Source organism: Erysipelothrix anatis (genome assembly GCF_009828745.1).
In the GTDB taxonomy this organism is placed as follows: Bacteria; Bacillota_I; Bacilli_A; order Erysipelotrichales; family Erysipelotrichaceae; genus Erysipelothrix; species Erysipelothrix anatis.
The window spans coordinates 57,672-115,342 of the sequence record NZ_WTSX01000007.1 but is presented as its reverse complement, the minus strand read 5'-3'; the positions used below and the strand labels follow the sequence as shown (position 1 = coordinate 115,342).

The following is a 57,671-nucleotide window of genomic DNA, read 5'->3' as shown; positions in this document are numbered from 1 at the left end:
TCGTTTATGGTCTTCAACTGTGAACGGTGCATCATAATGTTTTTCAGTTTCGAAATAAGGTGGATCACAGTAGAAGAAGGAGGTTTCGGTATCTTTAGAAAGAATCAATTTCTCAAAGTCCTGATTCTCAATCACGACACGTCGCAGTCTTCGGCTGGCTCGTTTAATAGTCGCATCCAATTTATGAAGCGTGAGTACTCGACTTCCATAGGATTTCCCTCGTGACCCATAACTATAAACAATCGCTTTATAATAAACGACTGCACGATTAACATCAAATTGATTCGCTTTCTTAGTAAGAAGTTCCATGATTTCGGTAAGGAGTGGCGGTTCAAAGTGTTCTGCTGCAGTTTCAAGTTCATCTTCTAAGTATGCATACTGTGTTTGTTTACCTTCGATGATATCTAGTACGTATTTGTATTCCTCTCTCGCATTAAGTGGTAAGAACTTGAGTGCTTCTAGAAAGGCTAGGGGGCGTTCTCTTATAACTTGAAATAGATTAACGAGATCTCTTTGATAATCGTTGTAGACTTCATTTTTACCAATACTTTTTCCAAGAAGGACTGATCCGCCACCTCCAAAGACTTCAATGTAGGTGTCAATGTCTTTTGGTATACGTGGGATGATTTCATGAAGAAGTGCACCTTTACCACCAATCCATGGAATAAAGGATTTCATCGTTTTTGATCCGTTAAGTCAAAATCATCAAAAAAGTGACTGAATGTTTCAGGGACTTTTAGGAAGCCAGCGTCAGTTGAAAGTATTGTTTCGTTTTCCAACATCTTCTTACCAATGCCCTCGTAATCTAAGAAGTCACGAATCCAATCCTGATAAACATCACGATCATTGAAAAGTAAGTCTTCCAGTTTAAGTGCTGCATATTCTGCAGCAGTGTTGGATTCTGTCTTAACGAGTTCGAAATCATCCAATGCATCGATAATCATTTGTACTTGACCAATGTCATAAACTGTAATTTGATCCAAGATAGCAAGAAGACAATTTACGTCGTTTTGATTAAGGTTATTGATATCCGAGACAAGTGCATTAATCATGAGACAATCTGTTTGAACGAGTAACGGTTCGAGTCTTTTGAAGAGTACTTCATTAAGTTGGATGTTTTCAAGTGAGATCACTAAGTTATCAGGTGTATCAATATCTAAGCGAAGTAAGGATTCTTCGATTTCATCGTCATCAATCCAAAGCGGTAATGTAATGAAGTCTTTTGTTTGACGGTTGGAGACTGTGAGCAAAATGGATGGAATATCTGACCACTGAGACGTGAAGAACTGTTGATGTTTGGGAATCGGCGGTAGATCTTTGTATAGCGTAAAGAGCCAACCATAATCAGTTAATGTATGTTCCAGTGTTTCTTTTGCGATTGTTCCATCCTCAATCCATTCAGGTTCTAAATCTGATCCCAAGAGTTCATCAGGGTAGCCATCAGGATAGTGTTGCATATACAATTCACGCGCAAGATTTTCTGGGATATTGTAATCATCAAATGTATCAATCAAAGCAAAGCAGTGTTGATGGATTACATGATACATAAGCTCATTCAATGTTAGTTCAGGCTTGAGTGAGGACAATGCATTGATCTTCTTTTGTTCAAGTGAATTTAAACCTGAGTATAACCGTGAGAATGCATTGAGTTCATAAACATTCAATACGTGATGGTTTCGTGCTTTCAACCATGGAAAGAGGTTGTTTTCTAAAAGTTCGATTTTCTTATTTGGAAAGAACTCCTTTAGCAATTCAAGCGGTAGTGGGAAATCGTAAGATCCTAAATCGCCGTTATTCATTTTAAATTTGATGGGTATCATAGATGTATCCTTTCGTGTTTTCTAGATTTAAAAAGGTATGAATGACGTCTTCGGATAATTCTGCATACTCTTTTTGTGTGAGAATCATCCGATTGAGTTCGATAAAGTCTTTATCATCATCGAGCATGAGCCAACCGGATTCATCCAAAGGAAGGGGAACTCTTGAAACAAGGGTTCCCCAATGATGAACGAGAATAGAAGGTTTGATAGCCGAAGGCTCAAAGCCATCATCAGAAGATTGAATATCATATTTGTGTAAGCCGTCTAATATTTCATCACTGGATATTCGACCATACGTAAAGGCAACTAAGTGTCCTTTACAGATTGCAAGATTAAACATTTCTGGTTTCATCAGACCTTTCCTTTCTCTTTATGAAATAACTGATTAGACTAAGAGCAGCACCTGATCCAAGCAAAAGAAGTGGTACTATCATTCCAGTATCAGAAACACCCGTATTAGGAAGTTCAGGAATCTTTTCATTTGGAATTTCTAAATGAACTTCATGATTTATTTCTTGTCCTGTTAGTTCCAGGGGATATAATGTTTTATTTAATTGGTACCCTTTAGGAGCTTTTGATTCCTTTAGTATGTATGAACCTGTTGGTACTAAAAAACGAGCCATTCCATGCTCGTCTGTTGTTTGGTTATAGAGGGGACTATACTCTGAATCATAAAGGGTAAATTCTGCACCTTGGAGTGAATTGCCAGATGCTTTGTCGGTTTTGAATACAATAATCTCAATAAGTGAGAAAGTTTGGTTGTCATCGTTTAGATCTTTGTGTTCTGCAATTAACTCATTGCCTAGATAGACTTCTTCAAAGACAACATAGTCACCTTTATCTAAACCTAAAGTCTCAAATGAAAAGGTCATTTTAAAGCTTCCAGATTTTGATTCAGGAGTAAATGTTTTCTCTGCAGTCACAGGTTTATTATTAATCAGTAATTTCTCACCTGTTTGCTTATCCATTAACCAACCTTTTACAGTATATTCCTTTCCAATCGTTAATTGCTTGTAGGATACAGTATCAGTTAGTGATATTTTGGTAGGATTACTTGGATCCAGTTTTGATACGCTCACTTGAGTTTCGATAGAGGGGATATTGACGGTTTGATCTTGATCTGTGATTTCAGAGTGTGTTGCGACTTTTCGTGTTCCACGATACAAATCTTCAAACACAACCACTTCTTTACCCAGTAGTTTTCTACCATCAAAGGTGAAGGTCAAGTCAATGGAACCATCTGGCGTTGATGGCGTAAAGGTTATTTCAGCAGTTGTAATGACTTCCTTTGTTTCCACATCAAGTAACTGTCCTTTGAGTGTATACTCTTTACCAATAATTAAATCTTTGTAAGTTACAGAATCAATGACTGTCATGGATTCACTTACAGTTGTTTCCTTTTGACCGTTTTCGTAAAATGCTTGTGTTTGGATTTCAGGAATGCATTCATTGAGTAATGTGATGGTTTTGAGTTCCGCTGTTTCTTTAACCATGAACTCTACAGGATAAATTGTGAAGTATCCATCGGGTGTTTTGATTTCCTCAACAATATAAGTTTCACCAATTTCTAAACCTTTAAATAATGTTGGTTCTGTATCAGTGACCCATTCAAGAATGACTTCTTTAGATTGTTTATGACTTAAACGAAGGGTGACATTTTCAAGTGGAAGACCTGTATTTTCTGATACCTTGATGATTTCAGTTTGTGTCGGGTGATTGGACACCGTTTGAATCTTTGTTTTACCAATGGCTGGAAGTTCAACATACTCAGTGGCTTGATTAATCTCGAATTCAATAGGGGCGGATTTTAAGTAACCTTTTGGCGCTTGAACTTCTACTAAAGTATATAACCCTGCTTTTAAGAATCCTCGTGTTGTGGCAATTCCTTTGTCGTTGGTAGTTAGCTGAGTTTGGCTCACGATATCACCAGTATCATTGACAGTGTCAAATGATACCGTAGAACCATCTTTGTCATGAATTTCAAAGATTGCACCGGATAATGGTGTTTTTGTATCAAAGTCAATTTTCTCAACTTGAAGTTTGATCTCAATCGTTTTGTTTGGAATATACTTAACGATGGTCACACCATTTTCTAGAATGGAAATGGGATAGATTGTTTTATCAATCCAAAACTCTAATGGTGTTGATTTCTCTTGAATAAAATATTGTCCATAGCGTAAGTCATCGGTAAAGGCGAACCCGTCTTTATCTGTAGTGATTTCTTGGACGATATTTCCATTACCGTCTTTAACTGTAAACACGGCACCTTGAATCGGAGTTTGTTGATCCTGCTCAACTTTAACGATCTGAATTTTACCCTTAATAACTTGATCTTGAACACCTAGGTTTACAATTACAACTTTTGTGTTTTGGTCTTTGTAGTTCAGATTGACGGTATAGACGGATTCATTCACAAGATAACCGATGGGTGCCTTTGATTCTTTAATGTAGTACGTTCCTAGGGGTAGGGTAGTGGATGTTGCTGTTCCTTGATCGTTTGTAGTAAGAACTTCCACAACATCTTGAAGACCTTTATCGCGATAGATTGTGTATTCTGCATCTTTCAATAAATCACCCGTTTCGCTGTCTCGCTTTTCAAGTTGAATCTGACCTTTAACAACTTCATTGGTGGCGATGACTTCGAGTGAATGTCCTGCTTTAATTTCAACTTTTTTAATTGAAGTATCAATGATCAACGGACTTGGCACAAAGTGTTCTCTGTAATAGTAAGTTCCTTCATCCAGTTCTATTGATTCAGTGTATCCATTGGAACTCGTAGTATAGCGAGTTGCCTGTGACATGTCTGAATGTTTAGACAATTCAAAGACGGTGCCAGTTACCATTGCACCTGTTTCTTGGTTCTCTTTGCCAATTTTTAAGTGACCTTTGTGTTCCACTTCAACATTTAATACGAATGGAATCGGATCAGGGTTACCACCGCTGATGACATCTTGCATGGAAGGGTGAGAATACAGAATAGGGGAAGTTTCGGTATTGTGATTGATGTTGCCATATTTCTTAAAAGATACTTGTGTTAATTCTGGAGAATCATTTCTTGCAGTAAGTGTTACTTGGTTTCCAGATAGTGAAACATAAAGACCGCCGTTATCAATGATAGTTGATTGACTTATGGTATTGTTTGTATCAGTTAAGGTGATTGACTCGCCAGTTTTTAGTTTAATGGATGTGTGGTGGAAACTTGCACGAGTATTATGATTATTCACTTTACTCCAAATTAAATCTTTTTCAGCATGATAATCTATACTCTCAAATCCCCAGGATCCATTAATATCTAAATCGTTACGGATGGATGCAATATATTCCCACAGAACATTCTGAGTGATGACATAATCTTTACCAGTTTTTGCGGTATTATCATATCCATGGTAAATGATACGAGAGAAAGTTTCGCGTTGTGAATGAGTGAAGTCGGACATAGTATAACCGTCGCCATCACCTCGTTGTATTTCAGGCTCGATGCAAAAGGCAACGACATCATTGACATAAATAATATTTGAGTTATGACCCGTCTTTCTTTGAACTGCCCAACCACGACTATTAACAGCTTCAAAATAACCAGTTGATATAACACCGGATGATTGTGTTGTGATATGAATGCTATCAGCAAATACTGGTGCAGTATTCATAAATGTCGATAATATAAGGATTATTGGTGTTAGAATTAGTAGTATTTTTCTTTTTAAGTTTTTCATAGAATTCCTTTCTTGGGATAGTTAAATGTAAAAAGAAGTCCGAATTTGGACTTCCACGGATTGGCTGATTCACTAATTATCAACTCCTTTCATTCAAGGTATAAAAAAACTCAGATTTGAGTGCTAGATAAATTTCTTCAGTTGGATATGATTTCGTGTGTGCGTACTAGAATGGTGTTACGTCGATGTAGAGACCTTTAATTTTATTAAACCACGTCTCTATATTAATGAGATTTTTTAAATAGTGGGATACTTCCACCTAGTTCATATATAAGATAAAAATTTGAGGAATTGAATTGTTACTTTGTTCTTGAGGAATAGTTTTGACTATATTTGTTGATTTTCCGTTGAGAAACATAGCTTTCTTACATAACTTGTATAAAATTTTTGGAGAATAGTCTATAATTTATTTTATAAGTAATGCTAGGACATATTATTTTGCGGATAGTGTCAAGTATCTTGTGTAAACATCAATTAGATGTTTACACAAGATACTTGACACTATCGCTGAACAGGAATTATTCCCTTATTTACAAGAAAATAATATTTCATTAATTCCGTTTTTCCCGCTCGCATCGGGTCTTTTAACCGGAAAATACCAAGAGAGTTTTGTTTTTCCGGAAGATGATTTACGTTCGAAACAAGCACAATTTCAAGGTGAATCGTTTAAAGAAACAGTGGCCAAGGTTAATCAATTAAAACCCTTAGCTGTTAAATACAATACGAATATCACAAATATTGTGCTCAGTTGGTATTTGATGAATGATGCCATTTCGGCCATAATTCCTGGAGCCAAACAGGTTGGTCAAGTCGCTGATAACATGAATGTTGTCGTGCTAGAGCAGACTGATTTCGATATGATTGATGCTCTTTTTTCCTGAAATCTAAACGGTAATTTAATGAATGGATAAGGGCCACTTAAGTAGTAGGGTTAATCATCACCTTGACGAAAAAGTGGTTTTTTTGAGAAATGACTTAGGTGATTTTAGTTAAAATATTACCGTATTAATGTGCGTAAATAGGTTGGAAACACTTGATTAAATTCTGTTAGACTTAGTAAAACGGGTATGAGATAATGATCGGATTTATCATTGCATTGCTTGAGTCTTTAATACTCATGCTTATATTCAAAGGGAGACATCAGTATAGGTCCTATAATGATTCAATAATGAAATATTTCTTTCCGTCTTTTTCTGAATATAGCTTTCGTTATTTGATAAAACATGATTTATCGATGAGTTCTTATTTGCGTAGTTTAATCGGTAATTATGAGCTTATTTACGTACCATGTTTCAAATGATTGGGAGGGATGAGGTATGATTTTAATTCCATTAACTGTAATGGTTTGTGGTATTGCCTTAGTTGGCTATGCTCAAATTGAAAATGCGAAACTTAAGGATGATAGTGATGAAAAACGAATTAGAACATTGGTTTTTTGTAAACGAGGTGGCCTTATTTTAGGGTTAATCGCTATTTTACTTGCTAGTTATTTACAGGTTTAAATACAAAAAATGAGATGCTTATGAAATGTTTCTTGGGATGGTTGATTTATGGGTATGCAGTATGAGATGATAAATTCATATGAGGTGAACAATGAAACCATATGATTATTTAGTTGTGGGAGCAGGCCCATTTGGTTCTGTTTTTGCCTACGAAGCCCAAAAACAAGGCAAGCGTGTGCTTGTGATTGATAAGCGGGATCATGTAGGTGGTAATATGTATTGCAAAGAAATTGAAGGGATTCAAGTGCATTGGTATGGTGCACATATATTCCACACCAATAATCAAGCGGTGTGGGACTATCTTAATCAATTTGTTTCGTTTAATCATTATATTAATAGTCCAATAGCCAACTATAAGGGAGAATTATTTAACCTGCCTTTCAACATGAATACCTTTAGTAAATTGTGGGGCATTCGTTATCCCAAAGAGGCACATGCCATTATTGCCCAACAGCAAGCCGAACATTTTGTTGATGAACCAAAAAATTTAGAGGAACAAGCGCTCAAGTTAGTTGGTAGTGATATCTATGAAAAACTGATTAAGGGCTATACTGAAAAGCAATGGGGACGCGCTTGCACGGATTTACCGGCTTTTATTATTCGTCGACTTCCGGTGCGCTTTACCTTCAATAATAATTATTTTAATGATCGTTATCAAGGGATTCCTGTGAAGGGATACAATCATCTTTTTGATATATGGCTTAAAGATGTTGATGTGAAATTAAATGCTGATTTTTTTGCGGATCGTGATCACTATGAAAAAATTGCCGATAAAATTATTTTTACCGGTATGATTGATCAGTTTTTTGATTATCAATTTGGTGCTTTGGACTATCGTAGTTTGCGGTTTGAACATGAAATTTTGGATGAAGAAAATTATCAAGGTAACGCTGTAGTGAATTTTACAGACAGTGAAACACCGTATACGCGCATTATTGAGCATAAGCATTTTGCCTTTGGGACCCAAGATAAAACTGTCATCACGAAGGAATATTCAAAAGACTGGGAACTCGGTGATGAACCTTATTACCCTTTGAATGATCTTCCTAACAATCAAAAATTAATGAAATATCAAGCCTTGGCAGCAAACATGCCTAATGTTGTTTTTGGTGGTCGCTTGGGTGAATATAAATATTATGATATGCACCAGGTGATTGAAAATGCACTTAAGCTTGTCGAGCTTGAATTAAGTATTTGACTTTCAACGATTGTGTTTTTATAATAGTGAGCAAGTGAAGCGGAGAATAATATGAAACTGTTGAGTGTCGTTGTACCCTGCTATAATTCAGAACAATACATGCGTAAGAGTATTGATTCATTGTTGATTGGTGATGATCGCATTGAGATTATCATTGTTAATGATGGATCAAGTGATAACACCGCGCAGATTGCGGATGCGTATCAAGTTGATTACCCTAATCAAATTCGTGTCATACACAAAGAAAATGGTGGGCATGGATCGGCCGTGAATGTCGGTATTGAAGCGGCTACCGGATGGTATTTCAAAGTGCTTGATAGTGATGATTGGTTTGATGAAGATGCTTTGAGAGAGGTCTTGTCAATTTTAGCGAAAAACAGTCATAAACCAGAGCCACTTGATTTACTTATTTGCAATTATGTTTATGAAAAAGTTGGCGTCAAGCATAAAAAAACGATGAATTATCGTAAACAATTACCCATCGATTTGACTTTTTCGTGGCGTGAGGTTGAATTACAGCTGGGAACTTATTTGATGATGCATTCTCTGATTCATCGAACTGAAATCTTACAAAAGCATCATCCCAGATTACCTGAACATACGTTCTACGTTGACAGTTTGTTTGTTTTCAAGTCGCTTCCTTATACGGAACAAATCATGTATCATGATGTTAATTTATATCGCTATTATATTGGTCGTGATGATCAATCGGTGAATGAAAAAGTTATGATTCAACGAATTGACCAACAATTACGTGTAAACCAAGCGATGATTGCTTATTATGCTTCATTTGAAGATAAAAGATCGGCAATGGGTAATCCGATGTATCATCACCTCGAAATTGTGAGTGCGATTTCATTAATTATGATTCGCATATCGGACACGGAAGAGAGCAATGCTAAAGGGCAACAGTTACTTCGCGACTTTGAAGCGCAAGATGAGTTCACTTATCAAAGATTTAAACGAAGTTTTATGGGCTTTTGGTTGGTCAAAGAGAATGTTATCAGTCGTCGGTTTGTAATTCTTTTCTATCGTATCGCCCAAAAGATATTTGGTTTTAATTAACTGCAAACTTTAGAATAACCATATAAGACACGCTTTTGTGATATAGGCGGTCTTTTTTTGTCCTTAAGAGACTGCCAGGGTCTAATTTGATTTCAAAGATGAACAACTTGATTAACCATGTATGTGATAAATTTGACAGAATATGAGATTTTGTTCAAATAAAAAGCCGTATCACGTATGCTAAGTTTACATTTTATAATTTTAAGGGGTGTCATCATGAAACAAAAAATAAATCGGTTTTTACAACAGCTGGGTAAAAGTTTATTGGTACCTATTGGCCTATTACCAATCGCGGGTATCTTGATTTCAGTTGGTAGTTATTTTACGGGGAACATATTTAGTAGTTATACAATATTGCAGTCGGGTTCGTTTTTAAATCAGTTTATGGTTATTATGGTTCGGGTTGGCAAACTAATTTTTGAATTGTTACCCTTATTATTTGCAATCGCGATTGCTTTTGGTTTATCTCATAAGGAGAAAGAAACGGCTGCTTTTTCTGCAACAATTGCATATTTAGTTATGAATGTTACGGTAGCTACATTGATTGAAATGAATCCGAGCGCGAGTGATTCTGAATTGTTGCGTACAGGTATTAAGACTATCTTAGGCGTGAGATGTCTGGATACGGGCTTTTTTGGAGGAGTTTTGATTGGTATAGTCACTTCACAACTTCATAATCGATTCTATAAGATTGAATTTATTGAGGCACTGAACTTCTTTGGGGGCACGCGGTTTATACCCATCATTTCAAGTCTAGTAGCAATCGTATTAGGATGGCTTATATTTCTTGTGTGGCCTTATTTATTTTCACTTTTATTTCAATTGGGACTGCTTATTTCTAACTTAGGATATGTTGGTACACTTTTATTTGGATTAATCAAACGCAGTTTAATACCGCTGGGTTTGCATCATGTGTTCTACATGCCCTTTTGGCAAGGTGTGCTAGGCGGAACTATGGAAGTAGGAGGTGAACTTATCCATGGTGGTCAGAATATTATTTTTGCTCAACTGGCAACAGAGTCAGCGGGTCATCTCAGTGTTGAAGCCAGCCGTTTTTTCTCAGGAGAATATATTTTTATGATTTTTGGTCTCCCAGGTGCAGCATTAGCGCTTTATCATAGTGCTGATAAGTCGCAAAAAGATAAAGTGCGCTCACGGTATATGAGTGCGGCTCTTGTTTGTATTTCATTGGGTGTCACAGAACCAATTGAGTTTATGTTCATGCTTGTCGCCCCCGTCCTTTATACGCTTCATATCATTTATTCAGCCCTTGCCTATATGATTGCGCATATTTTAAATATTGCAGTTGGTATTACGTTTTCTGGTGGATTATTGGATTTATTTTTCTATGGAATACTACCTGGTAATGATCGTACCTCTTGGATATTGATTCCACTCGTAGGCATAATTTATTTTATTCTTTACTATCTTACTTTTAGATTTATCGTTAACAAACAAGACATCAAAACCTTGGGACGGATACAGAATGAGTCTAATGACGAAGATAAGGATAGTATGATAAGCACCATTCTTAAGGGATTAGGTGGTAAGGATAATATTGTGGATATTGGTAACTGTGCCACAAGATTGAGAATTTATGTAAAGGATGAATCCCTAATAGATGAAGGAATTTTAAATAAGTCTAATGCTCTAGGTGTCATGATTCAAGAACAGAATATTCAATTGATATTTGGTCCTAAAGTTGCAACTATCAAAACTGAAATTGATGAGTACCTACAGAATAACTAAATGAATTAAAAAATGAGCTGCTTACTTAGTGCAAGGGCTCATTTTTGTTTGTGTTTATAGCGTTAAGAGGAAATAATATTTTTAGTGAGAACCACTTATCCTTATAAGTTAAATTCATATTGCCATTATACTTATCCGTAATAAACTGGATGCTTTTAATGCCAAATCCGTGGTTATCTTTATTCGACTTGGTAGTTTCGGGAAGCCCAGTACTTAAGTCAATCACTTCATTACAGTAGTTTTCAATGTGAAACATAATAAATTGTTCCTTACGGAAGACACGGAGATTTATCAAGCGTTCTTCTTTTTTCTTGTTTTTTTCGACGGCTTCAATGGCATTGTCTAGCGCATTTCCGAATAATGCGACTGTATCCATGATGTCAAGATGATCCAGTAATTTACCATCTACAATGCAAGTAAAGGTGATTTCGTGATCAACACAATAGGCATTTTTTCTTGTTAATATGGTATCAATGATGCCGTTTCCCGTATTAATGCTGACACTGTATGCATTCAGAACTTGACTCATTTCAGAAAGGTATGCTTCTTTTTTGGGAAGTTCTTTCTCAGCTCTGATAATATCAATTTGATATTTTAAATCATGAAATTTCTGATTTATTTGTTCACTACTTTCGCGATAGGCAATATATTGTTCATACTGTGTTTGAAACATATTATTAATCGCGTTAATTTCAGTGAGTAGTCTTAGTTCATGTTTCTGTTTGTCTTGCAGATAGAGAATGCAAATACCACATAAATTGACGAGTGTTCTGGTAACGAAAATAGTTGTCGGTGAGCTGAAATGATTGGTCGAGGTTGATAATACAAACCCTACATTACTCATTGAGAAGATGATGATCACTGTAAATACGGCGATAAAGATATCTTTGGTACTCATTTCGGTTTGCGCACTGATATTGCCGCTTCGTTTTTCGAGAACGGAAGAACAAAGAATGAGTAAAAGATAAACTAGTGACATGAATGCAAAAGATATGGCAGAAATTGTTCGTTGTGGTGTCCAAAGCATATGACAGAATAGTTGCCATGCTAAGGAGGCAATGAATTCCGCAAATATGAAGGCCTTACTACAAATATAGATTGCGTTTCGGGGATTAATGTTTGTTGTGATGATGATTGTAATATACATCCAAACGACATTAAGAATCATTCCTGGTATCCAGAAGAATAAGGGCCATGTTCCGGCGAATGATTGGAGCAGGATTTGTCCAACTAAAGCCAAGCCAAGTAAGGGAATCCAGTTTTTTCTCTTACTTGCGGGAAGAATAAACAGAAGACAGGTGAGCCACTCTGCAATCGCGGTATAAAGTCGTGGTATATTCGGTAGATTTTCCATCAGTTTCGATTCTCACTTATGTAGTTGGTCAGTGCTTCAAGAAATTCTTTTCGACGCGGACGACTAATTTGTAGCTCGGATGAACCGACACTGACGATATTTTTTTCGACGCCTTGAACATATTTTAAATTAACGATGTAACTATTATTGCATCTAAAGAAGTTATAGGGGACAAGGGTTTCTTCCATTTCGCGCATTGTTTCTAAAATTGAGAATGTTTCTTCAAGTAAGTGGAAGCTTAAATAATGGCCTTCGCTCTCAATGTAGAGAATTTCATTTACATTGAGTTTTCGTATTCCCGAAGGTGTTTTAATTGATATAAAATTACTGCCTCTTTGAGCAATTTTATTGTTGATTTTTTTGAAGTGTTCTTGAAAGTTAAAATAGGTTAGTGGTTTTAATAAAAAATCACTGGCATTGACGGCATAACCGTAAATTGCCCATTGAACATAGTTAGTGACGAAGACAATATCAACGAGTGTATCGCGACTGCGAATTTCATGGGCGGTTTCCATGCCATCCATATGTGGCATTTGAACATCTAAATAGATTATGTCGTAATTACTATGGAAGTGATCAAAAAAAGAAAATCCACTTTCATATGAATCAACCGTTATGGCGATACCAAATTCTTTGGCAAAAGAGTTTAAATGGTTCACAAGTGTAGTGCGATGTTCTTCATTATCTTCGACGACAGCGATGCGCATAATATACCTCCTTATTTATGAGTGTTTATCATTTACAATCTAAGCGAAAATTGATAAAAAAGCAAGTTATGTTTCTTTGCAAAGCAAATTTCACACAGAATATGTGGTAAAAACAACAATCTACGAAGACGTAATTTTAACTTTACAAGGGAATGCTATAATCTCGAATATAGTATGAAAGCACTTTCGGAGGTTAAGATATGAAGCATAAAGAAATTATAAAGAATCTAACATTGTCAAATAAAGCAGCATTAATGTCGGGAAAAAATATGTGGGAAACAGTTTCGTATGTAGATAAAGAAGTTCCTTCAATTTTCTTATCTGATGGTCCTCATGGACTTAGAAAACAAACAGGTGCTGCTGATCATTTGGGTTTAAATGAAAGTCTACCCGCAACCTGTTTTCCTACAGCCGCAACCCTGGCTAATTCATGGGATGAGTCACTAATTGAAGCAGTTGGGTACCAAATTGGGGCGGAATCATCATATAAGGATGTTGATGTCATTTTAGGACCTGGTTTAAATATTAAGCGAAATCCGAAGTGTGGACGAAACTTTGAGTATTTTAGTGAAGACCCATTTTTAACGGGTAAGATGGCTGCGGCTCACATTCGGGGTATTCAGAGTAGTGGCACATATGCTTGTCCAAAACACTACGCTGTCAATTCACAAGAAACCATTCGAATGTCGTCAAACTCAATCATTGATGAACGCACTTTTAGAGAAATTTATATGACTGGCTTTGAAATTGCTGTAAAAGAAGGTAAACCTAAGAGTATTATGTCTGCCTATAATAAAATTAACGGTGTTTATGCTCATGAAAATAAAAAAATGCTGAGAGATATTCTTCTTGATGATTGGGGATTCGAAGGAATGGTTGTTTCTGATTGGGGTGGTAGTAATGATCATGTGCTCTCTGTTAAAAATGGTGCACATCTTGCCATGCCAACCGTTGGCCCAGATGGACAAAAACAAATTATTGATGCAGTTCTATCGGGTAAACTAAGTGAAGCGATACTGGATGAGCGGGTTGATGAATTGTTGGATGTGATTCTTGCCAAACAAGAAATTCCTAAAATAGCAAAAATCGACTATGATGCTCATAATGAATTAGCTCAGAAAGCGGCTCGAGAAAGTATTGTTCTTCTAAAGAATGAAGATCATATTTTGCCCTTAAAAAATAATGAATCGATTGCTTTAATTGGTGATTTTGTTAAAACACCACGTTATCAGGGTTCTGGATCATCAATTGTTAATCCAATGAAGCTGGTCAATACGCTAGATGAGATAAATAATTATCCATTGAATGTTGTTGCCTATGCGCAAGGATTTCAAAGAAATGGCCAAGCTGATCAAAAGCTCCTTAATGAAGCACTTGACGTAGCTTCAAGAGCAGATAAGGTCTTACTCTATCTTGGTTTGAGTGAACAAAGTGAAAGTGAAGGCATGGATCGTGAGCATATTAAATTGGCTGAAAACCAAAGAAAACTTGTTCAGGAGCTTGCTAAAGTGAATAAAAATATCGTTGCTGTGCTTTCGGCGGGATCGGTGGTTGAGATGACTTGGGATGTCGATGCCAAAGCTGTACTTCATACCTATTTATCCGGACAGATGGGAGCGTTAGGAATTTTGGATGTGCTTTGTGGTCATGTATCGCCTAGCGGCAAACTAAATGAAACATACCCACATTCATATCGTGATATTCCCTTTGCTACAGAGTTTCCAAGTACTGAAGAGGATGTTCTATACAAAGAAGGTATTTTTGTTGGGTATCGTTACTTTGATACCATTAACAAATCAGTGAAGTATCCTTTCGGCTATGGTCTAAGTTACTCAGAATTTAAATACAAGTCTATGAAAGCTGATAAAAAAGGAGTCACTGTTGTTATTGAAAATGTGGGTGAGTATGATGCTGCAGAGATTATTCAAGTTTACATTGCAAAGAAGAATTCTGCGATTCCTCGGGCTGGTAAGGAACTAAAAGCGTTCACCAAAGTATTCTTAAATAAAGGCGAAAGTAAGGAAGTTTTCTTACCACTTAATGAAATGAGTTTTCGAGTGTATGATGCATCTCTTAATCAATGGGTTGTTGAAGCGGGCGAATATAAAATTATGGTTGCACGAAATGTTAATGATGTCGAACTAAGCGAAGTAATTGAACTGGATGGCGTCGTTTTGAATCATATTGACGGAATTCAACCTTATTATTCAGTAGAACTGGAATCAGTGAGTGATTCTGTCTATTCAACATTATTAGAACGCGATATTGAGAGTATGCCTTATCAAAAACGTGTAACAATCGAATCTAATGACCCGATTAAGTGTATCCAATACGCTAAAAGTGGGCTCGCTCGTACTGTCTTTAAAGTAATGGACATGATTCTAAATAGAAGTAAGAAAAAAGGGAAACCGAATCTAAATATCTTATTCATTTACAATATGCCTTTTAGAGCTATTGCTAAAATGACAAATGGAATCGTGAGTGCGGATATGGTTGATGCTATGCTTGTCGTCGTAAATGGACGTTTTATTCGAGGTTTGCGTTTATTGATCAGTACTTTCTTCAGTAATCAAAAACTGGTAAAAGATAGTAAGAAAGCGGTGGTGTAGTATGGATGCGATAAGAAATTTTAAAGTGAAGTATCCTGATATGTATGAATTTATTATGTTTAACTTATTGAGTAATGTAGCAACGATTACCAACTTTGTTGTTTTGGCAATATGCATGTCGGTTTTATTTAAGTCGTTTAGTAGTATTCCCTTTCATTGGTTTATCTTTGACTACGCACCTGAAAATGGTGGTCTTGGTGGATTCTTAAGTTTCTTGCTTGCTTATGTAATCGCACAAATCGTTAATTTCATCGTTCAAAGGAAGTATGTCTTTGATTCGAATGTGAGTGTTAAAAAAGTAATTCACTGGTACATACTGACCGTTACTGTTGCAGGAATCATCTCGATATGGCTTCCTCCATATATTATCCAATTCTTAACACCATATGTGGGTGGTTTCGCAACGGTTATCGCTAATATTGTTAATATTGTTGTTCAGGTAGTGATTAATTATCCAATGATGAAGTTTAAGATAATGAAACGAGATGATTAAAAATGAAAAACTTAAGCATTATTGTTCCTAGCTACAATTCCGAAGCTTTTTTGGAACGGTGTATTGATTCATTATTAATTGATGATAATTCGATTGAAATAATTATTGTTAATGATGGATCAACTGACAATACACAAGCTATCGCGGAACAGTATCGAGCCAGATATCCAACTATTGTTAAGGTTCACCAACAAGCAAACGCTGGTCATGGTGGTGCTATTAATGCGGGTCTTGAATTGGTAAGTGGACGTTATGTTAAGATCGTCGATAGTGATGATTGGCTTGATCAGATTGCGTTGAAAGCTTTGCTAAAGCAAATTGAACATTTTTCTAAAACAGAAGCTGTTGATATGATTATTGCTAATTATGTTTATGAAAAAGAAGGCCGAAAAAGCAAAAAAGTTATGCGGTATACGAAATCCTTACCACTCAATCAGTACTTTGGCTGGGGTGAATTTAAACTCCCAATGGGTAAGTATCTATTGATGCATTCGATTGTTTACCGAACGCAAATGTTAAAGGAATTAAATTTAGAACTTCCGAAGCATTCATTCTATGTTGATAATATTTATGCATTTGTACCTTTACAGGCGGTAAAGACCATGTATTATATGGATGTTGACTTATATCGATATCACATTGGTCGCCAAGAACAGTCTGTAAATGAAAAAAATATGATTCGCCAAATTGATCAACAACTCTTTGTCAATAAAGTTTTAATCGATGAGTATAAACGCATTGAAACAGAGGAGATAAACCTTCGAAAATATCTGTTTCACTATTTAGAAATCATAACTGGTGTATCATCGGTTATGATGATTCGTAGCAACACGGAAGAAAACCTAGAAAAGAAAACTTGGTTGTGGAACTACATTAAAGAGAGTAACACTCCCTTATATAAAGACCTAAAACGGGGTCTTATAGGGGCGGTGTTAAGTCCTGATCTATGGTTAAATCGTAAGTTAACGATTGGTGTTTATAAAGCAATTCAAATAGTTTACGGTTTAAACTAGAAATCTAATTGAACCCACCATATGTTCTAGAAGTATTGCATAAAAATAAAATCTAGAATGTATAAGTTTTCACTTGAGAATTAAGTGGCGTAGTTAATATTACTAATAACTTCTCCCGGAAAAACAATCAAGTATAATTTGTTTCTGAGGCAGTGGTGGTACTTCTAACAATTTTCAAGATACTTTTCCCTAGTCTTTTAATGGTGACCTTAGTATGCTAGCCTTTCGTGGTATCAGTTTTAAAAGTACTTATTAGGAACTAATTAATGAAATTTTTGTGACCGTCTCACGGCGGTAAAGGAGAAAAAATGAAAAAAATTCAAAGTAAAAGAAAAAATGTTCAGAGTAAAAGAAAAAAAATTATTAAAACAGTTATTTCTACAATCATCATTATTGCTATGGTGATAGTAATTGTAGTTACAAATACTACTGTTTCTAACTTACTAAATAATAAGATGGTCACTAATGTGACTAAAGATTATTCAATTACAATTGATAATGAAAAAGCTAAGACCGATGGTGTCGATTTACAATACAATAAATCTGATTTCACTGCACAGGAATTAACTGATTTTGAAAACACTTTAAAGTACAACATGGTGGCAGAAGGTACAGTTCTGCTTCAAAATAATGATGATTATTTACCAGTTTCAAAAAACGAGACTTTTAGTTTCTTTAGTGCAAATGCAAAAACTAGATTCAATCCGAGCGCTATTTCAGCAATGTCAGGGGGGAAGTCAAACAACTTAAAAGATTTTATGGAAGAAGCTGGATTAATAGTCAATGAGGAGTTATGGAATTTTTATGCACAAGGAGATGGAAAAGGATATGGTTTGGGATCTGGCTCAGTTAATTATGGTCGAGACGAGGATTTCAAGATTAACGAAGCACCACTATCGATTTTAGAAAATTCAGGAGTTCTAGCCTCAGTAGAGAATACGATTCCAGTGTATGTTCTAAGTCGTGTAGCTGGTGAGGGTAGAGATATGCCTCGCTCAATGTATAATCATACGGATATTCAGGAAGATAAGGTAAAGCACTATCTCGAATTGGATAGCATTGAAAAAGAAATTATTTCTTATCTTAATGATAATTACGAAAATTTCATTCTTGTTTTGAATGTGAACTCTGCTATTGAACTAGGATGGACTGATGAGTTTGAAAATTTGAAATCGATTGTGCTTGCTCCAAATTTGGATACGTTAGGTGAAGTATTAACTGGTGAAGTAAATCCGTCAGGAAAGTTGGTAGATACATTTGCGAATGATGCACTAGCTTCACCAGCAGCGCAGAACTTTGGTAGTTACTACTATTATGATGAAACGGGTCAAATGTCAGACTACAATTATATTAGCTATTTGGAAGGAATTTATGTCGGCTATCGTTACTATGAAACCCGATATGAGGATGTTGTTTTATCGCAAGGAAATCCTGGCGAATTTCAATATGATGAGGAAGTCAGATATCCGTTCGGATATGGACTTTCCTACACTGAGTTTGAGTGGTCGAACTTCGCTATAGATTGGAACAAGGATATAGCAACGATTAACATTGAAGTCACAAATATCGGGGATGTTGAAGGTAAAGAAGTAGTTCAAATCTATGCTCAGTCTCCATATACTGATTATGATAAATTAAATAAGGTAGAAAAGGCATCAGTTGAACTTATAGGGTTTGCTAAGACAGGTTTGCTAAAATCCGGAGAAACAGAAACTGTTACAATTGAGATTAGTGAAGAACAGTTAAAGTCATATGATTACACTGGAGCTAAAACATATATACTAAGTCCTGGCACGCACTATATTACAGCTGCTCACGATTCTCATGATGCAATAAATAACATATTGAGTAACAAGGGATATACCAGTGTGGATGGCATGACATACAACGGCCGCGAAGATTTAGTTTCAGAATATATGCCTAAAAATGCTACAGAAGATTTGTTGAAATACAGTAAGGATACAGCGACCAATATGTCAATTTCAAACTTGTTCGATGAAGCAAATGGCGATTTGTTGTATTTAAGCAGAAGCGACTGGGAAGGTACATTTCCTAAACCTGATGGTGAAATTTCTGATGTAATTAGTACATGGGGTAATGAGATAAATGGTGAAATCGATGGGTTGCCTGCTTCGTTTGCGCGTAAAAAAACCGCTTCTAACGCCCTGCTTGATTCGATTAAGAGCAAAGATTCAAAAAACCCAGTTGAGGCAAGCTCAATTTCTGATAAACCAGTTTATGGTGAAAAAAACGGTCTTGATTTAATTGACATGCGTGGTCTGAATTTTGATGATCCCAAATGGGAACAATTACTTAATCAACTAAAAGCAGACGATTACAAAAAATTGATCGGAAATTCTGGGTACGGAAGTGACCCGCTAAAGTCAGTAGGTAAGTCTTACAATGTAGATGGAGATACTGCTTCTGGTCTTGTGTATGGCGGAACAGGAACTATGTTCTCGAAGATGATAACATTGGCTCAGACATGGAATAAAGATCTTGCATACGACTACGGTAAAGCAATAGGAAACGGTGCATTACAAGGTGGCGCAAATGGTTGGTATTCACCATCAATGAATATTCACAGAACTCCATTCTCGGGTAGAAACGGCGAGTATTATTCAGAAGATGGTTATTTATCTGGTGTGTTTGCAGCTCAAACAGTGTACGGGGCTTCTGAAAAGGGACTCTACACGTTTGTCAAACATTTTGCACTCAATGACCAGGAGAATCATCGAGGTGATTCGGAAGGACAAAATGGTTTAGTGACTTGGAGTAATGAGCAAGCTATCCGAGAAATTTATCTAAAGCCTTTTGAGGCAACCATGAAGGTTGGCGATGTTACCTTAGAATATGTTTCAACCACTGATGGAGAAACATTTATTAATAAATCAAAGCAAGTTCCAGCTAATATGGCGTTAATGACTGCCTTTAACCGAATAGGTACGACATGGACTGGTGGCTCGTATCCACTGATTACTGGCCTATTGAGGACTGAATGGGGATTTAATGGGTTTGTTATAACCGATAATGCGAATACTGGTGTATTTATGGACACATATCAAATGATTGAAGCAGGAGCGGATGCAAAACTCCTAAACGCAGAAGATCCAACCGATTATATATTCGATGAAAATGATCCAGCAACATATCATTATGGTAGAAAAGCTATGCATAGAATTTTGTATACAATAGCTAATTCGAACGCTATGAATGGAGCAATGAGCGGTAGCGTGTTCAAACAAGAGTTTAATCTTGGGGTAAGAACAACTGATTTAGTTCGTTATAGCATAACTGGAGCTGCCTCTTTGACAATTGTAGTCCTTGGTTGGTTTACATACAGACGTCATAGAAAATCAAAAAAAATCTCCTCATAGTATTAAAGTAGTGAAGGAAGTATGGTACGAAGATAGAAATTAATTTTATAGAATTACAAATAAAAAGAAATAATCCACCACCTGATTTTCGATATAAAACGAAAGGTTACGGATGTTTCTTTTTTTGTATGTTGAGTAGATTATTATATGGCAGATTCAACAGATGATAAGAAATCTTGGTGTGAAACTAAATATTTCTTATATCAATAACTTGTTGATGTATGTGGAGTCATGACAATTTAGTAAGTGTTCGAATAATTCGGGTAGTCATATTTGAGGATGGTAGTAAACTTTTATTAAATTATGAGCAAATTATGCATGTATTTCGGCAGAGTATGCATCTCTGTAAGGGTTTACTTTTTGGGTAGTATAATAATGTCAAAGGAGAAATAATATGAAAAACAAAAATAGATTTACAGGATTTATTGTAATTGCTTTAGCCACAGTGTTGATTTTATCTGGATGTGGTGCAAAAGGATCAGAAATTGCTGGGACATATACGTATCAAATTAGCCCAGAACAATTAGCAGGACAAACATCACATAACGGATTTATTTCAGCATTGGGGGCTTCGCAAATCAATACACTTGTACTTAATGATGATGGTACATATGAATATACTAAGCAAATTGTAGTATTAAATGATTCAGGAAAAGTGGATTCGAATGGAATTAATTTAACTCATAAATTCACTGGCAAGTATACATCTGAGGATTTTGTTGTTACCTTAGAGTCGCCTGAAGATAATGAATTTGATGAAAATTGGGCATCGCTTAGTGAAACAGGATATTTATTAAACAGTAGTGGAAAAGCTTCGGCTGGAGACTTAGTACAAGTAAAGGAAGATGAGTTTCATAAACCCTTAGACTTATTCCTAACAGAGTATTATTTGGATAGTGAAAAACATGATTCAAGTGTTGTTGTAACGGTTGATAAAGAAACATCGACTTTTACATACAATGAAACAAAAAGTTCCGATGATGAATAAATTGTAATAAATTTCACTTGGGAGGTACTCATGAAGAAAAAGAAGAGAGGTAAAAAAGGATTTATAGGTTTAACTTCGACAATGATGATCATTGGGATTGTCTTGACTGTGGCTTTAAACAGTGTGGCAGCATATTGGGAAAAACCATTGTCGGATTACTTTGGGGTTATTGGAGAGGGTAGTACGGGTGATACTTCTAATTACTTGTTCCCAAGCGAATTTGCATCGGAAGAAGAACGTAAAACTGCTCAAGCAGATTTAACTGAACAAATTGTTGCTGAAGGGACCGTTCTTTTGAAAAACAATGGTGCTTTGCCATTTACTGATGCGAAAAAAATCAGTTTGTTTGGTATATCTTCAGCCGGGAAAATTGTGTCAGGAAGTGGGTCTGGAGCGGTTTCTGGCGAAGTGAAATCACTTAAGGAATCCTTAATAGCTTCGGGGTATGAAATTAATGAAACTCTATACGATTTTTATGCTAATTCTACTCATTCTCATGGTTCAGGCGCAGCACATGGTGGTGGTAGTGCAAAAGGAGACTGGAAAATTGATGAGGTGCCTCAAAGCGAGTATGCTTCAGAAGTATTTAATTCCTATGCTTCATACAATGATGCAGCCATTGTCGTATTTTCTCGAAAAGGTGGTGAAGGTGGCGATTTGCCTACTGAAATGTCACGTTTTGGAGGGAATGCTGAAGATAATTACTTAAGTTTATCACAAGAAGAGAAAGATCTCTTACGGTCAATCAAGGATTCTGGAACTTTCGCTAAAACACTTGTCATTATTAATTCTGCAGGTGCAATGGAACTTGGCTTTGTTGATCAAGATGAATATGGTGTCGATGCTGCCTTGTGGTACACAGGTACTGGAAGTAACGGTATCGATGCTATCGGAAAAGTGATCAATGGTGAAATCAATCCATCAGGATAACTTATTGATACCTATGTGTATGACAATAAGTCCTCAGCAGCGATGCAAAACTTTGGCGATTATCGATATGTTGATGCAAATGGTGAACTTACAGGACAATCATATGTGAATTATGGTGAAGGTATCTATGTAGGTTACCGTTATTATGAAACCCGATATGAAAATCAAGTAATCGGGACAGATGGTGTAGGCGACTATGACTACAAGTCTACAGTGAAATACCCATTCGGACACGGTATATCATATACTGAATTTACATGGGGTGAACAAAAACTAGTTGAAGAAAATGGCTCTTATACCATGAGTGTAGAAGTCACAAATAGTGGAACAGTTGCGGGTAAGGATGTTATCCAACTTTACGCTCAGACACCTTATACGATTGGTGGTATTGAAAAATCATCAGTGCAGTTAGTTGGTTACGCTAAAACGAAAGAGTTACAACCTAATGAAAAAGAAGTTATTGAAATTAAGTTTGATCAAAAAGATTTAGCTTCATATGATTACATTGGTGAGAAAACTTATGTACTTGATTCTGGTTCGTATTATATCACTGCAGCAAAAAATGCTCATGATGCTGTCAACAATGTTCTTAGTGCAAAAGGATTCTCTACTGCAAACGGAATGGATTATGATGGTAATTCATCACTGGTCTCACAGTTTGATGTTGCCGAAAAAGTATTATTCAATACTTCGGTGACAAATTCTGAAATTACTAATCAATTTGATGATGTGATTGCTGAAGATGCCTTATATCTTTCTCGTAGTAACTGGTCAGTTCTTGATAATGGGCAGCTTGAGTATGCGAGTTCTTCAATTTCCGGTGTTTCAGAAGTTACTGATTTAGAAGGCAATGTTGCCACACTAACCATTAGTGAAGCGTTACGTGATGCCTTATCGGCTGAAGGGTATGATGCATCAGGTGCTCCGGCCATTGATTCAGTGGGCTATCCAAATAAAGATTCCTATAAGTATGATGAAAAAACTAATTTAGTTCTTTCAGATATGGTAGGACTTCCATTCGATGACCCAAAATGGGATGAACTTCTTAATGCAATGAAACTAAGTGAACAACATGGTCTATTCAATAAATCAGGTTACGGTACTGCGGCTATTGATAGCGTTGGCAAACCTAAGACTTTTGAATACGATGGTCCAAGTGGTATTTCAAACTTTATCACTGGTGAAAGTGGTTTTGGTTTCCCTACCAGTACTATGGTTGCGGCAACCTTTAACACGGATTTAGCTGCTGAATTTGGTAAATTAGTCGGCGAAGATGCAATCAATACGAAGACGAGTGGTTGGTATGCGCCGGCAGTTAATATACATAGAACACCATTCTCTGGCAGAAACTACGAGTATTACTCCGAAGATCCATATTTGTCAGGAAATGTAAGTTTGAATGTGGTTAAGGCAGTCCAGGACAAAGGTGTTTATGTGTATGTAAAACACTTTGCACTTAATGATCAAGAAACAAACAGAGCTGCTTACAATTCGGTTGCGACTTGGTCAAATGAACAAGCAATTCGTGAAATTTACTTAAAACCTTTCCAAATGTCGATTGAAACTGGTGGTGCGAAAGGTCTCATGATGTCGCTTAATAGAATTGGTTCAACCCATGCAACCACAAATTATAACTTAATAACAAATGTAACGCGTGGTGAATGGGGCTTCCAAGGGGTAATTATCACTGACTATATGTCTGGTATGAGTCCTGAGTTTGCGGATCAATTCCTAGCAGCAGGTGGCGATATGTTCCTTGCTACTGGTGCAATTCCGTTAAGTGATGCAAAGCAAGACTGGAGTCGAGCTGAATTACGACGTTCAAGTAAGAATGTTCTCTTCAATATTGCTAATAGTTTAGCAATGAACGGACTAACCGATGGTGGCACCTTCAGTAATGGAATCGCTGTCTATCAAATCGTCTTGTGGATTGTAGATGCATTGGTTGCTTTTGGCTTGTTTATTTCTGGCAAGAAAGTTTACACTATCGGCTATTTTGCCACTAAGGAAATAGATTACGATGAATTTGAATTTTTTAAAAAGGGAAAAATAAGAGAGCTGGTTGATCAAAACAGTCTTGGTGAATTGACACAGATGTTTGATTTTATTCAAATAAGGAACACTGCTGATATTGATTGGTCGTTTAGTGAAGGAGTTAGATTTTTACTTGAAGAGTTTAGATTACGGAATACTATTTTATCAATAGCTTTCTATAAAAAAATTCTTCAAACAGTAAAAGATAGTTGGACTATTACTTACATTGTAAATTCTATAGAAAATCAATTAGGATTTGAAAAAGCGTTTGAGTTATTTGATGAACCATCATTCACTAATAGTCAAACTTTAAAAACTATTTTGATTCTAAGCAGTAAAAGTAATAAAAGGCAAGAGAGGATAATAAAAACTTTAGACTATGAGTCCGATGCAATAAAATATGTTATTTCTATTGATGAGCTATTTGATATTTGTCAAGGTAATACAAAGGTGATTCTAGAATACACAAGTAGATTAGAGAGTTTAAGCAAGGAAGAACCAAACTTAATTATTGAGTTTTTAAGACCACTTCAAATCGATAACAGTGAACTTCATAATTGTTTTGAAGGTATAAATAGTGAAGGCGACAATAAGAAATTCCAAAAAATATACCTTTCAGCCATGATTTATAAGAACAGTTTTGATTTCAATAATAATATTCTATCATTTCTTCTAGAAAAAGATAAAGAATTTTTAGATACGTATATTGATTTAGCACTAAAGAATAATATACCTAATATGGTTACAAAACTTACTGTAATTTGGAGCATGAATAACTATATGGAACTCGCAGATCTCATTTTCGAGAGAATTAGTGAGTTTGAGAGCAAAGATAGAATATATTTATCCTTAGGAAGATATGATGCGTTTTTTATCGATAGTCCAAGTTGTAATAAGTGGATTGAGTCATATATAGATAATAAATACAATCAAATTGATTTGATGAAGATATTGTTTAAGTTGTTAAGTACTGCAACTACAGAAAGAAGAAAATTATTTGTACTAAGGTATTTATCACTTAATAAGGACTTTAGTCATTTTAAGCAAATTTCTATATTACCTATGTCTCAAAGCTTTTCAGGTAGCAGAGTTCCATATATCGAGAAGGATGTCGCTTTTGTCAAATCTATTCGAGACTCGTTAGAAGGTATCGATTATCTTGAACATAGAGTTTACTTTGAAGATATAATTGGCAGTCAACAAAAAGAGATAAAAAAAGCTCTATATGATGAATATCTGGAGCGTTTTTAGTTCAAAGTAGTTGTAATTTAAGAGATTTGATTACTCTTCCATATATATCAATTATATTTTTAGACGGTACAAAGTGATGTCAAATTGATGTCAAAAACTTCGATAACCATGAGAATAGTGATAATACGGAGAAAAATGGTGTCTAAATAGCCTTTAAAATGGCTGATTTGAGACTGGTGATACGATTAAGGTTGTAGAGTGGGAGTAATTAAATGTACATGCTCTTAGCTATCTAGTATTGCCGAGATACTACCGCCATCATTTCTATGATGGTGGTTTTTTTATGACGAAGTGATTCAGTGTATTTGAAATAAGTAAAACTATTTTAGCTAAATAGTGGTGCACCGAAAAGTGTAATTCAAGTAAGTTGAATTTTGTAATTATTCATTATTAAAAATTATTTATACGTTTTGAGTCGTAGGATTTGAAACTACTTCCTATTTAGAAGTAAATTAGTAAAGTAGAGTACTTCATAAAAAATGCTAAAAACAATGATATAATTAATTCGGTTAGAAATGTTTTAAATAAACGAAAGGCGTGATTTATATTCTATCCATATATGAACAATATAAAGAGGAAGTAATTATTCCTATGTTGGCAAAAAATCCGAAGAATGTTTATTCTGATTTGTTTTTTATTACAAGGTTGGGAAAAGGTCATCCAAATAATATGACGATTATGGTAATTGGCCAAAATGCTAGAATCGAAACGAAATTTCACTCAGAAGCATTATCGAATCAACAAAACTATTATAATGGCTATTTAGAAATGCAAGTGTATGGAGTAAATAATGGTCATAAAAGAAACTCTTCTCCCTTTTGGAAATTTATTAGAGACTTGAAATTTCATGAGTATGAAATAATATGGAATAATATTGACAAAATTAATAGAATTGAAAATGGAAAATTCAAAGATGCGACAGAGGGAGATGAATTAATTATAAACTCCGTATATGGAGAAGATAATAAAACCCTACTGGAAAGAGAAATTGAATATTTTAACCCCGACATCTTATTGTTTTTAACGGGTCCTCATTATATTAAATCAATGTCATCGTCACTTCAAATTGATGAGGCCGTGTTGATTGGGATGAAACCTAGTCGGAGTGAGACTATAGTTGACTTAACATCAACATTAAATATAGGTGTAAAAGCTTTTTGGACTTACCATCCGAACTATTTGAATAGAACTTCTGGTTTTAGTAAAGTTATCGAATATGTTAATAAAATGACTGCTTAAATAGAAATGCCAAATTTGGCTCTACAATGGTATGGTGAATATGTAAATCTGTTTATAATAAAGTACAATGCAGAAATGAAATATAAACCCGTCCATGTTGTTTGAAATGGAGTGGTTATCTTTAACGATACTCGTGAAACAGTAAAAGTATGATCAATACATAGCGTTATTTCTTCAATTTTAGAAAAGTTCGTTAATTGGATACGTATGGCATCTTAATGCGAATTGATTTAGGGCCAAGCGTGATGAAGTCGAAGAGGTGATTAATGCCTCCGCGCTTAGGACATAAATCAGGAGTCATAGGTGATAAAGTACCTCTGAATAAAAGGCAATGAGTTCCATTGATAGATTTCTTATGACACAACTTTTTGAGAAACGTATCCTCTTTTCTTTAATATTTAAGAGCAATAGTAAAGAATGAGACATAGACGTAGTAATTCTCCTTTCTGCATTGTGTGTAATTACTCAAGCATATCGGAGATCACTATGTCTTTTTATGTACTTACTCAGTCAGTTGCAAATATCAGACAGATGAAAATATGGTGTCAGTGAGCATGAATCTCAATAACACCAGAAATTTTAGACCCATATTAAGGTAAGGTCGTTTGCATGTTGTCGGGGAAAAATCAGTACAAAACTTAATTGCGAAATGTCGGGAAATCCATAACACTACATCTTTCAATTAATTTTTAAGTATTCTTCTTTTCTATTTTGCTTGGTGCAGTCAAAAGGCTAGAAACGGCAGAAAACATATAACTTGGGTTAATCCAATATGCTTGTTTAGTCATATAATGAGAGGATAAAACGTCATCTTGATCAGTTGGCTTATTAATCCAATTAAACGGTGTGTCTAAGTACATTGCATTTGAATCTTCTACATAGCTTCGTTTAACAGCGTCAGGGCGAACGTGAACTATTAGGTTATGTGATATCTTCATAAAATTATTGCTTACAGTATAAGAATTGGTGTTTTTCCCTTCTTTATAAGTCAGAATTACTCCTTCTTTTATTTTTCTTTTTGTATCTTCAAATACGCGCTTAACTTCATTTTCTATATGGTTGAGTGGCATACGCCAGAATTTAACACCTTTGAAAATTTCGTCAGAGTCAGTTATTTCATATACAGCGAGTAAGAACTTGGTTTCGGTTAGATACTCGTAGAGTCTAGATTCTTCAAATTGCTCATCCACATTAGTAAAATCAGCAGTCCAGTTTTGTAACTTAAAGCCTTCTGTTGTTTTATTTACTTTTTTCTTACCCCTGGTGTCAACAGTGACAATTTTAAGCGCAATATTTGCTTTTTCAAATTCTTCGGTCTGATCCGCATCTCCATTAAGGTTCAGCATTTTGTTAGCAATAATGCGTGAGCTAGCTTTATCGTTTTTATCGGGAATTATTACATCGAATATCTTGGCTAGTTCGTTTTTTGACTTACCAATATAAGGTGTAAACTTATCTTTAATAATATCTTCAAAACTTCTAACTTCTAATTCCTTAGTATTAGTTATGAGTTTCTCTCCAGAGATGTAATCTTCGTCCATATATTTTCGAGCTAAACTGGTCATATAGCAAGTTTTAAGAGTGAATGAACGCCTGTGAGCTTTTACATCAGAAAAGGGCTGGGTCGTCATATTTGCTTCGGTTTTAGAACCTTTAGTTGTCGCTCCTAAGTATTGCGTAAGAGAATCTGATAGTTCTTCAGCTTTCCCTTGTTTAATCATATCTGTGATTGTTAGCCAATCATTTCTTATAATAAGTAGATCTTCGTAAGGTAATTCTTTTAAATCTAATGTTAGTGCATTTTTAATAATCAAGTCTGGGCTTATGGCACCTTCTATATGCTCGTAATACATTAACTCAATTTGGTTAGCTTTTTCTAAAAATGAGGCATTTTCGAAAGTCCGATTGATTTCATCATGGAAATCAAAAATATTTAGAACAAGTCTCTCTTTAGCTGACCAACCTGCTTTTGTCATTTTTATTGGGGTAACTTTAATTTCTAGGTCTAAATAGGGAATGTCTGCCTCATTTCTACTGTTGTTTGGTACGTAGAACCAATCAGATTCAATTGAATTTCCTATCCAACCTTTATTGTTTGGTTTGTCATGATATTTCTGAAGCGTTTCACTAGAAACTAAATCTCGTATTGGTTTGTTGATAGCGCTTAAAGCTTTATTATGAACTTCGTTTACTGATTTCCATCTATAATTAGACATTTGAATCCTCCCCTTGTAGATTGATATGTTTACATCATATCACGCAAAGTATGTTAACGTTAAGTTGAAATCATAATGCTGAGAGATAAATAATAATTTTGAGAAACATTGATTGTTGATCTATTCAAATCAAACGGAATGTAGTATAATGAATGAAGTTATTGAAGGGAAGTTAGTATGGGAAAAGAATTAAAAGTGCTTGAGTTATTCGCGGGTGTTGGTGGTTTTAGAATTGGCCTTGAAAACTCAAATCCAAATCTATTTAAAACAAAGTGGGCAAATCAATGGGAACCCTCACGTAAATCCCAAGATGCCTTTGAAGTATACAACTTTCACTTTCCAGATAGTCAGAATTTAAATATCAGCATTAGTGAAATTGAGAGTGAGTTTTTTGAAGAAATCAATGCAGACATGATTGTAGGTGGTTTTCCGTGTCAAGACTACTCAGTAGCTAGAAGTAAAAAACATGAAATGGGGATTGAGGGAAAGAAAGGTGTGTTGTTCTGGGAAATAATACGTGCAACGAAACATTCAAAACCTGACTTTCTAATTCTTGAAAATGTTGATCGACTTCTAAAGTCACCATCCAAGCAACGAGGACGTGACTTCGCAATTATGCTTGCATCATTTGATAGTATTGGCTATTCAGTTGAATGGCGGGTAATCAATGCGGCAGATTATGGACGAAGTCAAAGAAGGCGTCGAGTATTCTTCTTTATCTACAAAAATGATACGAAGTTCGCAAAACAAATAGAGAAGAAATATGGAGAAAAACACGGAGAAGATGCATACAATGAGTACATTTTCAAAGATGGACTTTTCGCCAAAGGCTTCCCGATAAAAGAAGAAATTGTTAAGAATAGGCAATCTTATTACGAACTCTCAGAGGATATTGTAGAAGTTTCAGACAATTTTACAGGTGTAGTTTGGAATACAGGTGTGATGCGTCACGGCAAGTACTATAGTATCGAAACAGCACCAGTTGACTTGGAAACAGAGAAGTGTTTAAAACTCGGTGATATCATTCAAGATGAGAGCGATGTTGAAGAAAAATACTTTATTACTGACGAGAAGAAGCTTGCTAAATTCAAAGAATTGCGTGCTGCAAAGAAAAAAATCCGAACCTCTGCTTCGGGACATACTTATACTTTCTCGGAAGGGAGTATGTCAGAGTACGATTCATTAGATATGCCTGGAAGGACTATGTTGACTTCTGAAGGGTCAATTAATCGATCAACACATTTTCTAAAAATAAATGGTAAACATCGATTACTTACTCCAATAGAAGCGGAAAGATTGCAGGATTTCCCTGATGAATGGACAAGATATAAAAAGCTTGACTCAGGTGAAGTTGTTGAAGTATCCGACCGAATGCGGATGTTCTTCATGGGTAACGCTTTGGTTACAGAAATTGTTAAAAGAATTGCAGATGAAATACAAAAGATAACTTAAAAGACGTACAATGTACGTTTTTTAGTAAGATAGATTCAATATGATTTATGAACACTTTCGATAAGACATTCGTAATTTACTAAATGAATAATAGGAGGATAATTAGATGGTTGATAAGTATATTATAGTAAAAAAGGATAAAGTTGAATCAAATATTTCTGATTTTGAATATTCATGGGAGTACATTTCTGAATCAGGTAAAAATTCACCAACTTATTTATTTCTAGAGGATGCAGAATTCTATAGTGGAAATCTACCACCAATCAAGAGAAATTTTCAAAAGCATGAGCGTCAAAAAAGTGGCTTAGTTATTGCACGTTTGGCCATTCAAGTTTTTGAAGAGAAGCTTGATCGTCTTTCTGAACAAGAACGGAGAAATTTAGTCACTGATGCAACAGGCAATAGAATAGGTTTATGGAATAACGTCGAAGATTTAACTGTAGAGTGGGGAAATAGTAGTAACAAGGGTATAAAACCATCTAGAGAATATGTTGCGGATAAGTTTATTGGAAACGTGTACCCGTCGACTGCGGATAAGAAGTTCTTCTTTTATAATGCAGGACTTTATGATTCTTTATTTTTAGCACAGAGCTTTCTAAATGAGTTTGGAGCAGATGATGATTACTTTAAAGTATATGTCTCGCAAAATGATGCCATTGCCGCAGGTGTTGATACGGATCCAGATCTAAAAGTAGATACTTACATAGAATCGCATGCCAAAAGGCTAATATCCTCTAAAAACATCATTTATAGAGGTGCACCAGGTACAGGAAAATCATATCTTGCTAAAGAGATAGCAGCATTCATTGTAAGTGAGGGCCGCACGACTAATCAGTTATCACTGACTAAACAAGAGTTACAACAAATTGAATTTGTACAATTTCACCCAAGTTACGATTATACAGATTTCGTTGAGGGTTTAAGACCAATCAGCAAAGATAATCAGATTGGATTCAAATTAACAGATGGGATTTTTAAATCTTTCTGTAAACGAGCGACACAAGCTACGAATGGTAAAATCTCGCTAGAGGGGTTTAGAAAATATTTAAGAACACTTGGAAATAATGAAGAGCAAAACTACTTCTATATCATTGAACAGCTGCTCGGTCTAAAAGAATACTCAGGGAACAAAATTGACGATTTCCCAGTATATGACAGCTTGATGAGCATCTACAATGATGCTGATAGAATAAAAGAAATAGACAAAAGACATGGATTTCGACAATGGTTAATTACTCCAATGAACTATTTACAAAAATATGTTGAAAGTGAGACTAGTCTACATAAGGAAACGAAGAGAAAATATGTCTTTATAATTGATGAAATAAATAGAGGTGAGATTTCAAAAATATTTGGTGAGTTATTTTTTAGTATTGACCCTGGGTACAGAGGTGTGGTCGGATCGGTAAAAACCCAATACTCGAGTCTTCATGGTGACAGCAGTGAATTTTATATCCCAGAAAATGTATATATTATAGGAACAATGAATGATATTGATAGATCAGTTGATAGTTTTGATTTTGCAATGAGAAGAAGATTTAGATTTATCAATATTAGCGCAAATGAAAGCACGAGAATTTTAGAAAGAGCGTTGGGGAATGATGGGGAGCAACTGCTGTCGGAAAACGTCATCGAGGAGTCAATTTCAAGAATGACGATAATTAATGATTTAATATCAAGTGATGAGTTCCCAGAGTTAAATAGCAACTATCACATTGGCGCAAGTTATTTTTTAAAAATTGCTGAGCTAAATGGTAATTTTTCATATCTTTGGAATGATTATTTAGAACCGCTATTTAGGGAGTATCTTCGTGGGACTTATGATGAAGAGTCCCAGATTGAAAGAATACGTAATGTTTACGAATCTTTGAGTCTGACACAATTAGAGAGAATTTAGAATGAGATTATATGATAATTCTAGTGTAGCAACATCAGATGAATTTCGATTGATTTATCCAAATATTCATGACAAATTTGTAGATATTACCATGCAACGATTACTCAGTAGTGGGAATGTTCTCGTGTTTCCAAACGGATCTGTAGAATTTATGCCTATTGCAAATGAGAGTAAAATTTTTGAAACCCGTGATGGAAAAATTTTTACTTCGAATTTTATTGGCTACTTTGGAGTTAAGGGAGAAAATATTATTTTGAAGTCACGATTCGGTTCGAAGGATAATGACTATTTTCTATTTTACTTATTGGAAAAAGTACTAGGAATTAACTTCTTGAATTATTCGACCAGTTACGGGTTGGAAGACACTATTTTTAATTTTATCGAATTTATCTTTCCTCAATATTTAGATTCCGCAATGAAGAAAGGTATGTTTAAGAAATACAATATTTTCTCTCATAATGATATGAATGTAAAAGGAAAGATAGACATACCGAATTTTGTAAAAAAGAATACACCTTTTAATGGAAAAATATCCTATACTACGAGGGAATTTTCATTTGATAACAATGTAACGCAACTTGTTCGACATACTATTGAAGTCATGAAATCTAAAAATAATTTACTTGTTGGTAGTTTACTTCAACAACGACGTCTAAAAGAAAATATAGATGAAGTAATACGAAATACTCCCAGTTATTCGAAATTTAACCGAAATCAAGTGATTTCCCAAAATATTATGAGCCCGGTAAATCATGCATTCTTCTACGAATATCGTCAATTGCAAAAACTATGTATCATGATTTTAACAGGAAGAAAGCACGGAATTAAACAAAGTGATAATGAATTGAGCGGTATTGTTTTCGATGTAGCTTGGTTATGGGAAGAATATATCGCGAATTTACTGAACGATTACTTTATTCATCCTGAGAATCGAACGGGTTTGCACAAGCAGTTTCTGTTTGAAAATGAACAAGGAAAGAGACTTGGAGCTATTTATCCGGATTTGATTGGTAAGAATGATTTTTCTAAAGTTATTGCAGATGTAAAATATAAACCATTTAATAATATATCTGGTCAAGATTATCATCAAATTTTGTCTTATATGTTTAGGTTTGATAGAAAGGCTGGCTATTTTTTCTATCCGCAGACTGAAACAGACAGAGTTTCTAAACTATCAAAATTAAGCCTACTTGAGGGATTTGGTGACTCAGTCTCTAGCAATGAAGACTCTACGATAATTGAAAAAATACCATTCATGGTTCCGACTCTTGATGTGAAAAAGTATTCTGATTTTGTAGAAAAGATGGAGTTTTCTGAACAGAGTCTTATAGAAAAAATTGTAATGTTGCGGAATGAAAATTTGAATCAGTTCTAATATTGAGTCATTGAAAGCCTATTTGACTTCAGGAACCGTAGTTAGGACAAATGCATGCATGAGTGTTGATAGATTTTTAGGGTAGTAGACTACATAGAATGCTAATCGGAGAGTATGTATTATAATTTACAGGAGGAGCAATACTATGAAATCAGCCAGACAGGAAGAAATAATTGCATATATACACAATGAAATGGTACAAGCTAAAAATAAAGGATTAGCTGAGGTAACTCTTGTTTCTGGAGAAATTCATAATCATCTAGGATATACGGATCGAATGCCTTCTGTTTGTCAGGCAATGTATAAATGTATGGATAGCAAGGATGTAATCATGCATTCGACTCCAAGCGGTATGAGTTCTACAATTACTATCAAGTATTTTATAGACTAGTTTAATCTATAAGCTAAGTTGATTGAATGATGGGGTTGATGCTACTAGTAATTTTTAAGCGTGAGCACTGTTAACCTTAACCTGAATGACAGTAGTGTGTATGATAACAATAAAGGGTTTGCATAACTATTGTAAAATATAATTTCTGTGGTGTCACAGCGAAAGAATTTAAAGCAAACGATAATAAGAAAGAGTAACAATACTCTATTCTTATTATCGTTTTTTATCGAGTATCAAATCAGATAATACTTTGATTTGGGGACTAATCTAAAGTGTGTTATATCTGACTAAACTATTTCGTCATAAAGTTTTTCATCTCTAAATATTAAACGCTCTCGTTCTCCTGTGATGAGATGTACGTTATTTATCAAAAAATTCCAAAGTAAGCCGTTTGCCTCTGATGGGCAATATCCATTCTCTTTCAAAAGTAACATTAGAGTGACGTAAGTACTATCAGACATTACGCGGATGTTTTCGTTGCTTGTATTATTCATAATCTTCTCCTAAGGTATTATTCTGTTTTTAAGTTATTTTGACTGCAAGTGGAATTGTCCCAAGAAAAAACTTAGGACAGTTTTAATGCGTTTAGTGTTGGTTAAAGGTTTATACATCACCTTTCCATAGAGTTTTAACGTGGGGTATAGCTGATGGTTCCCATTCCAGTCTTGTTTACATATTTAGACCCAGTAGTAACATGAAGGTAATATCGCTTATTGAAGTCACCAACTTGCCACGATACGTCGAAGGGTTTTCCATTACTCCAACTATTGTTGTCATTTGAGTTCATTGTCCCTAATGATTTTGTTTCGTACTGAATCGATGCAGGCCAGTTATCACGGCGTAATTGCATGTACATGGTTGCTTCTCGGTATCCATTAATAGGCATCCAGTGTTTGCCCCGAACTCTAATTGTTCCCGGTCCAGCGTACCACATTTGGTTATTATCATAACCATTGGAATAGTCCTGATCAAAGCTAACATAGTAAGTGCGACCAGATTCAGATGCATGAATATCGTTACATAAGAGGGGGAGTAATGCCATTGCGCATAAGGTGAAGATTAGGCATTTTCTAGTGATTTTTGATGTCATAAATTGAGGCTCCTTTTGTGACTTTTGTGTAAATTGGGGAAAGTGCATATTTCAATAAGAGAATTCCAACGATTCCCCCTAGTGTATTCATGATGACATCGTAAATATCAGCAATTCCAACCGGTGCATCTAGGATGAATAGGAGGACTAATTGGGAAGTATCCAGAATTAGTGCTGTTAGGAATACAACCTTAAACAATTTCTTTAAACTTAAGGTGTCTTGGAATAGTGCAATAAGCATGCCAAAGGGGATAAAGAAGTAGAACTGTAAAAGCCAATTGTTGATAACGCGAGCATTTAGATTTGTAAGTGGGGTTAGTACATCGAAATGGTACGCAATATGAAGAAAATTGAAGTAACGTTCACCTGACTTAAACATCTGATTAAAATCGAGAGGAAAGTACGTGACTTCTAAGATGGCGGAAGTATAAATTATCGCCACCGTTACAACGATCCGATAAGATACTTTTCGTTTTCTAAGAAAGAACAGTACAAAGGGGATGATGAGCAGCGTAAAGGGGTAGATTGATAAAATCTCCCATCCTCTACGATTGGTCAGTAAGGTGCCGATTAAAGTAGATCTAACAATGATATTAATCCTTCCTTTCTGTGCAGAATTAATGTGAGTAATTCTGAAGTGTGTAAGATTCAATTTGCCTGATATCGCAAATGCTATTTTAGGTGACAGTAGTGAATGCTACACTGCGTATGATTGATACTAATTATTTTGATCCCTGCCTTTCTGCTTATGAAAAAATTAAATCAATTTATTAGTTGATTGTTAAGACGGTAAATCACTTTTTTTATGTGGTAAAATCGTAGCTATTTCTAGCAAGATAATTTTGAAGAGAATGGCAATACAGTCACTTATAAGTGGATATAGAACAACTTTGTTATGAATCATTTTATACAAAATGTTCTTCGAATTTTAGAGTGAAACATGTCTAAGTGGTAACATGAAAATTTTCACATATTTAAGAATGCGTTTATCGACAAAAAATTGTTTGGGATGGTAAGGAATAATCGTAATCAAACTTTGGAAATATTTAAAATTTAGATAGAGAAGTTTAAGGATAGATTAACTGATTAAAGAATCGGAGCGTATCATTCAATCGAATTTTTAAGTATACTTATTATAGAACTACGATTCCGAAAGTATATGAGAGTACACTGTGTTCGGGTTAAAATACTAAGCTTTATTGATAACGTATTGAGGAGATGTTGAACTATGCAAAAAAAATATATTATTGCGCTGGATCAGGGAACGACAAGTTCGCGGGCAATCATGTTTGATCGTGATCAAAATATTATTGCAGCTGCGCAAACCGAGTTTACACAATTCTATCCAAAGCCAGGGTGGGTTGAACATGATCCAATGGAGATATGGGCAACACAGTCGGCAGTACTGAATGATGTCGTCGCACGCTCGGGTGTTGCGATTGAAGAAATTGATTCGATTGGAATTACGAATCAGCGGGAAACTACGGTTGTTTGGGATAAAAAGACAGGGCGCCCTGTTTATCACGCTATTGTCTGGCAATGTCGTCGTACATCGGGGATGGCGTCAAAACTTGTGGCCGATGGTCATAAAGAATTCATTCGACATAAAACAGGTCTTGAAGTTGATGCATATTTTTCAGGAACCAAAATTCAGTGGATTCTTGATAATGTTCCAGGTTCGCGTGAACGTGCACAGCGTGGTGAATTACTATTTGGTACCGTTGATAGCTGGTTGGTCTACAACCTTAGTAATAAACAAGTTCATATTACTGATATGACCAATGCTTCACGAACGATGTTGTATGATATTCATAATTTACGTTGGGACCCTGAATTGTGTGCACTTATGAATGTTCCTATGAATATGTTGCCAGAAGTCCGAGGAAGTTCGGAGATTTATGCATATGCAAATATTCAAGGTCATGAAATCCCAATTTCTGGAATTGCTGGAGATCAACAAGCAGCACTCTTTGGTCAAACTGCATTCTATGAAGGAGAAGCAAAGAATACCTATGGAACTGGCTGCTTCTTACTAATGAATACCGGAGAAAAACCTGTAACTTCTAACAATGGCTTACTTACAACAATCGCTATCGGAATAAATGATCATGTACAGTATGCTTTAGAGGGTTCGATTTTTGTGGGTGGAGCAGTAATCCAGTGGCTTCGTGATGAACTTGGTTTAATTCGTACTTCAGGTGAATCTGAAGTATGTGCTAAAAAGGTTGAAGATAATAATGGGGTTTATCTCGTTCCTGCATTTACTGGTTTGGGTGCACCGCATTGGGATATGTATGCTCGTGGTAGTATCTCGGGACTGACACGGGGTTCAAATCGTAACCATATTATCCGCGCTGCATTGGAATCGATTGCATATCAATCGTATGATGTAATCAAAGCAATGGAGAAGGATAGTGGTGTTAAAATTCAAACACTTCAAGTCGATGGTGGTGCTTCATCGAATGACTTCCTTATGCAATTTCAATCTGACATCTTAGGTGTTGATGTGCGCCGTCCGACTGTATCAGAAACAACGGCTTTAGGGGCCGCGTATCTTGCCGGGCTTGCAACGGGTTTCTTTAAAGATCAAGAGACTATTCGAAAGATGCACAAGTACTCGCAAACATGGCAATCGAACTTGGATGAAGATCGTCGTTTGAGATATTTAAAAGGGTGGCATAAAGCAGTGAGCCGCGCGGTTGACTGGGAAGAACACGAGTAATACGATAAAAAAAGGTTATTCAGGAATCTCTGAATAACCTTTTTTAGAAGTTATGATGATTTGGATTGAAAGTCATCATGGTATACGATAAGCCATGTCGGGTAAAGGTTGTGTTCGTTGGAATAAAACCCAAGCGTTCGTAGAATGGTACTTTTTCCAAACGTGCATTTAATACAATAGGTCGTGATTCTGACACAAGAACACGCTGAATTAGGGTTGTTCCATAGCCTTTATTTTGATACTCCGGAAGTGTTGCGAATTTCCGAATTTGGATAAAATCGTTATCTTCAAAAATAGATAGGACACTGACGCAGGAATCACCAAGGTAAAATCCAAGATGTTGTGCTGAATCATCACCATTAACTTGAACAAAATCGCGGCTTTCGTTGGGATACATTGCGTGGTGTCGAATCGTATAGACCGTTTCTAAATCTACAGGTTTTATCATAGTTAATTCCTTTCGTCTCGCGGTGGTAGCCTCATTATATAAGCTGTGCTTCGAAAGCTCAATATAATGACTGTAATCTTCGCGCTTGTGTATCGAAAGCGAGACTTTAAATTGTTATAATGAATATACATGAGAGGGGGGCGATATTTATGTCCTATCAAGACTATGCAAATTCTAAGTATGTGTTTTTGATTGGTAATGGAATAAATCGTATTGGCGGAAGTCATGATATAAGTTGGCAACAAATTCTTGAAAACTTTGAAGTTAATTCAAAGCTAAGTTATGTCGATGGATATCCATTACCGGAGTTTTTTGAGTTGTTGTCATTATACAATCGAGATGGTGTCGATACCCTCCATCGAACACAATTTGTTGAAGCAATTGATGCGTTGGTCGGAAATAATTACCATAAGGAAGTTTATCAATTTTGCAATCGACATCACATTGATATTTTAACAACGAACTTCGACCATGCGTTTCAAAAGACCAATAATTTAGTAAAAACTAGCACACGCAAACTGGATAAGAAATTTACTGACTTTTATCCATGGCAAGTTTTTTATACTGAACAAGGCCATAAAAACTCTGATCAAGGAATTCGTCTCTTTCATATCAATGGAGACCAATACTACAAACGGTCATTAAAGCTTACGGTTAAAGATTATGCGGGAAATATAACCTATTTCAATCGCCGTTATAATCCTTTACAAAAAAACTCGAAGTACGCCAATGATGAAACATGGATTAACTGTCTCTTTGATAAAGACGTCATTATTTTTGGTCTTGCATTAGGTGATGAAGAAATTTTTATTCGTAATGTCTTGATCCAACGGGCGCTTTACCGTAAGAAAATGATGATGAACGGAACTAGTGGCTATTATCTATACTGTACCCAAGATTTCAAAGATGATACAACGTTGGCACAGTATACCTTGTTTTTCAAAGCGGTAGGGATTGCAATGGTTCCTTATGAAACCTATCATGCAATTTATGAAAGAAAGTGAGAAGGTATTATCGATGATTCAATATGTTGCTTTTTTGAGAGGGATTAATGTTGGTGGAAAAAATAAGGTGCCAATGAAAGACTTAAAGAAATTGTTTGAGGATTTAGGGTATGTTAATGTTAAAACCTACATCAACAGTGGTAATGTTATCTTTTCAAGTCCAGAGAAAAACCAAGGGATTCTAATAGCAAGTTTGGAGCCTATCCTACTCGAAACATTTAATTTTGAAATTCCTATTACAGTTGTGAGTGTCGAGGCATTGCAACGTGTTTCGGATAACGCACCAGAATGGTGGGGAGACGGTAATAAGGAATACTATCATACAGCGGTTTTTGTAATTCCGCCAAAGGATGCATCGGCAATTATGGAAATTATGGGTGCGCATTTAGATGGTAAGGAATATGTAGAGGTCGGTGAGGCAATGATCTATTGGACAGCGGTGGTTGCTTATTTTTCTCAGACAAAGTGGTCTAAAATTGCGAGCACGGACGCCCGTAATTTTGTAACGATTCGTACGGCCAATACAGTGCGAAAAATTCTTGCACTTGCAGCCACAATGACTACTTCTGCAAATGAGGATTAATGATGACAATCAAAAGAATCCTAAGTATTGATATAGGTACGACAAATATAAAAGCAGCTTTTTTTTATGGTAATCGATGCATTGATATACAAGCTAAGGAAGTAACAACTTACAGCAATGGTCGCATGCAAACCCAAAACCCGAAAGATATTTTAAAAACGGTTCAAACACTTATTGAAGCAGGTGTTGATATTCATGACATTACGGATGTTGTGATTACGACCGCGATGCATACGTTAATTTATGAAACTGAATTAGATAAGTTTTCCGAAATGATTATTTGGTCGGATAACCGTTCTGAAGCAGTAATTGAAGTTCTTCAAACAACGTCGATACCTTTTTATCAGAAAACAGGAACACCGCTCCATCCAATGTCCCCTCTAACGAAGTTGTATCAAGCGCGTAATGAGTCCGTATATCGGATTCATGATTTAAAATCATACCTTATGATGCATTTAACAGGTCTTTTCCTAACAGATGTCTCGAGCGCATCTGCATCGGGGTGTTTTAATATTCATACACACTGCTGGGATGGTGAAATTTTAGATGTCATTCACCGAAGTCCAATACAATTCCCTGAAGTTGTTGCTGTAACGCATCAAGCACGGATGACTAACTCTAAGCAGGACATTACCATAACGATTGGGTCAACAGATGGCGTAATGGCGTCTCATTTTTTTCGAGAAAAAGCATATCTTGATCAATCTCCCTATGTCATGAGCATTGGTACCAGTATTGGTGTCCGATACTATGCGCAGCAACCCGTTTTATCTAAGACGGGAAATACGTTTTGTTATATCCTTAATGAAGGTTCCTATCTCTGCGGGAATGCATCAAACAATGGCGGTAACTTGTACCAGTGGGTGAATCAAACCTATTTTAAGAACACCTTATCATTTGAACGGCTCATTGAATTACTCGAACTTGCCGATCCAGATGAAATGGAACTTTACGCTAAACCTTATGCTTTTGGTGAACGTGGTCCTTTTTGGAGGATTCACCAAGGCATGAAGCTTAGTTTTGAATCAAATTCAAGCGAACAAATTGCACAGGCTATATTTCTTGGAATGCTTGCGAACATTGATTTAATGTTAGAGAGTCTTGCATTTGAACGACATATGCCGTTGTTTGTTACCGGGGGATTTTTAAAAAATCAACGTATGGCCCAACGTGTCGCGGATTTGCTAGGGGTGATACTTATTCAAGTAGCAGATGAGAACAGTGTCTGTGAGGCTGCTGTACGGCTTTTAGACGTCAATTTACCATTGAAAGCAATGACGACAGTTGTGCCGCAATCCTTGGACACTAATCTTACAAAACAAAAAGCGTATATAGTAAATAACTTATAAAGGACAAAGGAGGCGGTATTATGGATTTAAAAGCATACATTCAAGAACTAGAGGCAAAAACAATCAACCCGAAGCAATTGGTTGAGGCATCAATAGAAGCAATCAACAATCATAATGCAACAATGAATGCGGTTGTTCATCCACGCTTCGAGAAAGCATTAGCTGAAGCTGAGAATGATTACAGTCACACAATATTTAAAGGAATTCCCATTCTACTGAAGAGTCTAGGCCATAGCTTAGCGGATGAACCAAGTACGGCGGCATCCAATTTATTTAAAGATGCCACGGCACAGCATACGAACAACTTTGTTCAAAACATCTTAGATCTTGGTTTTATTGTTATCGGACAAACAAACAGTCCAGAGTTTGGATTTAAAAATATCACAGATTCAAAGTTATATGGTGTTACACGCAACCCACGAAATCTTGAGACGACACCAGGTGGATCAAGTGGTGGTGCGGCAGCAGCGTTGGTTGCAGGCTTTACTCCCGTCGTTGCGGCAAGTGATGGTGGTGGTTCGATTCGCATTCCGGCAAGCTATACGGGCTTGGTAGGTCTTAAACCGACACGAGGCAGTATCCCAACGGGTCCTTATATGCATCGTGGATGGCAAGGGGCATCGATGAACTTCTTTTTGACAAAGACAGTAGGCGATACAGAACTTCTCTTTGAATCTATAAAACAGAATACAATTGCTTCACCATTTAATTATGTAGTAGCAAAAGCAATTCCTAAAAAAACTTTAAGAATTGCTTATACTGATGTATCACCTGTCGGTAGTGTTGTTAGTGAGGATGCGAAAGCTGCATTAATGCAAACTGTCCAACAGCTTGAGGCATTGGGTCATACATTGGTCTATGAAACACCTGATTATGACGGTATGAAACTCATGGAAACATACTATATGGTAAATGGTGTTGAAACAGCCGCGATGTTTAAAGATATAGAAACAACGCTCGAGCGTCCGGTGGCAATGCATGAAATTGAACTCATGTCATGGGTTTTGTACCATTATGGTTTACGTGTTCAAGGGTGGCAAATGGTAGATGCTCTAAATTATTGGGATCGAGTGAGTGATATCATGCATCAATTCCATCAAAAATATGATTTGTATTTAACACCTACGACGGCCAAAGCTGCACCTTCTGTAAATCATGTTTACCACACCGATACATTTGTAAGGCGTATGGAAAGAATTGAATCAGATGAAAATCCGTATCAAGTCGTGTGGGATATGTTTGAAGAGTCCTTATCTTACACACCATTTACGATGCTTGCGAATATCACTGGACAACCTGCATTGAGTATTCCATTATATCGTAATCAAAACAATGAATATTTTGGGACTCAACTGATGGCTGCTAAAGGCAACGAAGCTTTGTTATTTTCAATTGCGAAGACACTAATGAATGAAAAGGACTGAGATAAACTCAGTCCTTTTTAGATTTCTACTTTTTGCATGACATCTTCGAATGTTGTTTTCTTTAATTCATTGATCATGGCGTTTTGAACATCATCAAGGTATCCATCAAGTACCGTGTGAACTTGTTTTCCGACGGGACAATTGGGATTCGGATTATCATGAAAGGCAAAAAGATCATCTTGGATGCTGTCAACTGCAATGAAAACATCATAAAGTGTGAACTCAGATAATTCCGGAACGATATGAGCCCCGCCGGCACCACGTTGAACTTCAACGAGTCCCGCTTTCTTCAATTGTCCGAGAACATTTCGGATGATAACAGGGTTAACATTGACGCTTTCAGCGATAAAATCACTGGTGATTTTATGCGCACCATCGAAAGTGTGAATACATATTAACGAATGTAAAGCAATGGTAAAACGACTACTAATTTGCATAATATTACCTCTAATTATCTTTAGTATAGGATACGAACCGTTGTAATGTCAATGATTACAATTATTTGTTGTAACTATTGACATTACAACAAAACAGGTATATTCTTTAGTTGTAAGTGTTGTGATTACAACCAATAACCAGGAGGACTTAAAATGAAAATAGCAGTAATTGGCGCAAGTGGAAAAGCAGGAAGTTTGATTGTTGATGAGGCAATTGCCCGCGGACATGAAGTTACAGCATTCGTCCGAAATGCAAGTAAAGTCAAAAATAATAAAGCATTCGTATTTGAAAGCGACTTGTTTGATTTAAAACCAGAAGATTTGGAAGGGTATGATAGTGTTGTTGATGCATTCGGTTTCTTTGGAGACGATCAAAGCGTGCATGTTACATCACTTAATCACATCGCAAATCTCATAGCCACAACACCAACACGTCTTTTAGTTGTTGGCGGTGCGGGAAGTCTTTATGCGGATGAGGAATTAACAACTCAATTAATGGATACAGAAGGATTTCCGGTGGCATATCTACCTATGGCATCGAATATGGGAGAAGCACTCAAACAACTTCGAATGAGAAGTGATGTAAAATGGACATACATCTCACCGGCTGCGGATTTTAGAGCCGATGGTGAACGAACTGGATCCTATACTCTAGCCGGCGAAATGCTAACATTGAATAGTAAAGGCGAAAGTACGATTAGTTATGCTGATTATGCCATTGCAATGGTTGATGAAATCGAGCATGCACAACATATTCAAGAACGTATTTCTGTCGTTTCTAAATAAAATTTATTCCAAAAGAAAGAGTATCAATGATACTCTTTCTTTCTATTTTCAAGTCGAAAAATCAATCTTAATACCGTCTTAATACCGGTGGTGTTAGAATACTTTTATCTTTTGAAAAGAAGGGGAATAAAATGAAGAAATATGACAATGACTCAGTCTACAAAGTTACGCCACAAGATGTCTACGAACATCTTGATGTTGATCGTAATGGATTAAGTACTGATGAAGTAAAAAAACGTCAACACGAATACGGAAAAAATGTGCTAAGAGAAGTGAAAGGGGAACCAACGTGGAAGAAATTTCTACATCACTTTTCCAGCTTGATGGCTATTTTGTTATGGTTCAGTGGGGGAATCGCAATCTTTGCTGATATGCCACAACTGGGTATTTCAATTTGGCTCGTCAATGTCATCAATGGTGTCTTTGGTTTCTGGCAAGAATTCCAAGCAGGGAAAGCTACGGATGCATTGAAAAAAATGTTGCCTTCATTTGCGCGTGTCGTACGTGATGGTGAAGAACAACAAATTCTTACTGAAGAATTAGTTGTGGGTGATATTTTAATTATTGCAGAAGGCGATCGTATCTCCGTTGATGCGCGTCTTGTTGAATGCAGTGATTTGAATGTCGATCAATCAACCTTAACCGGTGAATCGAATCCTGTTCGTCGGAATGCAGACGCTGTTTTAGGTGATGATTTATCACGATTTGAAATTCGCAACTTAATTTTCGCTGGAACTTCAGTTTCAAGCGGAACAGGAAAAGCAATCGTTTATGCAACGGGGATGAATACGGAATTTGGAAAAATTGCGGATCTTACCCAAAATATGAAAGAAGAAAAAAGTCCACTCCAACAAGAACTGGATGTTCTTACCAAACAAATCTCAATAATCGCAACATCCATTGGGATTCTCTTCTTCATCATCTCGGTATTCTTTGTACAGGAAACACTTGCGAAATCATTTATCTTTGCATTAGGAATGATTGTTGCATTTATTCCAGAAGGACTTTTACCTACAGTGACACTTTCTTTAGCAATCGCTGTTAAACGAATGGCTAAAGAGAACGCATTAGTTAAAAAATTATCAGCTGTAGAGACACTGGGTTCGACCTCAGTTATCTGTTCTGATAAAACGGGAACATTAACCCAAAATGAAATGACTGTCAGCAATGTCTGGACACTAGATCATGAATATGATGTCAGTGGTTTAGGATATGCGCCTGAAGGTCAGATTACACTCGATGGTGAAGCAATTAAAGTGTATGACCATGCAAACCTTCAAACAATCCTTCGTGCTGCTGCATTGTGTAGTAATGCGAAAGTAGTCGCTCCGAATGAAGACAATGATCGTTATACCGTCTTAGGTGACCCAACAGAAGCATGTTTGGGTGTTGTGGCACAAAAGGGTGGCATTAATCTTGATTCCTTAACCACAGAGGCTTTACGCCTTCGTGAACTTCCTTTTGATTCAACCCGTAAACGAATGACGACGATTCATGATTATTCCTACAAAATTCATGGTGATCAACGCATTGCTTTTGTAAAAGGAGCACCTCGTGAAATTCTTGAAATCTCAAGCCACGTAGAGCGTAATGGCGAACGTGTGGCAATGGAATCAGGGTTCTTTGATGAAGCAATGGAAGCAAATGATATGTATGCTCGAAATGGATTGCGTGTTTTAGCAGTCGCTTATCGTGCTTTAGATCATGAAACATCTCTTCCCAACACGATGAGTCAATATACACCTGAGATTATTGAAGATGATCTTACATTCTTAGGACTTGTCGTTATGTCAGATCCAGCACGTCCCGAAGTTAGTGATGCCGTAAAAATCTGTCATGATGCAAGTATTCGTATTATAATGATTACAGGAGACTATGGACTTACTGCTGAAAGTATTGCTAAGAAAATCGGCATTGTTAAAACAGAACACCCACGTGTTATTACTGGATCTGAACTTTATAAGTTATCAGATGATGAGCTCAAACGCGCATTAGAAGATGAAGTCATCTTCGCTCGTGTAGCACCTGAACAAAAATATCGCGTTGTTGCAACTTTACAAGAATTAGGTCACATTGTCGCGGTAACGGGTGATGGTGTCAACGACGCTCCAGCACTTAAAAAAGCAGATATTGGCGTTGCCATGGGAATTACCGGTACCGATGTTGCGAAAGAAGCAGCCGATGTCATCTTAACCGACGATAACTTCGCATCAATCGTTAAAGCAGTTGAAGAAGGTCGTGCGGTCTATAGTAATATCCGTAAATTCTTAACCTATATTCTTAACAGTAACATGGCAGAAGCCATTCCTTCAGTTGCGTTTCTATTATCACGTGGTGCAATTCCATTGCCACTTACAATCATGCAAATTCTTGCAATTGACCTTGGAACCGATATGCTACCAGCACTTGGACTTGGAACCGAACAACCGGAAGAAGGTATTATGAACAAACCGCCACGTAAACGTGGTGAAGCTCTCTTAAACAAAAAGACCTTCATTATCGCATTCTTCTGGTACGGTCTCATCCTTTCAGCCTTTGCAATGTTTGGTTACTTCTTTATTTACTTTATGCACAGCAACTGGCCACAAACAAGTTTACTTGCAAATGGCAATGTGTACCGCCAAGCAACCACAATGGCACTTGCAATGATTGTCTTTGGTCAAATTGGAATGGTACTCAACTGTCGTACAGAAAATCAATCAATCTTCAAACGCGGTATCTTTACCAATAGCAAAGTTCTAATTGGTATCGCTGTTGAAATAATCTTGATTGCATCGTTAATGTACATACCAGCATTACAAAATATCTTTGATACTGCGCCTTTGGGTTGGATGGAATGGATGATCTTAATCCTTGTTCCAATTCCTGCTATTTTATTGGATGAATTACGTAAAAAATATATTCGCAATAACATCGTGAAAGGATAATTGATGATGAAAATTATTATAATTGGATGTGGACGTATGGGAACTGAGCTAATCCACACATTAAGTCAAGACAACAATGATATCGTAGCTATTGATACGAATACGGATGTTTTAAATCGCTTACCCAAGTACAACAACGTTACGTATATGTCAGGTGTTGGCTTTGACAAAGAAGTTCTTGAAAATGCAGACATTAGTCATGCAGATGCTGTAGTCTCATGCACGGATAGTGATGAAACCAATGCATTAATTGGTCGCATTGCTCGGAATCTTTATTCGGTACCAAAAGTCATAGCACGTCAGTATAACACTAAAAATGCTGTGATCTATGCGATGCTCGGTGTTCAAACCATTTCGACTACGGAATGGGGGACACGACGTGTTGTTAAATTGTTAACAAAAACTGATATGGATAGTATTGCAACAATTGGTAATAGTGATGTTGAAATTATAAAATTAAGAGTCACTCCGTTGCTGATTGGAAAAAATATTGACACTGTCAACAATTTAGGCGTACAAGTTGTTAGCGTACTCCGTAACAACAATGCATTTATACCGGAACGTGGTGCAGTACTTGAAGCAAACGATGAACTCTATGTAGCAGTTCAAAATAATGACCTAGACACACTTAAAAGTGTCCTCGGTCTTTAGGGGGACAGACGATGAAAGCGATAATTATCGGTGGTGGCCAAGTAGGGTCATATGTTGCAAAATTACTCTTACAAAATAACTATGAAGTATCAATTATTGAGAATCGGGAAAAACCATTAGAAAAAATTAAACACGATTTTACTGAAGACATGCTTGTGCGTGGAACGGGTAGTGATCCTGACACACTCGAACGTGCGGGGATACATCAAGCAGATGTCGTTGTTGCGGTCACAGGAGAAGACCAGGTCAATCTTGTTGTCGCAACGATTGCAAAATATGAGTATGGGACTAAACGTGTCATTGCTCGCGTCAATAATCCTCGAAATACATGGTTGTTTAATCAATCAATGGGTGTGGATGTTGCGGTTAATCAGGCAGACTTAGTATCACGTATCGTTATGGACGAAATTGATATGAAGAGTCTTTCGACGCTTCTTAAAATCAATAAAGGAAAAAATTCTATTGTTCAGATGGGGATTCAAGAAGGATCACAAGCTGCCAATAAAATGATTAAGGATTTAGAATTACCTGAAGATACAGTATTAATTACTTTAATTCGCGAAGACGAAGCAATTGTAATAAACGGTAGTGTTGAGCTTAAACCGAATGATACGGTGATCGCCCTTACCAATGAAAAAGGACAATTTGTCCTGAATGATTTGTTCTCAAAATAAAAAGGACCCTGAGGTCCTTTTTTTATTACAACTGTTGACGGCTGCGCTTAATATATAGAGATAGGGTGATTGCAAGTCCTGATATGATGAGTAGTGTTCCGATAGTTTGGAATGACCGACTGTCAATACCGGTGTTCGGTAATTTTTCTTCTACATCAGGTGTTGTGATTTCAGGATTAATAGGATCAACTGGATCAACAGGATCAACTGGATCGACAGGATCAACTGGATCGGCAGGATCAACTGGATCAACTGGATCGACAGGATCAACTGGATCGACTGGATCGACAGGATCAACTGGATCGACAGGATCAACTGGGTCTACAGGATCAACTGGATCATTTTTGGTCCATTTGGCATAGAGTACAGTATCGCTATCAACTAAAGTTGTAAAATCATACTGGGAATCCAAGGAAGATGATGTATACCACCCTGCAAATGTAAATCCATCATATGTTGGTTCTTGTGGAACGATTGCTTGAGTATTTTTATCAATAGTTTGACTATCGACGTTTGATCCACCCATACTATCAAACGAAACTGTTACAGTTTCAACGAGATCACTCAAGTCAAGAACAAGGCGGTATCTTGTATACAAGTAAATATTGTCATCAGGTAAAAGCCCCCCACCTGATTGTGTTTCCTCGTAAGGAATGTTGGTTGATGCATTGAATGTTCCAACTTGTCCAGGATGATTCACAAAATCAACAACACCATTCGAAATATCGAATTCTTTTTTCATTAAGGAATATTGAAGTTCGGTTAAGTAGAGATTGATTGAATTAAAGTTAGTTGAATGGTCTTGATTTTCTGAATTTGTTTCGACGATTGTACCATCCGGCAACACATATTCTATGAGCACTGGCTCGTAGAATTGCTCAATTTCCTCATCACTCAACTCGAAACTAAAGTTAGGGTAGAATTCAATTGATGAATTGGTTTCGTGATATTCGTAATCAGAATCCAGTGCTAATTTATTATCTTTATCGAGGTAAACAAATTTATTTGGGTTGTCCATTGATACACGATACATTGTCACCCCATTCTTATCGACTGCAACAGGTCTTGCGAAGACTGTATTGTATATTTCACCTGCATTGATGCTAATGTATATGGGTAAGTTTTGAACGTGCCATTCCATCAAGAAAGTCTGATCAAACAAACTTAGACTATAGTCAAAATTTAATTGTAATGGGTAATCGCGTGTAAGCGTAGAATCAAAGTTCATCGCATTGAGATAACGGACAATTTCACTTTCGTAGAAAGCGACATGATTCTTATTGTTCAAATTAGAAGCTACGTACCATTCAAAATCAATCCATTGTTCGAGATGTTCAACAGGAACAATATCTTTAAATGTTAGATATTCGATATGCTTCAGTTCGCTTAAATAAGCGAGCGAGCTACCAGAGACTGGTTTTCCTTGATCAATCCCAATCGTTAGTGTACTTATATTTGAAAGGTATTGAATTCCGCGATAGTCATAAACAGAGAGGTTTTCATAACTATCAGTTTCCTCATTGAAGTAAAAGTCTGAAGAAACAAAAGTATGGATATCGAGCAAGTCTAAATCACTAATAGGACCTGAGATTCCGTAGTTATGTTCGAGTACATTCAGCAAATCATCTGAAAATTCGTCACGACTTATTTCGGTGCCCCATCGCGCGTACAGGGTTATATCTTCTGTTATTCGATCCCACCAATAATGCATAGATTCGAAATTTTCATCTGTATACCACATAAAAAATAGTGCCCCATCTTTTGTAGGATTAAACTGAGTTGTGTCCAATGCAGAATTCTTAGGGATTTCAATTTGTGATTCTGACATAATACCACCGTTGAGTTCAAAAGTGACGGTGACAGTCTCTGCTTCTTTATTTAGATTTGGGTGATCATTCTCTGCTGTTGGTTCCAATAACTCATCTGCAAGGGTGTCATTTTTTTCAATGGTTTGGTCAGAGTTTGATTGAACCGTAGTTTCCATTGTATCGGATATTTTTGATTTTTCTTCTTTGTTTTCCTCAGCTTTGAGTGGTGTAAATGCTGCAGTTGCAAGAATAACCATACAAAGTGTACTTACTGAAATTACAAATTTTTTCATTTTTTTGTCCTCCATTTAGTATCGAAATAAGTCATGTTAAATTTTGCACAATGTTTGTTTCGATACACAAATATTAACGAAAAATTAAAAAAGTTTGGGTTTGATGTAATAAATACCGCTTTTGATGTCATAAACGACACTTGCTAATTAAATATTGTGTCCAAATTAGAGCTGAATGTTAAGACAGGATTAGAAAAAACGGGACTAAATATAATCAGTAAAATGAAAAAACAATTAAACACATGGATATAGCAATCATCTGATAGCGGTTTCAGTTCTTATTTCGGTACAATATCGGTGCACAAGCGTGTTAAGGAGGAATTATGAAGTTTAGAAAATTGATGTTATCCCTTATGATTTCATTCATGATGATGGGAACATTTGTACCCGTTGCTGCTGAAGAAAGCACCAACACGTCACAAACAATCTACTATATTGATAATTTACTTGGAAATGATACCAACAGTGGAACTGCACCAGATCAAGCGTGGCAATCCTTAGAACGTGTGAATGAGCATGTGTTTGAACCAGGTAATCAAATTCTATTTAAACGAGGCGGAAACTGGAAAGGGGGACTTGCACCTCAAGGAAGTGGAATCCAGGGCAATCGTATTGTTATTGGAGCCTATGGCACAGGAGCATTACCGCGAATCGATGGTAATGGCGTTGAAAATACCATTCTCTTAAAAAATCAAGAACATTGGGAAATTGGTCATTTAGAAATAACCAATGAAGATCTAAATGGCTTAGTGCCACAATCACCACGACGTGGCGTTCATCTTTTAAACGTTAATTATGGCGGTGAGCATCTAACGGAGCATAATACAAAAACTACCACAACTTTAAATGACTTCTACATTCATGATTTGTACATCCATGACGTCAAGGGTGAAGATAAAAAAGATGCAAAAGGAAGTTCTGGGATTCAGGTGACTGTAAATATTCCAGATATGGTTGATGGAAAAATTCATAATAAGGACAGCATTAATCAACGGACAACCTTTGACAATATTGTGATTGAAAATAATATAATCGAAGATGTCCATCGTTCAGGAATTCTATTTTGGACTGACTGGAAAAATAGAGACTTACTCCGACCAGAAGACCCTGCTTTCAATGAAAATTCAGTTACACCATGGACACCAATTACAAATGTTAAAATTCGTGGAAATAAACTTTATAATATTGGAGGCGATGGTATCGCACCGCATATGACGAAAGGTGCGCTTGTAGAGTATAACTTCTTAGACGGTTATAACTTAAAATCAACAGGTTATAATGCAGGTATGTGGGTATGGAACGCAGATGATACATTGTTCCAATACAATGAAGTAACCGGAGGCTTCTCAACACGAGATGGAATGCCATGGGACTTTGACCAAGGGTCTCAAGGCGTCGTTTATCAATACAACTATTCTTATAATAATGATGGTGGTACGTTGCTATTATGTGCTGAAAGCCGTGGTGGTGTTAAAGATGGAACTTTTAGATACAATATTAGTTACAATGATAAATATCAAACATTCACTGTTTGCCAAGGAAACAATCTTGAAGGCATTAATATCTACAACAATGTCTTTTATATTGATGAAACCATGAATACCGCACCTCTTGTCAATCAAGGGGGAAATGTTCAAGCAAATATTTATAATAATATTTTTGTTAATAATGGACGTGGTGGTTACGCAACAAAAGCACGTTGGGAGTACTCCAATAATATCTTTGCTGGAAGTAATGTTCCGAAACCTAATCAAATTCCAGGTAGCAATCTGGTGGGTGTTGATCCAATGTTTACGGATATAACCTTCCCAGGTACAGTTCTTGATAAAGATATGGAAACCCGTGATATTACCGATTGGTCTGCACTTGATGGATTTAAAATTAATGCTGCATCTCCAGCGGTTAATGCAGGTCGATTTGTAAGCCTTGATATCAACAAACATCCTGGAACAGCAGGAACCGATTTCTTTAAGAACTCAATTCATGATGGAAACGTTGTTTACAACGGGTTACCAGATATTGGAGCCCATGAGTTTTCAGATACTAAGTTTGAGAATGTAACACCATTTATACCGGCAACAGTAATTGAACCTTCCATTCCAGCGTTCGAAGTAAAGCTTGAGAATGGAACATTTGAAGATACAACGAAGCATACAAATAAAGATCCTTGGAACTTCCAATGGAATGGCGCAATTACTACCAATAATCCATTTGAAGGTAAGTATGCAGGAGAGATAAAGGCTGTTAATGGTGGTGCCTCAATCGAACATATTATTGCTGTTGCGCCAAACACCGAATATCAAATTGATGCGATGACGATGAGTGGCGATCCAAGTCAAAAATTGACGCTTGGCGTGAAATGGAAAGATAATCAAGGTAAAGAAGATAAGCAGTTTGTTGAAATTAAGCATACTGAATATCAACCAAGTACCATAACATTCACGACACCTGAAGGTGTGAATGCAGTGACTTTGTATTATTATAAAGCATCGGGCCCCGCTATAGCGTCGTATATTGACAATGTATCAATTAAAGCCGTTGTTAAAGTTGATACCGCTGAGTTAGCAACATTAATTCAAGAGGTTGATGCGATGAATACATCATTGTATACTCCAGAAAGTATGACGGTACTAAAGGCATTAACAGATAATGCACAGCAACTGTTGCAAAGTGAGTCATTGACTCAAGATATCATTGATAATCTAATTTTGGAAATACAAAAGGCAGTAAATAATTTAGTAAAAATTGACCCAGTTGACCCAGTTGACCCAGTTGACCCAGTTGACCCAGTTGACCCAGTTGACCCAGTTGACCCAGTTGACCCAGTTGACCCAGTTGACCCAGTTGATCCAGTTGATCCAGTTGACCCAGTTGACCCGGTTGACCCAGTTGACCCAGTTGACCCAGTTAATCCAGTTGACCCAGTTGACCCAGTTGATCCAGTTGACCCGGTTGAGCCAGTTGACCCAGTTGATCCGGTAGCACCGAGTGACCCAGAAGTACTAACTACGAATGAAAGCACAAAAGCGGATACACATACATTACCGAACACGGGTATGAGTAACATACTTCCAATTAGTGCCCTAACAATCTCAAGTCTTGGTGTTGTAATAGCACTTGTAGCAAGAAGAAAACATAAATCATAATATCAAAAGGGGATTATCTGCCCCTTTTTTGGTAATTGAAAACGTCGTTTCAACGCTCGAGCAATGCAAATGTGCTAGAATGAATAAAAAGGAGCCGTAAAATGGATAAACATAAAGCATTTATGATGGAAGCATTAGCGCTTGCAAAACAGGCAATGCAATGTGGTGATGAACCTTTTGGAGCACTCCTCGTGAAAGACGGAAAGTGCGTTGCCACATCGATGAATCGGATAAAGTCGGTCACAGATCCAACAATGCATGCGGAACTTGCATTGATTAGTGAATTCTGCCGTCAAAACAAAATCATAGATTTATCAGAGTATACACTTTACACGAGCTGTGAGCCGTGTTTCATGTGCTCTGGTGCAATGGTGTGGTCAACGTTAGGAACACTTGTATTCAGTGCAGGAAGTCGTGATTTGAATTTAATTTTGGATGAACCACAGGTTAATAGTAGCGAAACAGTCTTTATACATTCACATTATCAACCTGAAGTCATTAAGCATGTTCTTCATGAGGAAGGTATCGCAATTCTAGCGTCTTATTTTAAATAGTGAAAGGAAAATACTGTAATGAGTGTACATTATTACTTGGATTGGTATTATGACACGATGCCATCGAACATTCAAAAATCATTGCAGCAAACCATTCTCCACCGTGAGACAATTGCTTTGATTTCAGGAGATCCTCTTTATTATGAAGGCGAAAATCCACCACTTGCAGAACGCGAATGGCTGCTTCAAGCAGGTATTGAGTTTAAAAACTATGTTTTTGTTGATAATAAATTAAGTGCTGAAGAAGCACGCAGGGCGGTTAGTCAAGCATCTGTTGTGTTTATTCTTGGTGGATACAATCTTGAGCAAAAGAAAATGATAGATGACCTTGAACTTGATGATGTGATTCGCAATCACGAAGGTGTAATTATCGGAACCAGTGCTGGTGCCATTAACATGAGTGAAAAATGGATGTGTTCACCACGAAATAAATATAAAGTTAAGGAAGCATCACTTCAAGAGGGCTTAAGATTAAATAAATTATCATTCGAACCTCATTTTGATTTAGAAAATCATGACTACCTTGACATGGATCTGATGCCATTTTCATATGAACTTCCTATTTATGCTCCTACAAAAAATGGTGCGATTAAAGTAGTAAATGGCATTGTGGAGGTACTTGGAGACGTCTATTTATTATCAAAAGGACAAATTCAGAGAATCAAATAAAAAGGGAATTCAAATTCCCTTTTTATATTCTAACGTAGATAAGTATCAAACAAAGCGTCATTATAGGCGTCGGCACCGTCTAAGTTTGAACTCTTGAATACGGGTGGAACGATACTTTTACGCACAAGCTCGTCTACAACATTCACAACAAGTGTCTGTGCAATCGTTAAACCGATAATATTACTTAAGGCACCGGTTGGGGTTTCGAATCCTTCGATGTAGAATGCAGCATCGCCTGCGGGTGAAAGATTATCAATGGTAATATCTGCGATTTCAAACATTCGAAGGCCACTCTCATGACGGGATGTGGTGTGACTTGAGTGTTTCAAGGATGTAATTGCAATAACATGCATTCCTAAGGCTTTGGCCTCTAAGCACATTTCAACTGGTACATTATTTCTACCAGAATTGGATGTAACAATAATAACATCTCCAGCGCGAGGATTATGAAGTTCAAGTATTGGTTTGGCATAACCAGAGATGCGTTCTATTTGAGTGCTTTTTCCGACGGTACCGTGAAGCATAAGTTCTGGTGGTAAAATTGCTTCAATCGGTGCAAGTCCCCCAGCACGCGCATAGAACTCTTCGGCAATCATATGAGAGTGACCACTCCCAAAAGCGAAGACGCGATTTTCGCGAGCAAGTGCATCTGCAATGCATACGCTTGCCGCATCAATTGCTGGTGTTTGAGTTGCTGCGAGTTCATTGATAGTTTTGTTTATGTAGTCAAGATAAGTGTGTGTTTGCATTTAATGTGCCTCCATAGTATTTTTTATAAAATGTATCATGCGTTCTGCCTCACCACGATCAATTACACTAGCATACGATTCATAGGTTTTTTGGTCAAAGGATTCGCATGAAGTGAAATAGGATAAATATCCGTTAGCAAGTGTCACAATCTTTGTATTGTCTAAGGTAAAAGCGTGTGATAGTTCTGCGGGTATTGCCACGATACGTAAATTCTCGAGCTCGATAATTTGAAGATGTATGGGAATTACGGAAGGTGGATTCGATGATAGGAAACTCCGTTCAAGTATTAATCCATCTAATTGGGTAAGTATGTGTGGATTTTCGGATTGTTTATACGCTAATTGGAGTTGTTCAATTTGAAGGTTGTGATTCGAAGATTGTGATTTAGTTTTCAAATCATAATAGAAGTCAACGACATCAATATGGTTCAGTGTGAAAGGAACAGCTGAGGATCTCAGTTTAATAATCTGTTTCCACAATATGTGTCCCATTCGCTCGATTTCGGAATATGAGGATTCCTGTCGGGTGAATCGGGTGCTTATATCAGCCGAAGGTCCATTCATAAACAAGAGAATATCTATATCTTTCGCAAGATCAAGACCATAGAGAAGATCTTTACTATACAGTTGATTTTGATTGTTTAAAACAGTTGGATGACAAGGGAAAGAAAGCATCATAGTTGTCTTCGTGGATGTTTTAAACTCAATAAACCATAATGAATTGTTGATTGTATTTTGAGGATTGATACGATGTGTCCACAAATTCTCAATAGCCCCTTCAGCAAACGTTGCTTCAAATGGTTCCATCGAAGATAGAGATTTGTCGATAGCATCGAGGACTTGCCGTGTCACAAACTCAAGGTAAGTATGATCTATATCTTGAAAGACATTTTGCATTCCGTGGAGCACGGATGATGTATCTAATGTACCAACCGGACCTGCATGGGTGTGTGATGCAAAAATAGAGATTGTGTATTGATCGGGTAACTTGCGCTTAATATTACGATAAAGATTATCGTCAATACCAATTAGGTCTAGTGATACAAAGATATGTGTATCGATAATGACTACTGTTGCATTTAAAGAATCATGACTACCTAAAGATGGGCGGTGACCCATGTAACCGGATAAAGGTAAAAGTTCATGCGGAACAATGGAATTTACTGCGGAACCTATTCTCATAAAGTACCTCCTAAAATCATCATATACAGTTGTTTTCAACTTGTCAATACAAGTTGACTTGAAGTGTCGAAGAAGGGTTGCTATAATAGGTCTATGAAAAACAAATATGAAGTCGTAATAGACTATATTAATCAAAGGATAGATTCAGGTTTCTACAAGGCACATCAAATGATTGACTCAGAGAATGAGCTAGCAGAAATCCTTAATATTTCACGAGTTACAGTTCGGCGGGCGATTGATGAACTTGTAAGTGAGCGGGTTTTATATCGACAACACGGACGAGGTACTTTTGTTCGAAGTATGCCATCATATAAAGAATTTCGTAATGGTGTTGGATTCACACGGGAAGTACTTCGTCGCAACGAAACACCTTCCTCTAAAGATGTTGAGCTGCGTCGTATTTTTGCAAATGAAGGTATTGCACATCAGTTACAAATTATGGTTGGAGATCCTGTATGGGAGGTTAGACGAACACGATGTGCCGATGATGTTCCAATTGTCTGTGAACATGTGTACTTTCCAGAAAAACTTGTAGGAAGTCTTGTCGAAGAGGATCTAAGTGGATCGCTCTATGCGCTACTAGAGTCAAGAGGTATTCAATTCGATTATGCTGATCAGTCACTTCAAGCAATTCTTGCTGACGCATCGTTATCGGAGCAACTTAACATTGCAGTCGGTGATCCTTTAATCAAAATGGAAGTTATCGCATACATGGAGAATGGGACGCCCTTTAATTCCGGGAGTTCATATTATCAAACATCAAGTTTCAAGCTTTATCAAACTGTTTTTAATTCTTAAAGCA

45 protein-coding genes (1 of these 45 only partly in view) are annotated in these 57,671 nt (G+C 36.5%); 30 read left to right on the top strand and 15 right to left on the bottom strand.

Annotated features, from left to right (window positions below):
- The 4 genes in view from GVV19_RS06690 to GVV19_RS06675 are tightly spaced (each overlapping or abutting the next) and all read right to left on the bottom strand, a layout consistent with a single transcriptional unit that may run on beyond the window.
- On the bottom strand, positions 1 to 678 hold the 5' portion of the coding sequence (locus GVV19_RS06690; protein ID WP_159646582.1) for a DNA adenine methylase. Its footprint begins 234 nt before the window's first position; only the first 678 of its 912 coding nucleotides appear in the window; its start codon is at positions 676 to 678; the stop codon falls past the left edge of the window.
- Positions 675 to 1,820, bottom strand: coding sequence for a hypothetical protein (locus GVV19_RS06685; protein ID WP_159646580.1), 1,146 nt, complete (start codon positions 1,818 to 1,820; stop codon positions 675 to 677). The genes GVV19_RS06690 and GVV19_RS06685 overlap by 4 nt, the downstream gene beginning before the upstream one ends.
- Complete coding sequence (locus GVV19_RS06680; protein ID WP_159646578.1) at positions 1,801 to 2,172, bottom strand: LPD28 domain-containing protein; 372 nt, start codon at positions 2,170 to 2,172, stop codon at positions 1,801 to 1,803. Before GVV19_RS06680 ends, GVV19_RS06685 begins: the two co-directional genes overlap by 20 nt.
- Positions 2,153 to 5,533 (bottom strand): SpaA isopeptide-forming pilin-related protein, encoded by a 3,381-nt coding sequence (locus GVV19_RS06675; RefSeq protein WP_159646576.1) that lies wholly within the window; start codon positions 5,531 to 5,533, stop codon positions 2,153 to 2,155. Before GVV19_RS06675 ends, GVV19_RS06680 begins: the two co-directional genes overlap by 20 nt.
- A gap of 473 nt (positions 5,534 to 6,006) precedes the next feature.
- Between GVV19_RS06675 and GVV19_RS10940 the strand changes: the two genes are divergently transcribed.
- The 5 genes from GVV19_RS10940 to GVV19_RS06650 all read left to right on the top strand — a co-directional run bounded on the left by GVV19_RS10940 (position 6,007) and on the right by GVV19_RS06650 (position 11,047).
- On the top strand, positions 6,007 to 6,414 hold the full coding sequence (locus GVV19_RS10940) for an aldo/keto reductase (protein ID WP_159646624.1): 408 nt from the start codon (positions 6,007 to 6,009) through the stop codon (positions 6,412 to 6,414).
- 435 nt (positions 6,415 to 6,849) lie between these two features.
- Positions 6,850 to 7,035, top strand: coding sequence for a hypothetical protein (locus GVV19_RS06665; protein ID WP_159646574.1), 186 nt, complete (start codon positions 6,850 to 6,852; stop codon positions 7,033 to 7,035).
- Positions 7,036 to 7,126: 91 nt separating this feature from the next.
- Positions 7,127 to 8,233, top strand: coding sequence for a UDP-galactopyranose mutase (gene glf / locus GVV19_RS06660; protein ID WP_159646572.1), 1,107 nt, complete (start codon positions 7,127 to 7,129; stop codon positions 8,231 to 8,233).
- A 51-nt stretch (positions 8,234 to 8,284) separates the two neighbouring features.
- A complete protein-coding gene (locus GVV19_RS06655; protein ID WP_159646570.1) occupies positions 8,285 to 9,298 on the top strand; it encodes a glycosyltransferase family 2 protein in 1,014 nt (337 codons plus the stop codon).
- Between the two features lie 216 nt (positions 9,299 to 9,514).
- On the top strand, positions 9,515 to 11,047 hold the full coding sequence (locus GVV19_RS06650; protein WP_159646568.1) for a PTS transporter subunit EIIC: 1,533 nt from the start codon (positions 9,515 to 9,517) through the stop codon (positions 11,045 to 11,047).
- Between the two features lie 25 nt (positions 11,048 to 11,072).
- Here GVV19_RS06650 and GVV19_RS06645 read toward each other — a convergent pair whose 3' ends face one another.
- Both GVV19_RS06645 and GVV19_RS06640 read right to left on the bottom strand, forming a co-directional pair.
- Positions 11,073 to 12,401: an ATP-binding protein gene (locus GVV19_RS06645; protein WP_159646566.1), complete on the bottom strand. Its 1,329-nt coding sequence runs from the start codon at positions 12,399 to 12,401 to the stop codon at positions 11,073 to 11,075.
- On the bottom strand, positions 12,401 to 13,108 hold the full coding sequence (locus tag GVV19_RS06640; RefSeq protein ID WP_159646564.1) for a LytR/AlgR family response regulator transcription factor: 708 nt from the start codon (positions 13,106 to 13,108) through the stop codon (positions 12,401 to 12,403). The genes GVV19_RS06645 and GVV19_RS06640 overlap by 1 nt, the downstream gene beginning before the upstream one ends.
- Before the next feature lie 200 nt (positions 13,109 to 13,308).
- Here GVV19_RS06640 and GVV19_RS06635 point away from each other — a divergent pair, with 200 nt between their 5' ends.
- The 8 genes from GVV19_RS06635 (at position 13,309) to GVV19_RS06600 (ending at position 27,042) form a co-directional block, all read left to right on the top strand.
- Positions 13,309 to 15,717, top strand: a complete 2,409-nt coding sequence (locus GVV19_RS06635) for a glycoside hydrolase family 3 C-terminal domain-containing protein (RefSeq protein WP_159646562.1) — start codon at positions 13,309 to 13,311, stop codon at positions 15,715 to 15,717.
- 1 nt (position 15,718) lies between these two features.
- Positions 15,719 to 16,210 carry a GtrA family protein gene (locus GVV19_RS06630; protein ID WP_159646560.1) on the top strand — a complete coding sequence of 164 codons (492 nt, stop codon included), beginning with the start codon at positions 15,719 to 15,721 and terminating at the stop codon, positions 16,208 to 16,210.
- Positions 16,211 to 16,212: 2 nt separating this feature from the next.
- Complete coding sequence (locus GVV19_RS06625) at positions 16,213 to 17,223, top strand: glycosyltransferase family 2 protein (protein ID WP_159646557.1); 1,011 nt, start codon at positions 16,213 to 16,215, stop codon at positions 17,221 to 17,223.
- 308 nt (positions 17,224 to 17,531) lie between these two features.
- On the top strand, positions 17,532 to 20,600 hold the full coding sequence (locus GVV19_RS06620; protein ID WP_159646555.1) for a glycoside hydrolase family 3 N-terminal domain-containing protein: 3,069 nt from the start codon (positions 17,532 to 17,534) through the stop codon (positions 20,598 to 20,600).
- 394 nt (positions 20,601 to 20,994) lie between these two features.
- Complete coding sequence (locus GVV19_RS06615; RefSeq protein WP_159646553.1) at positions 20,995 to 21,588, top strand: hypothetical protein; 594 nt, start codon at positions 20,995 to 20,997, stop codon at positions 21,586 to 21,588.
- A gap of 30 nt (positions 21,589 to 21,618) precedes the next feature.
- The gene (locus tag GVV19_RS06610) at positions 21,619 to 22,518 is read left to right on the top strand and encodes a glycoside hydrolase family 3 C-terminal domain-containing protein (RefSeq protein WP_159646551.1); all 900 of its coding nucleotides are present in this window, start codon (positions 21,619 to 21,621) and stop codon (positions 22,516 to 22,518) included.
- Between the two features lie 15 nt (positions 22,519 to 22,533).
- Complete coding sequence (locus GVV19_RS06605; RefSeq protein ID WP_159646549.1) at positions 22,534 to 25,803, top strand: glycoside hydrolase family 3 N-terminal domain-containing protein; 3,270 nt, start codon at positions 22,534 to 22,536, stop codon at positions 25,801 to 25,803.
- A gap of 591 nt (positions 25,804 to 26,394) precedes the next feature.
- On the top strand, positions 26,395 to 27,042 hold the full coding sequence (locus tag GVV19_RS06600; RefSeq protein ID WP_159646547.1) for a hypothetical protein: 648 nt from the start codon (positions 26,395 to 26,397) through the stop codon (positions 27,040 to 27,042).
- Positions 27,043 to 27,731: 689 nt separating this feature from the next.
- Here GVV19_RS06600 and GVV19_RS06595 read toward each other — a convergent pair.
- Positions 27,732 to 29,258 carry a Sau3AI family type II restriction endonuclease gene (locus GVV19_RS06595; RefSeq protein ID WP_159646545.1) on the bottom strand — a complete coding sequence of 509 codons (1,527 nt, stop codon included), beginning with the start codon at positions 29,256 to 29,258 and terminating at the stop codon, positions 27,732 to 27,734.
- A gap of 177 nt (positions 29,259 to 29,435) precedes the next feature.
- Between GVV19_RS06595 and GVV19_RS06590 the strand changes: the two genes are divergently transcribed.
- From GVV19_RS06590 to GVV19_RS06575, 4 genes are all read left to right on the top strand, one after another.
- Positions 29,436 to 30,710 (top strand): DNA cytosine methyltransferase, encoded by a 1,275-nt coding sequence (locus GVV19_RS06590; protein WP_159646543.1) that lies wholly within the window; start codon positions 29,436 to 29,438, stop codon positions 30,708 to 30,710.
- Between the two features lie 106 nt (positions 30,711 to 30,816).
- On the top strand, positions 30,817 to 32,607 hold the full coding sequence (locus tag GVV19_RS10765) for an McrB family protein (RefSeq protein ID WP_201288195.1): 1,791 nt from the start codon (positions 30,817 to 30,819) through the stop codon (positions 32,605 to 32,607).
- 1 nt (position 32,608) lies between these two features.
- The gene (locus GVV19_RS06580) at positions 32,609 to 33,982 is read left to right on the top strand and encodes a 5-methylcytosine restriction system specificity protein McrC (protein ID WP_159646541.1); all 1,374 of its coding nucleotides are present in this window, start codon (positions 32,609 to 32,611) and stop codon (positions 33,980 to 33,982) included.
- A 145-nt stretch (positions 33,983 to 34,127) separates the two neighbouring features.
- Complete coding sequence (locus GVV19_RS06575; protein WP_159646539.1) at positions 34,128 to 34,373, top strand: hypothetical protein; 246 nt, start codon at positions 34,128 to 34,130, stop codon at positions 34,371 to 34,373.
- A gap of 287 nt (positions 34,374 to 34,660) precedes the next feature.
- Here the strand turns inward: GVV19_RS06575 and GVV19_RS06570 are convergent, their stop codons facing one another.
- The 3 genes from GVV19_RS06570 to GVV19_RS06560 form a co-directional block, all read right to left on the bottom strand.
- Entirely contained in the window at positions 34,661 to 34,867 is a 207-nt protein-coding gene (locus GVV19_RS06570) for a hypothetical protein (RefSeq protein WP_159646537.1), read from the bottom strand.
- A 134-nt stretch (positions 34,868 to 35,001) separates the two neighbouring features.
- The gene (locus tag GVV19_RS06565; RefSeq protein WP_159646535.1) at positions 35,002 to 35,463 is read right to left on the bottom strand and encodes a hypothetical protein; all 462 of its coding nucleotides are present in this window, start codon (positions 35,461 to 35,463) and stop codon (positions 35,002 to 35,004) included.
- Positions 35,444 to 35,905 carry a VanZ family protein gene (locus GVV19_RS06560; RefSeq protein WP_159646533.1) on the bottom strand — a complete coding sequence of 154 codons (462 nt, stop codon included), beginning with the start codon at positions 35,903 to 35,905 and terminating at the stop codon, positions 35,444 to 35,446. Before GVV19_RS06560 ends, GVV19_RS06565 begins: the two co-directional genes overlap by 20 nt.
- Positions 35,906 to 36,691: 786 nt before the next feature.
- Here GVV19_RS06560 and glpK point away from each other — a divergent pair.
- Positions 36,692 to 38,185, top strand: a complete 1,494-nt coding sequence (gene glpK / locus GVV19_RS06555; protein WP_159646531.1) for a glycerol kinase GlpK — start codon at positions 36,692 to 36,694, stop codon at positions 38,183 to 38,185.
- A gap of 43 nt (positions 38,186 to 38,228) precedes the next feature.
- On the opposite strand, the gene GVV19_RS06550 is transcribed toward glpK, so the two are convergent.
- Complete coding sequence (locus GVV19_RS06550; RefSeq protein WP_159646529.1) at positions 38,229 to 38,633, bottom strand: GNAT family N-acetyltransferase; 405 nt, start codon at positions 38,631 to 38,633, stop codon at positions 38,229 to 38,231.
- Positions 38,634 to 38,782: 149 nt separating this feature from the next.
- On the opposite strand from GVV19_RS06550, the gene GVV19_RS06545 reads away from it, so the two are divergent.
- From GVV19_RS06545 to GVV19_RS06530, 4 genes are read left to right on the top strand one after another with little or no spacing between them, the layout of a single operon-like run.
- Positions 38,783 to 39,637 carry a hypothetical protein gene (locus GVV19_RS06545; protein ID WP_159646527.1) on the top strand — a complete coding sequence of 285 codons (855 nt, stop codon included), beginning with the start codon at positions 38,783 to 38,785 and terminating at the stop codon, positions 39,635 to 39,637.
- A 13-nt stretch (positions 39,638 to 39,650) separates the two neighbouring features.
- Entirely contained in the window at positions 39,651 to 40,220 is a 570-nt protein-coding gene (locus tag GVV19_RS06540) for a DUF1697 domain-containing protein (RefSeq protein WP_159646525.1), read from the top strand.
- A 2-nt stretch (positions 40,221 to 40,222) separates the two neighbouring features.
- The gene (locus tag GVV19_RS06535; protein ID WP_159646523.1) at positions 40,223 to 41,569 is read left to right on the top strand and encodes an FGGY family carbohydrate kinase; all 1,347 of its coding nucleotides are present in this window, start codon (positions 40,223 to 40,225) and stop codon (positions 41,567 to 41,569) included.
- A 20-nt stretch (positions 41,570 to 41,589) separates the two neighbouring features.
- Positions 41,590 to 42,993 carry an amidase family protein gene (locus GVV19_RS06530; RefSeq protein ID WP_159646521.1) on the top strand — a complete coding sequence of 468 codons (1,404 nt, stop codon included), beginning with the start codon at positions 41,590 to 41,592 and terminating at the stop codon, positions 42,991 to 42,993.
- Between the two features lie 17 nt (positions 42,994 to 43,010).
- Here GVV19_RS06530 and GVV19_RS06525 read toward each other — a convergent pair whose 3' ends face one another.
- Positions 43,011 to 43,430 (bottom strand): Rrf2 family transcriptional regulator, encoded by a 420-nt coding sequence (locus GVV19_RS06525; protein WP_159646519.1) that lies wholly within the window; start codon positions 43,428 to 43,430, stop codon positions 43,011 to 43,013.
- A 153-nt stretch (positions 43,431 to 43,583) separates the two neighbouring features.
- Here GVV19_RS06525 and GVV19_RS06520 point away from each other — a divergent pair, with 153 nt between their 5' ends.
- The 4 genes from GVV19_RS06520 to GVV19_RS06505 all read left to right on the top strand — a co-directional run bounded on the left by GVV19_RS06520 (position 43,584) and on the right by GVV19_RS06505 (position 48,468).
- A complete protein-coding gene (locus GVV19_RS06520; protein WP_159646517.1) occupies positions 43,584 to 44,216 on the top strand; it encodes an NAD(P)-dependent oxidoreductase in 633 nt (210 codons plus the stop codon).
- A 131-nt stretch (positions 44,217 to 44,347) separates the two neighbouring features.
- Positions 44,348 to 47,143: a cation-translocating P-type ATPase gene (locus GVV19_RS06515; protein WP_159646515.1), complete on the top strand. Its 2,796-nt coding sequence runs from the start codon at positions 44,348 to 44,350 to the stop codon at positions 47,141 to 47,143.
- Between the two features lie 6 nt (positions 47,144 to 47,149).
- A complete protein-coding gene (locus tag GVV19_RS06510) occupies positions 47,150 to 47,794 on the top strand; it encodes a potassium channel family protein (protein WP_159633168.1) in 645 nt (214 codons plus the stop codon).
- 11 nt (positions 47,795 to 47,805) lie between these two features.
- The gene (locus tag GVV19_RS06505) at positions 47,806 to 48,468 is read left to right on the top strand and encodes a potassium channel family protein (protein ID WP_159646513.1); all 663 of its coding nucleotides are present in this window, start codon (positions 47,806 to 47,808) and stop codon (positions 48,466 to 48,468) included.
- 25 nt (positions 48,469 to 48,493) lie between these two features.
- Here the strand turns inward: GVV19_RS06505 and GVV19_RS06500 are convergent, their stop codons facing one another.
- Complete coding sequence (locus GVV19_RS06500; RefSeq protein ID WP_159646511.1) at positions 48,494 to 50,569, bottom strand: InlB B-repeat-containing protein; 2,076 nt, start codon at positions 50,567 to 50,569, stop codon at positions 48,494 to 48,496.
- Positions 50,570 to 50,892: 323 nt separating this feature from the next.
- Here GVV19_RS06500 and GVV19_RS10760 point away from each other — a divergent pair, with 323 nt between their 5' ends.
- The 3 genes from GVV19_RS10760 (at position 50,893) to GVV19_RS06485 (ending at position 54,938) form a co-directional block, all read left to right on the top strand.
- A complete protein-coding gene (locus tag GVV19_RS10760) occupies positions 50,893 to 53,715 on the top strand; it encodes a carbohydrate binding domain-containing protein (RefSeq protein ID WP_201288194.1) in 2,823 nt (940 codons plus the stop codon).
- 101 nt (positions 53,716 to 53,816) lie between these two features.
- Complete coding sequence (locus tag GVV19_RS06490) at positions 53,817 to 54,269, top strand: nucleoside deaminase (protein ID WP_159633159.1); 453 nt, start codon at positions 53,817 to 53,819, stop codon at positions 54,267 to 54,269.
- Positions 54,270 to 54,287: 18 nt separating this feature from the next.
- Positions 54,288 to 54,938 carry a Type 1 glutamine amidotransferase-like domain-containing protein gene (locus GVV19_RS06485; RefSeq protein WP_159646509.1) on the top strand — a complete coding sequence of 217 codons (651 nt, stop codon included), beginning with the start codon at positions 54,288 to 54,290 and terminating at the stop codon, positions 54,936 to 54,938.
- A gap of 29 nt (positions 54,939 to 54,967) precedes the next feature.
- On the opposite strand, the gene GVV19_RS06480 is transcribed toward GVV19_RS06485, so the two are convergent.
- A complete protein-coding gene (locus GVV19_RS06480; RefSeq protein ID WP_159646507.1) occupies positions 54,968 to 55,687 on the bottom strand; it encodes an SIS domain-containing protein in 720 nt (239 codons plus the stop codon).
- Positions 55,688 to 56,869, bottom strand: coding sequence for a hypothetical protein (locus GVV19_RS06475; protein ID WP_159646504.1), 1,182 nt, complete (start codon positions 56,867 to 56,869; stop codon positions 55,688 to 55,690).
- Between the two features lie 93 nt (positions 56,870 to 56,962).
- On the opposite strand from GVV19_RS06475, the gene GVV19_RS06470 reads away from it, so the two are divergent.
- Positions 56,963 to 57,667: a GntR family transcriptional regulator gene (locus GVV19_RS06470; protein ID WP_159646502.1), complete on the top strand. Its 705-nt coding sequence runs from the start codon at positions 56,963 to 56,965 to the stop codon at positions 57,665 to 57,667.
- Positions 57,668 to 57,671 lie beyond the last annotated feature (4 nt).

Excerpts from the sequence above, each read along its gene's own strand:
- GVV19_RS06685 (WP_159646580.1), bottom strand. The coding sequence starts at position 1,820 with ATGATACCCATCAAATTTAAAATGAATAACGGCGATTTAGGATCTTAC.
- GVV19_RS06680 (WP_159646578.1), bottom strand. The coding sequence starts at position 2,172 with ATGAAACCAGAAATGTTTAATCTTGCAATCTGTAAAGGACACTTAGTT.
- GVV19_RS06675 (WP_159646576.1), bottom strand. The coding sequence starts at position 5,533 with ATGAAAAACTTAAAAAGAAAAATACTACTAATTCTAACACCAATAATC.
- GVV19_RS06665 (WP_159646574.1), top strand. The coding sequence starts at position 6,850 with ATGATTTTAATTCCATTAACTGTAATGGTTTGTGGTATTGCCTTAGTT.
- glf (WP_159646572.1), top strand. The coding sequence starts at position 7,127 with ATGAAACCATATGATTATTTAGTTGTGGGAGCAGGCCCATTTGGTTCT.
- GVV19_RS06655 (WP_159646570.1), top strand. The coding sequence starts at position 8,285 with ATGAAACTGTTGAGTGTCGTTGTACCCTGCTATAATTCAGAACAATAC.
- GVV19_RS06650 (WP_159646568.1), top strand. The coding sequence starts at position 9,515 with ATGAAACAAAAAATAAATCGGTTTTTACAACAGCTGGGTAAAAGTTTA.
- GVV19_RS06645 (WP_159646566.1), bottom strand. The coding sequence starts at position 12,401 with ATGGAAAATCTACCGAATATACCACGACTTTATACCGCGATTGCAGAG.
- GVV19_RS06640 (WP_159646564.1), bottom strand. The coding sequence starts at position 13,108 with ATGCGCATCGCTGTCGTCGAAGATAATGAAGAACATCGCACTACACTT.
- GVV19_RS06635 (WP_159646562.1), top strand. The coding sequence starts at position 13,309 with ATGAAGCATAAAGAAATTATAAAGAATCTAACATTGTCAAATAAAGCA.
- GVV19_RS06630 (WP_159646560.1), top strand. The coding sequence starts at position 15,719 with ATGGATGCGATAAGAAATTTTAAAGTGAAGTATCCTGATATGTATGAA.
- GVV19_RS06625 (WP_159646557.1), top strand. The coding sequence starts at position 16,213 with ATGAAAAACTTAAGCATTATTGTTCCTAGCTACAATTCCGAAGCTTTT.
- GVV19_RS06620 (WP_159646555.1), top strand. The coding sequence starts at position 17,532 with ATGAAAAAAATTCAAAGTAAAAGAAAAAATGTTCAGAGTAAAAGAAAA.
- GVV19_RS06615 (WP_159646553.1), top strand. The coding sequence starts at position 20,995 with ATGAAAAACAAAAATAGATTTACAGGATTTATTGTAATTGCTTTAGCC.
- GVV19_RS06610 (WP_159646551.1), top strand. The coding sequence starts at position 21,619 with ATGAAGAAAAAGAAGAGAGGTAAAAAAGGATTTATAGGTTTAACTTCG.
- GVV19_RS06600 (WP_159646547.1), top strand. The coding sequence starts at position 26,395 with ATGTTGGCAAAAAATCCGAAGAATGTTTATTCTGATTTGTTTTTTATT.
- GVV19_RS06595 (WP_159646545.1), bottom strand. The coding sequence starts at position 29,258 with ATGTCTAATTATAGATGGAAATCAGTAAACGAAGTTCATAATAAAGCT.
- GVV19_RS06590 (WP_159646543.1), top strand. The coding sequence starts at position 29,436 with ATGGGAAAAGAATTAAAAGTGCTTGAGTTATTCGCGGGTGTTGGTGGT.
- GVV19_RS10765 (WP_201288195.1), top strand. The coding sequence starts at position 30,817 with ATGGTTGATAAGTATATTATAGTAAAAAAGGATAAAGTTGAATCAAAT.
- GVV19_RS06580 (WP_159646541.1), top strand. The coding sequence starts at position 32,609 with ATGAGATTATATGATAATTCTAGTGTAGCAACATCAGATGAATTTCGA.
- GVV19_RS06575 (WP_159646539.1), top strand. The coding sequence starts at position 34,128 with ATGAAATCAGCCAGACAGGAAGAAATAATTGCATATATACACAATGAA.
- GVV19_RS06570 (WP_159646537.1), bottom strand. The coding sequence starts at position 34,867 with ATGAATAATACAAGCAACGAAAACATCCGCGTAATGTCTGATAGTACT.
- GVV19_RS06565 (WP_159646535.1), bottom strand. The coding sequence starts at position 35,463 with ATGACATCAAAAATCACTAGAAAATGCCTAATCTTCACCTTATGCGCA.
- glpK (WP_159646531.1), top strand. The coding sequence starts at position 36,692 with ATGCAAAAAAAATATATTATTGCGCTGGATCAGGGAACGACAAGTTCG.
- GVV19_RS06550 (WP_159646529.1), bottom strand. The coding sequence starts at position 38,633 with ATGATAAAACCTGTAGATTTAGAAACGGTCTATACGATTCGACACCAC.
- GVV19_RS06545 (WP_159646527.1), top strand. The coding sequence starts at position 38,783 with ATGTCCTATCAAGACTATGCAAATTCTAAGTATGTGTTTTTGATTGGT.
- GVV19_RS06540 (WP_159646525.1), top strand. The coding sequence starts at position 39,651 with ATGATTCAATATGTTGCTTTTTTGAGAGGGATTAATGTTGGTGGAAAA.
- GVV19_RS06535 (WP_159646523.1), top strand. The coding sequence starts at position 40,223 with ATGACAATCAAAAGAATCCTAAGTATTGATATAGGTACGACAAATATA.
- GVV19_RS06530 (WP_159646521.1), top strand. The coding sequence starts at position 41,590 with ATGGATTTAAAAGCATACATTCAAGAACTAGAGGCAAAAACAATCAAC.
- GVV19_RS06525 (WP_159646519.1), bottom strand. The coding sequence starts at position 43,430 with ATGCAAATTAGTAGTCGTTTTACCATTGCTTTACATTCGTTAATATGT.
- GVV19_RS06520 (WP_159646517.1), top strand. The coding sequence starts at position 43,584 with ATGAAAATAGCAGTAATTGGCGCAAGTGGAAAAGCAGGAAGTTTGATT.
- GVV19_RS06515 (WP_159646515.1), top strand. The coding sequence starts at position 44,348 with ATGAAGAAATATGACAATGACTCAGTCTACAAAGTTACGCCACAAGAT.
- GVV19_RS06510 (WP_159633168.1), top strand. The coding sequence starts at position 47,150 with ATGAAAATTATTATAATTGGATGTGGACGTATGGGAACTGAGCTAATC.
- GVV19_RS06505 (WP_159646513.1), top strand. The coding sequence starts at position 47,806 with ATGAAAGCGATAATTATCGGTGGTGGCCAAGTAGGGTCATATGTTGCA.
- GVV19_RS06500 (WP_159646511.1), bottom strand. The coding sequence starts at position 50,569 with ATGAAAAAATTTGTAATTTCAGTAAGTACACTTTGTATGGTTATTCTT.
- GVV19_RS10760 (WP_201288194.1), top strand. The coding sequence starts at position 50,893 with ATGAAGTTTAGAAAATTGATGTTATCCCTTATGATTTCATTCATGATG.
- GVV19_RS06490 (WP_159633159.1), top strand. The coding sequence starts at position 53,817 with ATGGATAAACATAAAGCATTTATGATGGAAGCATTAGCGCTTGCAAAA.
- GVV19_RS06485 (WP_159646509.1), top strand. The coding sequence starts at position 54,288 with ATGAGTGTACATTATTACTTGGATTGGTATTATGACACGATGCCATCG.
- GVV19_RS06480 (WP_159646507.1), bottom strand. The coding sequence starts at position 55,687 with ATGCAAACACACACTTATCTTGACTACATAAACAAAACTATCAATGAA.
- GVV19_RS06475 (WP_159646504.1), bottom strand. The coding sequence starts at position 56,869 with ATGAGAATAGGTTCCGCAGTAAATTCCATTGTTCCGCATGAACTTTTA.
- GVV19_RS06470 (WP_159646502.1), top strand. The coding sequence starts at position 56,963 with ATGAAAAACAAATATGAAGTCGTAATAGACTATATTAATCAAAGGATA.